We start from the raw sequence: 53,253 nt of genomic DNA, 5'->3' as shown, positions 1-53,253 counted from the left end.
GAGGGCTGAGGCCGCCGCTCCAGGTCCTCACGCGGTCTTCCTCGGGGCCGATGGTCGGAGATCGGCGGACACCGAGGACGGGCCGTCCGCGTTCCTGGGCGAGTGCGACGCTCGGAGCGGTCCGGTAGGCGCTCCCCGGCGAGCGCGAGGGGTGATGGTCGTCCCTCCTGCCTGGCCTCCTCTATGTGCGCCTACGTCTGCCGGGTGGCTTGTCGGGGCAGCCGATCTGGCACCGCTGGCGACCCTCGTCCGAGTCGCGGGCCGGCGCTGGACCGTCGAGAGGACGACTTCCAGTCCTCCAAGGAACTCGCCGCCCTCGACGAGCACCAGGTCCGCCGCTGGACCAGCTGGCACCGCTGGACCCTGCTCGCGATGCTCACCCACGCCTTCCTCGCCGTCACCACCGCCCGGGCCCATGACACCGAACCCGCCGACGGGCTGATCCCGCTCACCATCAACGAGGTCCGCCACCTCATCACCCAGCTCGCGATGCCCCGACCCGCCCCAGCCGCCGGCTTCGTGCTGACCTGGTCCCGCTGGCGACGCCGCCACCAGGCACGCGCACAAGCCAGCCACTACCACCGCCAGGCCGCAGCCCTACAACTCAACTGATCACAAAAGTCGGGCTGGAGTACTAACCCGCACCATCGAATTATGAAGCTGCCCGCCGGCCCGCGCCCGGCGGGGTACGGGTGCGGCGTGGAGGGGGCGGTCATGGCACGCCCATTGCCCAGCGGGAGGAGAGATTCGGAGTGGGTGGGTGGTGTTCGTAGTCGCGGGCCAGGCGCCCGGTTTTCGGCGGTTCAGCCGAACGTCCTTTCCACGGCACATCGTCGAGGCAGCGCCGGGAAACCATTTGCCGGGGGGCTTGTTCGCGACACGCAAGATGCGATTGTTCCCTCGGAGTCCTCGCCGGCAAAGGTGATGGGCACCTCACATGAGGCGCCCATCACCTTTGCCGGCGAGTTTAAAGCTGTGCAGGTACTGACTGCCAGAACTGATCTGGGTGATCGTATGGTGTCCACTGGACGGCGCGTGCGCCGGGTTGCGCCGAACCCTCTGCTATTCCTATATTCTTATTAGGGCCAACCTCATACGCACGAAGGTTTTGGATCACCTTCCACCACTGAGAGGCAACACTACTCCATAGTTGATCATGTGTGCTGTTGCAGGTGTAATGGATGAGATCCGCATTTCCGGCCGATCCACCCGCAGGTGATATACACCTTGCATTGTGATAATTTACAATCAAGGACCATCCGTTCAGGTTGTTCTGTCGATACCAGATCTGCTTATGTTCACGTGCCGTGCAATTTGCTAGACGGATCTGGTTCGTGCCATCGACTACGGATAGGCACATGCCATTCTGGTTCCGCAGATGAAAGTAGATGGGCTCTGCAGCAGATGCCGAATTGGTGTCTAGCATCAATATCGTAGCGACTAGCAGCAGGGCGGCGCCCAGAATGCCAGGCCGTCTCGCTGGCACCTTCGCGCACCTCATTGAGGCAGGCAGGTGGAATTTAAGGGGAATTGCGCTCCTCGATGGAAGGGCTAGAACGCGTGTCATCTTTATGCCTCCACGTAAAACATAATTATCGGGATAAAGAGCGTGTCCTGCTCGGGGTCGGAGAATCTCCGAGCAGGCGGTGCAGATCAAATAGTCACGGGCGAAATCGATGACCTCCTGTGCCGTCTCGATCGCAACTCGAATAACCTTCTTAAATAAAGAAGCCGACTGTTTTGTGTGTAATCGGGTGACGCGGATCCAGGCAGCAGAAGATCTCGTTAGCGCGTCAGCATGAGATGCCGATGGTGGGCTTTGATACTTTCACGCGGATCTGCTCTGACGGCTTCGTGCGACTACCATGCTCTCTGCGTGAAAGGAGTTGTACTAAGCGCCCGCCACTAGTGGCTGCGCATGTAACACTGAGGTATCAGGTGAACCTGGCACCCGACCCGTCAGGATAGCCAGAGGTATGAAGCCGCACTCATAATCCCGACTCGCTTGCGTGTCTCGCCTTGGTGTCGAGTAAACGGACAGCGCTCTATTTTCATGGCGCTCGGAGTATAGAAGATTCCGCATTTTTCGATCGAGGGCTAAAATTCCTAACCAACTGTCCCACCTCCACGTGGTAGAAGCTGCTGCTGAATCTTGCGCCGAGGCCAATTGTTGCGTATATAGAGCGTGCTGGAAACCCAATTCGACCTTCCGGTTTAGGACACGTCCTCAACCGGACAGTGGCGGTGCCATTGGGAAGTCCATTCCCGCTGTGAGGGTCAGAATCCAGCTCCTCCGGTCAGGCTCTTCTACTGATGTTCCGAGCAGGCCTCTACGGGTACGAGGATGATCGTGGCATGGCTCCCGACGTTGCTCTGTCGCGTCCGAGGCCCCAGCTACAAAGCCACCATCAGCGTCGACATACTCGCTCCGCCGGACCCCCTTGACGACCAGCCCAATCACCTACCTACACGGCTTTGCCCTAGCCCTCGGGTACGAGCCGAGCGACCCTTATCGACGGGTACTCGCGCAGCGAGGGTTGAGCGAACGATCGAGAGCGGTTACGGTGTTTTTGAGCATCCGCTCAACGCGACGGATCCGGGTGGCACATCGCGATCAAGGATCGAGCAGCTGCGGGGACACCGTGAAGATCGTGATACCTGGTGGCACCGGCCACCTGGGACTGCTGCTCGCCGCCGCGCTCGAAGGCGAGGGGCACCAGGTGGTGGTCCTCAGCCGGCGCGGAAACGTGCGAGTGCCCGGCGCACGCACCGTCCAGTGGGACGGACGGACCTTGGGGGGATGGGCCGCCGAGGTCGACGGGGCCGATGCGGTGATCAATCTTGCCGGGCGCACCGTGAACTGTCGATATACCGAAACCAACCTGCGGGAGATGATGGCCTCCCGGGTGGATTCGGCCGCGATCGTGGGCACCGCGATCTGTCAGGCGGTCGCACCCCCGCAGGTGTGGCTGCAGATGAGCACGGCCACGATCTACGCGCACAGCCACGACCGGTCCAACGACGAGGCGACAGGGATCATCGGCGGCACGGAGGATGGCGTACCGGCCTACTGGGCATTCAGCGTCGACATCGCGCGGCGGTGGGAACGGGCGCAGATCGACGCGCCGACCCCAGCCACCCGGAAAGTAGCGCTTCGCACGAGCATCGTGATGGCTCCCGGCCGTGGTGGAGCCTTCGACATGCTGTGGCGTATCACCCGATCGGGCCTCGGCGGGCCGGTAGCCGGCGGCCGGCAGTTCGTGTCGTGGATCCACGGGCGCGATTTCGTCCGGGCGGTCGAGTTCCTGCTGGCCCGCGACGAACTCGCGGGGCCGGTCAACCTGGCATCACCCGAACCGCTTCCCAACCGCGCGTTCATGGCCGAACTCCGACGGGCGGCGGGCAGGCGCATCGGACTGCCCGCCACGGCCTGGATGGCCGAGCTCGGCGCCTTCGCGCTGCGCAGCGACACCGAACTCCTGGTGAAGAGCCGCCGGGTGGTGCCGGGCCGGCTACTCGACGCGGGCTTCACGTTCGACCTCCCCCACTGGCCCGACGCGGCCCGCGACCTGGTAGCCCGCAGCCGAGGCTGAACAGGCGGACGACGCGGAACGGCGTCTGAAATGGAGGTCCGGCGGCCGCCGGTCCGAGCGGACCCTTCTGCATCCGGTCGGCAGTGGCGCACCGGGCTGAGAGACACGTTCGACCGGTATTCCGCTCCAGCTGGACGTCTCGGTGCGATGACGAGAGTGGGAAGTCGTGCGAGACAGGACGCTGGCCGTGCGTTTACTCGTCATACTGATATCGCTTCACGGTGTGGTCGTGGCCAGCGCTGCCGGAGTGGTCGCCGCCGGCTTCCTCTATCTGTGGCAGGACCACAACCAGAGCGATTGGGATCAGGCCGTCGTCCTGGTCGTCGCGGGGTTGGTGTTGCTGTTGCTGATCGGCGCTGCCATTTTGTTTTCGGTGGCTCGCGCGTACCGAGGTGGGGCGCCTGGATCGTCGTGGCTCGTTCGGGCAGCAGCGTCGATCCTGCTGTTCGGTGCCATCGGGGCAATTGCCGACCGAGACGTACTGCTGTATGGCGCCTCGCTCGCGGTTTCCTCCAGCGCCATGGCGGCACTGACAGTCGTGCCGAGTGTGCGCGGCTGGCCGCGACACTGACCAGACCAGTCGCGGTCGGCCGAAGTAGGCGACCTACCCGACCCACACCGTCGTGCTGGGCGCGGATGCTTTCGATTTCAACTGCGGTGTCGGCGTCTGAACGAGAGGGCCACGCCGTCGCCGACACCCTCGGGAACGCGTCAGCTGCCAGAACTGAAACCGACCAGCTCCTACCTAGATCCCGAGACCGCTCGCCTCGCACACTCCGGGTCTCCACCTCATTCCAGCCGCAAAGCTTGATCGCCTAGCGGGACGTATCGATGTGTTGCGCTGGCAGGGCGCGGGCGACGAGGTTCTACGCGCCCGCTCTGGCCGTCCTCGACTTGACAACCGTGGGCATTAATCCGGAAGGAGCGCTGTGCCGGAATTCATCAGGGATCTTCGGACCTACTACGACCTGTTGGCGGAGGATGCGGAGCGAGCCGACACTTCGGTCGGACACGACGCGGGATTCTCGACCGAACAAAGAGCACTCCTTCACGAGTCACTCGTGCAGCTCTGCCTTCTGGTCGAGTCTCCGAGCGCGACCGACGGTCGGTCTTTGGTGTCGCCAGCGGCTGCCGCCCGTCGCCTACTGCAGCACCAGAACGAGAAGGTGCATACGCTGGGTGCGGAGATTCGGGAGGCACAGCGAGCTCTCAGCGTATTGGTCGACGGTTTCATGACTTTCGGAGGAGGGAAGGAAATAGAGGAAGTTGCTGGGTTCCCACGAATCATGGCCGCGCTGGATGCTGCGACAGCCTCAGCGCGCCGGGAAGTGGCGATGGTGCAACCAGGTATGCCACCGTCACCGGAAATAGCGCAGGCCGCACTATTCCTTCACCGGGAAGTGCTAGGCCGCGGTGCGGCGGTCCGAGCTGTGTACCAGACCGCGACCCGGAACCTTCCACATGCAAGAAGTCACCTCAGACAGCTAGCCGATATCGGTGGTCAGGTACGGACCGCGCAACTGCTTCCGCTTCGCCTCGTCCTCGCCGACGAGACCGTTGCCATACTGTTCGTACCGCCGCAAGACAAAGGTCCAACCGCTCTGATAATACGAAACGGTCCACTGATCGCCGTCCTGCGGGACATGTTCGAGCACGTCTGGACGGTCTCCGACCCGCTGTCGACCTCATCGCTCCACAAAGTGGACGGAGCACCCTCGAAACCTGTCGGGCAACGGATGGAGATCTTGCGCCTGCTTGCCCTTGGCATGTCGGACGACGCCATCGCCAGGAAGATCGGCGTCTCGACTCGGACGATAAGGCGGCAGACCGCCGAGATCCTGTTGCAACTCGGCGCCGGCAGCCGCTTCCGGGCAGGACTCCTCGCAGGAAGGCTCGGATGGGTCGACTGACCGCTTGGAGCGATTAACCGAGGGCCGACACCCGTCCGGAATCGGACGGTCCGGAACCGGAATACCGAGCCGGTTTCCATCGCGCTGGCGACGCACATTCGACGGAGCCTGGTCCAACGTCTTCGTCATCACTTAGTTGATCGTAGATCTCCTCGAAGTGCGCCGAGATCTCTCCGGTCGTCAGCCCCTTCGCGTACAGCGAAAGCACGATCTCGTCGACTCCGGACAGTCGCCGCTGCCTTTTCTTACGATCTGCGGCTCGAACGTGCCCGCCCGATCGCGCGGAACCACGATCTCGACCTCACCGACAGCCTCGGAAACAACCGCCTTCGTCCGGCCACCGTTACGAACGTTGACCGAGTCCCGTTCCACCGGCGCGCGGTTCTTCTCGTAGCCGAGGTGCTCGGTCATCTCTTCCTGGAGAGCCGTTTCGAGCACGTTCTTCGTGAACAGCTGCAACCCGTCCGGGCCCGTCAGCGCGAGCCCACGCGCTCGCGCCTCCGCGACCATCGCCGTCGCGGCGGCCTGCTCCGGCGACAACTGCCGCACCCGATCAGGATCGATCTTCCGAGGGCTCATATCACCCGATGTCACCATCCCGCCGGAACCTGAGCCCGGCGTGTCGGGCCAGAAACACCGCTCGCGACACAGTCCCAAGCCTGGGCCAGGTCGTCGATGTGTGCGCGAACGACAGCGAGACGAGAGGCGGATCCAGCGACACCGAACCCAGCGAGTTCACGGGCATGCCGACGACCTCGCCGTCGATCTCCGCGGCAACCACAGCGAGCCCCGTCGCGAAGCCGGCAAGCGTGTGCCGCATGTCCTGGGGCATGATCATGAAAGCCACGCTCCCAACCCGTACTGTTCGGGCACGCCGAGGTTCTCGCGCAGCGTCGACCCCACATACCCGTCGGGGTACAGCCCCCGCTCACGCAGGATCGGCACGACCTCGTCGACGAAGGCGTCGACACCGTCCTCGTACACATCGGGAGAGAGCCAGAAGCCATCGGCCGCTTCCGCTTCGAACCATTCCTGCATGTGGTCGGCGTGCACCTTCCCGGGGCCGACCGTCACGGGGTGGTAGTCGATGACCCCGTGAGCGAGGACGTCGCGCGGCGACCATCCCTCGCGCGCGACTCGCAAAGCGATCGCGGACCGCGGGTCCATCGGCGATGCGTGCGCGACCGCCAGCTGCTCGGATGAGAGAGGCTTGTCGATGTGCTGCCGCTGGATCTGGACGCCGATCATGGCGCTCAGATGCGGCAGTCGCGCCTCGATGACGTCGCCCGCGATCGCGATGCGGCGGTCAAGCCCATCACGTACCGTGGGAGCGACGGTCGTCATGAGCCCGACGATGAACTTGATCTCGTCGGGGTCGCGCCCCGCCTCCCGCGCAGCGTTCCGGAGCGCGTCGCGCTGCGCACGTGCCTCCTCGATCGTCCACACCTCGGTGATGAACCCGCTCGCGTAACGACCGGCGAGGGCGAGCAAGTGCGGGCTGGGGCCGCCCGATGTGAAGATCACGGGCTGGCCCTGCTCCGACGGCGGCAGCGCGAGCGGGCCGCGCGATGCCACGTGCTCGCCCTGCAGATTGATCGGCTGCAGCTTGGACGGATCGATGAAGCGGCCCGATTCCTGGTCGTTGATCCAGGCATCCTTCTGCCAGCTGCCCCAGAGCGACTGCACGATCTGGATCGACTCGTGGGCGCGCTGGTAGCGCTCGGCGCGGTCGGCGACGGGCTTGCCATAATTCGCAGCGACGGCCGGGTCGCTCGTCGTCACGGCGTTCCAGCCCGCACGTCCGTGGCTCATGATGTCAAGCGTCTTGAACTGGCGAGCGGTGTTGAACGGCTCCTGGAAGGTGGTGGAGCCGGTCAGCACGAACCCGATGTTGCTGGTGGCCTGCGAGATGGCTGCCATCTCCATGAGGGGGTCCATGATGTTGCTGATCGTCGAGTGCTCGACATCTCCGCGCACCGCGGGGAAGTCCGGGGTGAAGAGGAACGCGAAGCCGCCGCGCTCAGCGGCCTGCGCGTAGCGGATGTTTGCCTCGACCTTCGCGTAGTTGCCGGGGTCGACGTGGGTCGCGCGCCACGCACCAGGAAGATTGCCGTACCCGTCGGTGAGCACCATGCCAAGGATGATCTTGCGGTCTGTCATGCCCCCATGGTCTGACTATCACACCCATGTGAAGGTCAAGTCCATCCCGCGTAGCATCGCTGGAGACATTGACATGGATGAGAGGGATCTCGGTGCGGATCGGCGAGCTGGCGAGGAAGACCGATGTGCCCCCGCGCATGCTGCGGTACTACGAGGAGCAGGGGCTCGTCACGCCCCGTCGCCTGGACAACGGATACCGTGAGTACGACGAGTACCTCGTTGATCGCGTGCGCAAGATTCGCGGACTGCTCGATGCCGGCATCCCCACCCGCATCATCGGAGCGATACTTCCCTGTCTCGGGCAGACTTCTGCGATCGTCGTCGACGATCCTGATCCCGAGCTACGAGCCATGCTCGTCGAACAGCACGACAAGATGATCGAACGTATCGCGTTCTTCGAACAGAACCGCGACGCTCTCAGCCGCTACATCGACGCGATGGACCGCGCCGCCGCCACTGGCGATTGAGCCGCCGACCGTGTCGAACGCCTCCGCCACCACGGCCTCTGGCCGCCAGAGCCGCGCGGCACTCGATGCCTCCGGCGACGCCGTCTCCAGCCGAACGCCGCCGAAGATCTCCCCGATCACCTCCGGCGTGGGTCGCATGACGTCCTCACCAGTGCGCCGGGCCGCTTCGGCGGCGAACTCGGGCGGCATCGTGCCGGCGGGCAGGTGGTCGGCGCCGGGAACCTCCCGTGATGTCGGAGCCGGTGGACGGACACGAAGACGCCCGGAAGGTCGACCCCGCGTGATGTGCGCATGACGGTTGGCCGAGCCCGGACAGGCCAACGGCCGGCCCCCCGCAGAGTCGGCCGCCGGCCGTTGGCACCGGTACCGCGCCGCTCGGCTACCGCGTCTGCGTCGCCAGACATCGGCTCGATTGGTCAGGCCGAGCGTCGTTGCGGTGTCGGTTCGATGGCGGGGTGCGACGGCGCCGGGGTCACGATGGCGCGGCCAGCCGCGGCGAAGCCGATTGCGGTCAGGCCCCAGGCGATCGCCGGGCGTTGGAGGGCACGATGACCGCGAAGACCAGGTGCAGGGGCGCAGAGATGATCAGTATCCATGTGGCTGGGACGGGTATCACGCGCGCCCGGAGGAGCGCGACACCGATGAGGATCAGGCCGACGACGTGCCCGACGACGAACCCTGCTGTTCCCACGATCGCGGTCGGGCTGCTGGTGAGTTCCTCGATTGTCTTCGCGGTCGACGCGGGGTCGGCCCCGGACGTGGCGCCGGCGAGCGCGGTGAAGTCGACGACGCTGATGACGGCGATGATGGCTGTGTGCCGCTGATCAGCCTCGCGGTCCGGGATTCCCGCCCGACAGGGAGAAGCGGTGGCAGTGCTGGTCACCGTCACGATCCTGGTCCCCTGGGGGTCTTCCTCGCCGGGCCGGTACTCCTCCTGCTGGCGATCCCGCTCATCGGCATCGCGGTCACGGTGGCGATCCTGCGCTACCAGCTCCTCGATATCCGCCTGGTCCTGTCCCGCGCCGTCGCCTATCTGCTCCTGACCGCCGCGGTGGTCGCCACCTACGCCGCGCTCGTGGCGCTGTTCAACTCCTCGGTGCGCCGCCCGCTCGGGCTTGGCACGTCGGTGCTCGCCACGCTGCTCGTCGCGATCGGGTTCGACCCGGTCCGGGTCCGCCTCCAGCGGCTGGTCGACCGCGCGGTGTACGGCGACCGGTCCGACCCGGTGCGCGCCGTGTCGCGGGTGAGCGCCCGGCTCGTGGACGCCGACGCCGGACTGGCCGGGACCATGGAGGCCCTGCGCGCCGCGCTTCGTCTACCGTTCGCCGCGCTGCGCGGCACCGCCGGTGAGATCGCCGCGTCGGGAACCGCGCCGCGGACGCTGAGCACGATCCCGCTGACCTACCGCGGCGACCTATCGGAGATCTCCTCGTCGGTCTGCGCGCCGGCGAACGGAATCTGAACCCCGCCGACCGGGCGGTCCTGGAACTGCTCGCCGCCCCCCTGTCGGCTCGAACTACATCCATGACCGGACGGGATACGGACCGAACCGACAGCCCGGCAGATACGACTCGATCAACTAACACACAATATCACCACTATTCTCCAAACGAATGGTCGCCATGATCGCGACGCAACGACCGCATTAATCACAACCAGATACACGTCCTGGTCCCGCCGCACCCGTAGCGATCTCCCCTGGGTAGCTGCTCAACCAGTCGCGCCGGCGCCCGAGGCGGTCCGACAGCAAGATCGAGCACGGTTCCGATTCTTGACTCCTCTTGACGCGGAGCGGCGCAAGGACTAGAAGTTCGACGTGGATGCGGCTCGATTACCGTCGATGTGGCCGTATCTGCGGACCTTGTGCAGCGTCGCACAACCTGCGCTTCCCCCTCGGCCATTGTCCTTCCAGTGTGAATGGGCGTATCCGTCCGCACCACATCCCTGACGCGAAGGTTGACGTGAGAGCACATCTGTCCGTGCGTACGCGCACAGCGGGAACAGTCCTGGTCCTGGGTGCCGCGCTGGCCGTGGCCTTCCCTGCCGCGGCGTACGCCAACACCGTGGCCGTCACGGTGAAGGCACCTGGGGCTACGAGCGGTCCCTCGACCGCGAACTCCGAGATCTCGACCCACGCGGACTGCAGTAGCGGCCTGATCTCCGGTGGTGGAATCAACCAGGCCACCGGCACCGGCAACGGCAACCATGTGATGGGTACCTCGCCCAGCTCGGACGGTACCTCCGAGTACACCGGTTCCACCGGGGTCGTCGGCACCGACGTGACCCACTGGCTCGGGATCGGTGGGAGCGGCGGCCAGGCCGACAGCTCCTTCTCCACCACCCCCTTCGCGGTGTGCTTCACCAGCAATCTGATCAATCACACCCAGGTGGTCATGAACAAGGTCAACGCACCCACCACGGGGACGACGGTGGGTCGGGCCACCGCCACCTGCCCGGCGAGCACGATCCTGCTCGGCGGCGGTGCGCGTGCCACTCCGGCCAGTGTCGGTGACTTCAAGCCGATCGCCAGCTTTCCGACCTTCAACAACTCCGCGCATGACTTCGGTCTGAAGGCCGCGGCCGATGGCGAGACCAATCCCGACTCCTGGACCGCCGTCGGGTGGGCCAACGGCACCAACAGCACCAATGAGACCTATGTCTACGCGATCTGCAGCGGAAGTAACATCAACATCAGTGGTGTCACGGTGAAGGTGCACTACAGCGAGGCGAGCGGTCCGACGACGGGGAGCACGGGCCAGAAGGCGACGGTCAACTGCCCCAGCGGGGACGGCAAGTTGATCAGCGGGGGCGCTGCCATCAGCGGGGGCAGCGTGACCACGACCGACTTCACCGGACCAGGCTCAGGCGGTGACCACCTCAACGGAAGCTTCCCCAGCGACTCGAGCGGTAATCCGGTGAGTAACGGGACCACCACGGCGGCGTACTGGACAGCCTTCACCCACACCGGAGGCATGAGCTCACCGAGCACCTACTCCGACGTCTGGGCGCTATGCGCCAACGACGGCGTCTGAGGACACCCGAACCTCGTGGTCCGCGGGCGGGCCCGGCATCGAAGCACGGCCCGCCCGATATTTTGTCGCATGACGGCACCCGCGGTTTCAGAACCGTGGAACGGATCGTCCGCCGGCTGGTGTCCTACCGTCGCCCGACCCTGGACGGTTACCGAGGACACCGTCAGCTCCTCAGTTGTGCCTGATTAAGCGACCGACGACCTGGAATGGCACCGCACGGGACAGCTGGTGCCATTCCGGGCCGGCGACTTCCCGGCGAGGAATGCGGCGCACCGATCAGTCCGCACCGTGTGCATACCCGGCTGGACGGAGCCAGATACAGGCACTCACCCACCTTGTGAGCGCACCTTGTGGGGGCGTCGGCGGCGCGGCCGGCGCGACGATGGGACTCCTTGCCAGACTCGGCCGGCGTACTACACCTGTATCGATTGTCGCGCCGATCGGACAGGATCTCACCAGCCTGGCCGGCAAAGGAAAAAATGCGAACCGGCGTGACCGATCGGCGCATCCCACGGTTTCGTCACGTTCATCGATGGATCTGGCAATAAACAATTCGGGGCCCCTGGAGTGTGATTTTCGGGGGGCATAGCTAAGAGGGTGCTTGAACTTGGCAGGTTTTTTTGGATCGCGAACACGCTGTCGGCGGAGGCGCAACGTCCTACGGCGTCGTCATGTCGTCGCGTGGTCTGGTTCGGTGCTGGGCATGGTGCTGAGTCTGGGGCTGACCGGCTGCGGGCCTTCTTCGCCGTCGCCGTGTGGGAAATCGGGCGTCCTCAGCGGGACGACGTGCACCTACAGCACGGTCGGGTCGGACACCTTCACGATTCCCACGGGTGCACGGTGGGTTCAGATCACGACGGTCGGCGGCCAGGGCGGCCGCTATTTTGTTGCCGGTGACGCTGCTCACGGCGGCTCGCCGGTGGGAGATATCACCGGCCGCGCCGGTGGGGGTGGCGGCCAGGCGTCCGGCACGATAACGGGTCTGCCGTCAGGCCGGGTACTGCAGGTCGATGTCGCCGGTAAGGGCACCGACGGCACTGCCGCCAGCCGCTCGGGCGGAAAGAACAACGGGCCGTCCGGCGGGCAGGGTGCCGCGGGCGGGTTCGGCGGCTCCAACGGTGGTGTGGCCGGCGGTAAGGGGGACGCTGGTGGCTCCGATGGCGGGACCGCGAGTAACAACGGCGGCAACGGTTCCGGCGGCGGCGGTTCCTCGGATGTACGGGTCGCTACCACTGGCTGCGCGACATTGACGTGCGGTCTGTCGGATCGAGTGCTGGTCGGCGCGGGCGGCGGCGGCGGTGGCGGCACGGGAGGCCAGGGCTACGCGCTGCCCGGCGCGGGCGGCGCTGGTGGCGGTGCTGCCGGCGCTGCTGGTGGTGCCATCGTCGACGGGGGCCATCCGGGGGCTCCTGGGGGCGGTGGCAGCCAGACCGCGGGTGGGGCCGGGGGGCTCAACCCCGGACGGCACGCGACGCCGCCTCCCCCCGATCCCAACGATCCGCGTTTCGGCGGTGACGGCGCTGACGGCGTCGCCGGCACGGGCGGCGTCGGGGGCGTGGGAAACCAGGCCTGCCTGGGTGAGCACAACCCGCCCTGCCGGAACCCTGATGACACGGAATCGGGCGGTGGCGCTGGTGGCGGCGGCGGTGGCGGGTACTTCGGTGGCGGTGGAGGCTCGGGCGGTGGTGGCACCAGCATCGGTGGCGGCGGCGCGGGTGCCGGTGGCGGTGGCGGCAGCTCCTTCACGTCCGCCGCGGTGACCTCTGCCGTTCTGACCACTGGTGTCAACACCGGGACCGTCAACAACGGGAACGGCCGGGTCACCATCTCCTGGGGTACCTCTGCCTCGCCCAGCCCCACACCGTCGACCAGTCCCTCCGCGTCGCCTACGGCCCCGACATCGACTCCGACGTCGACTCCGACCTCGGGGCCGACGCAGGGCCCTGGCACGAAGCCGGCCGCGGCCACTGCTTACGTGATTAACAACACTGGTAATACGGTGACGCCGATCGACGTCACCACCAATACCGCTGGCACCCCGATCAAGGTCGGAGCGAGCCCCAGAGGGCTTACCGTCACGCCTGACGGCAAGACGGTCTATGTGACGAACCGGGCCGACAACACGGTGACGCCGATCGACGTGGCCACCAACACTCCCGGTACGCCGATCCCGGTCGGGCAGTTCCCGTTCGGAGTCGCGGTGACTCCCAATGGCAGGACCGCCTACGTCGTGGACAACGCCAGCGATGACGTGACGCCGATCGACGTGGCCACGGGCACTCCCGGCGCTCGCATCGCGGTGGGTAACGATGCGCACGGTATCGTGATCACACCCGATGGTCGGACCGCCTATGTCGCCAATGCCGCGAGCAACACGGTGACGCCGATCGACGTGGCCACCAACACCGCCGGCACGCCGATTCCCGCCGGGAACAACCCGCAGTGGGTTGCGATCACGCCCGACGGCAAGACCGTGTACGTCACCGACAACGCCAACGCTGGCAGCTCCACGGTGACGCCGATCGACGTGGCCACCAACACCGCAGGAAAAGCCATTCCGGTGAGCGACCGCCCCGTCGGCATCGCGATCACGCCCGACGGCAGGACCCTGTACGTCACCAATGAGCGGGACAACGTGGTGACGCCGATCGACGTGGCCACCAACGCCCCTGGCGCTACTATTTCGACGGGGGGTGTCGAGCCGTTCGCCATTGCGGTCACACCGGACGGCGTAGCCGCCTACGCCGTCAACCGCGACAGCAATTCGGTGACGCCGATCGACGTGGCCACCAACACCGCAGGAAACCCCATTTCCGTCGGTGAACGACCGGTAGGAATTGCGATCGCCCCAGCGCCGGCCATACCAGCCGGGCCGGTGTGTGGGAAGACCGGTGCGCAGACCGGCACGACGACCATGACCTGCACCTACGACACGGTCGGATCGGACACCTTCACCGTGCCCACGGGTGTGAACTCGGTCGAGATCACGGTGACCGGCGCCCAGGGTGGGCACTACTTCATCGCTGGTGACGCGGCACACCCGTCCCCCGCGGGGGACATCACCGGGCGTCCCGGGGGCAGCGGTGGCCAGGCAACTGGGACGCTGACGGGTCTGACAGGCGGCCAGGTCCTACAGGTGGACGTGGCGGGTAAAGGCGCCGATGGAACGGCGGCGTCACGCTCGGGCGGGATGAGCAACGGCCCGTCCGGCGGATCGGGAGCACTCGGTGGGTTCGGTGGGTCCAACACCGGCGTGTCAGGCGGGCCCGGTGACGCCTCCGGTGCGAACGGCGGAACCGCGTTCAACGGTGGCAACGGCTCCGGCGGCGGCGGCTCCTCCGACGTCCGCGTCGCCGCGGGCGGGTGTGCCACGCTCGCCTGTGGCCTCTCCACCCGCATGCTGGTCGCCGCCGGCGGCGGCGGCGCCGGCGGCATCGGCGGTCAGGGCAACGCGCTCGGCGGGGCCGGGGGCGACGCCAGCACCGACGCCGGGGCGACCGTGGATGGTGGTAACGCCGGAGTTCCGGGCAAGGCTGGCACCCAGACCGCTGGAGGCAGCGGAGGGCTGAACGCGTGCCGTCATGGCGCAGGAAACCCCGCGCCAAGTGACCCGCTGACCGATCCGCGCTGCGGCGGCGACGGTACTGACGGCATCTCCGGGGCCGGCGGGACCGGCGGAGCCGGAAACAAACCCTGCGACGGCACGTACACTCCCGCCTGCTCGAACCCGACCGCCACCACATCCGGTGGCGGCGCGGGCGGCGGCGCGGGCGGCGGCTACTTCGGTGGTGGCGGCGGCGCCGGGGGCGGCGGCACCTTCGGCGGCTACGGAGGCGCCGGCGCTGGGGGCGCCGGAGGGAGCTCGTTCGCCGCATCGAGCATCGTGAACCCCGCTCTGACAACCGGAGCCAACTCCGGCACCGTCAACGGCGGCAACGGAGAGGTCACGATCACATGGACCACTCCTGGGACCTCAGCGCTCGAGCCGACCCCGAGCCCGGCCCCGGCCCCGGCTCCCGTACCGTCCCCCACCCCCGCCCTGGCCCCGAAGCCCTGACCAGACAGAAGACAGACCCTCAGAAGTAACGCGCTCCAACAACGCAAGAGCACGACCCCGCGCTCGGCCGGCGGCTGACACAGCCACCGGCCGAGCCGGCGTTCCGGCAGTGCCGTGCCTGGCGCGGCTGCCCGCGCTCGTCACGGCCGGGCACTGGTCGGTGAGCGTCGTCAGCAGCGGCGACCCGCTCCCCGCGAGCGCGGGCATTCTGCCCGCGGCGGTAGCGATCGCCCTGCTGGCCGGCGCACGGCCGGTTGCCGCTCGCCGAGAACGAGGCCGGCGCGGAAGCCGACGTCCGAAATACCCCCGGCAGCCCAACCGTACGCGCCAGCCACTCCGTCCTTGCCACACCGTCGTCACGATTGGACACCGAGAAAGAGGTTTAGCGCCCCGCAACCGACTTCGGGCGAGCACCGACCGCGGGATTTTGCCACACTTTTCGCGCCAGTCGACAACCAGGTACTTCCGGGCTATGCTGATCTAGCTAGGACATAGCCAGCTCGGGATCGGAAACGCCGCATAGCTGCCGCGAAACCGTGAGTGCAACTCCCGCTCGAGCGCCGCCAGTGATCGTCCACAGGACGTCGTCTGTGACATTGTCCGAAATCCCCTCCCACCGTTTTGCCGCTGTTCCCGTCGGCTTCTCCTCGTCGCCGCCCTGGGACCCGTCGAAGGGCTCGCTGCTGGTTGGCCAGGTGCGCCCATATCACTGGCGAACCGACGGGGTCGGGTGCGTGTAGGTGGAGTACCGGCGCGACTTTCTCGAGGTTCTCCGGGGCAGGTGGACGATACCGAACGGTCCCCCGAGCTTGCCCGTCTCGGGGCGAGAAATGCCGCTGCTCGCCCCAGGACGATTTATGGCAAGGCTGCCAAGTCCGGCGTCGCGGTGGGATCTTCACCTCGCACCGCGGCGGGGTCACGACCATCCAGATCCACACGCCGGGCGGCGTGCCTGCCGCCACATTTCGCGCCGTCGTCGACCATGGAATGCGGGCAGGGGAACCGCGCACCCGGCCTGATCCGGGGCCCATCCGGTCGCCCTCGCCAGGCTGCCGGACAGCGGGAGTGCCGCGCTGGTTCCGCGACACGACCATCTGGGGATGACGCGGCGAGTGCCCGCCGACGCACTAGAAACCGACCCCTCGTGGACGGCACGCCGGGCGGCTGGGTTCATCAACAAGGTATTTCCGACTGGAGCGTCATGAAGGCACTCGTCTTTCACGGACCGCACGCCATGGCATGGGAAGACGTCGTCCGTCCCTCCCTGGGCGCCGATACCGACGCCATCGTGCGGGTCGACACGACCACGATCTGCGGAACGGACCTGCACATCCTGCGCGGCGACCTGCCGGCCATGGTCGACGGGCGGATCATCGGCCACGAAGCGGTCGGCACCGTCGTCGAGACCGGCGCCGCGGTCAAGAACCTGCGGCCGGGCGCCCGTATCCTGGTCTCCTGCGTCAGCGCCTGCGGCGCGTGCCGCTACTGCCGGGAGGGCCGGTACGGGCAGTGCACCGGCGGTGGCGGGTGGATCCTCGGGAACACGATCGACGGCACGCAGGCCGACTACGTGCGTGTCCCGTTCGCCGACAACTCCACCTACCCGATACCGAACGGCGTCAGCGACGAAGAGATGCTGATGCTCGCCGACATCCTTCCCACCGCCTACGAGGTGGGCGTCCTGAACGGACGGGTCCAGCCCGGCGAAGTCGTCGCGGTCGTCGGCGCCGGACCGATCGGCCTGTCCGCGATCAGCGGCGCGCGGCTGTTCAGCCCGAGCCTCGTCATCGCGATCGACAAGACACCCGCCCGGCTGGATGCGGCCAAGCGGTTCGGCGCCGACATCGTCATCGACAACGCCGAGCAGGACCCGATCGCGACCGTCCGAGAACTGACCGACGGGCTCGGCGCGGACCTCGCCATCGAGGCCGTCGGCGTACCGGCGACCTTCGAACTCGCCGTCGACCTCGTCCGATCAGGCGGGCGGGTCGCCAACATCGGCGTCCACGGCAAGCCGGCGACACTGCACCTGGAACGGATCTGGGACCGGGACCTGACGATCACCACCGGGCTGGTCGACACCTACTCGACGCCGATCCTGATCCGTCTGCTCGCCCGCCGCCACCTCGACGCCCGCCGGTTCGTCACCCACCACTTCGGGTTCGACGAGTTCCTAACGGCCTACGACGTGTTCTCCCGCGCGGGCGAGACCGGCGCGCTCAAGGTCGTCCTCACCCGAAACAGCTGACACGTCCAGCCCGCGCGGACCGTCGCGCGCGTCCCAACCTTCCGCGGGCGTTCGCCCCGCGGACCCGAACCATGAGAAACAAAGGAACGTGAACGCGATGGTCGACATCGCCCATAACCACGCCCCGGTCGAGTCCAACGACCGGCCCGTCGCCACCATGACGCGTCCAGCCGTCGAGGGCGCCCCAGCCGGAGCAACCGCGGCGTCCCCGGTCCCCGCGAGCCCGCTACCAGCGCCCGGACAGCCACCGACCGCCACGACCGCCCGTAGTGGACACCCGGCCCCGGCCGTCCACTACCTGCTGGCAGGCATCCGGCTCGCGTTGGGCTGGGTGTTCCTGTGGGCGTTCCTGGACAAGGCATTCGGTCTAGGCCACGACACGACCTCAGCGAAGGCCTGGATCCACGGCGGTAGCCCCACCAAGGGATTCCTCGGCTCCGCCACCAAAGGCCCATTCACCGGCTTCTACCACTCGCTGGCCGGCACGACCTTCGCCGACGTGTTCTTCATGATCGCCCTCGCCGCGATCGGCACAGCCCTGATCCTCGGCATCGGCATGTGGCTCGCCGCGACCGGCGGAGCGGTCCTGACCGTCATGATGTGGAGCGCCGTCCTCCCGCCGGCCAGCAACCCGTTCCTCGACGAACACCTCATCTACGCCGCCGTCCTGATCCTCCTCGCCTGCCTCGGCGCCGGCCGCACCCTCGGACTCGGCCGCGTCTGGGCAACCACCCCACTGGTACGTCGCATGCTCTGGCTCGCCTGACCGATCCGGACACCGTCCCGGGAACCTGCCCAAAACCCAGGGCAGGCGGACCCCGAAAGGCTGCTCTCTGGGTGACGCCGGCGGCGAGGTGCGCGTACCTCGCCGCCGGCGTTCGGGTCCGCCGGCGTTCGGGTCCGCCGGCCTTTGGCCGCGGTCTGATGCCGTCGCCGCAGAGCACACGAAGACCGCGATATGCCATTGACATTACGATCAGGTCAAGAATTCACGCCGCTGTCCAGCATTCCGGCGACTGGTGACTCCGTCCGGCGCCGGACAGTCAGACAGGGGTGGCGTACGATAACGCCGCTGGGAAACAGCCAGCCCGGGCGGGGGCTGCCACGCGTCAGCGTCGCGGTCTCACGAGCTTCAGGCACAGCGCCGGGCACCTCGGTGATCTCTCTCCTCGAGAGGCACCTCATGTCCGCTCACAACGATTCCACCTCGACACCGTCGACGCCCACCCCGGTACTTGGCAGCCAATACGGCACTTCCGACGGCCATTCCGCGTTCGCCAGGGAGACCAGCCCCGGTTGCTGGCAGGTCAAGGTGCACCATCCCAGCAATCCGGCGGCGGGCCACGACGGCTGGGTGCTGCTCGGCTCCGCCTGGCCAACCCTGGCCGCGGCAGCCGCCGCCACCGGCCTGACCTGAGCCCGCGCCCCGATGTCCCACGATCGCGACGACACGGGCAATGACCCGCAGGGCGGGCAACCGGGTCGGATCGCGCGCGGCACCGGGAAGCGGCGGCCCATGCGAGCGCGACCACGCGTAGCGGCCGACGTCGACCAGCAGCTCGCGCACCAGTTGATGGCCGTGCCGACGCAGTTGCCCAGGGAACCGCCGGCGGTGGCCCCCGACGGGGATCGCCCGTTCGGCCGACTCACGGCGCTGGCGAGGATCGCGCTGTCCGCGCCGGTGGCGTTCGTCGCGCCAGCAGACGAGTCCGGTCCGTGGTCGCCGAACCTCACACGCCGGCTCGCGGGAGGGTCGACCGTCGGGTCCGATGCCCTGGTTCAGGTTGCCCACAAGGTCCTGACCGGCGGAGCGCCGCTGACCGTCGATGACGTACAGGCCGATCCGAGCACCCGCGGCGACATGCGGATCGCCGTCACGGGCGTCGCCGCGTGGACGTGCGCCCATGTCGACGACCCGGCTGGTGAGACGCGCGCTCTGTTCTGCGTCGTGGACACCGCCGCGCGCCGGTGGACCGTGCAGGACCGGGAGGTCGTCGCGGGTCTCGCGGCCGTCGCCGCGGGTGAACTGGGATGGCGCGATGACCTCGCCCGCGCGGGCCGGGCGACCGAACGACTGGGAGCACTCCTCGCCCAGGTGCCGGCGCCGCAGCTAGGTCTACTGCCCCCGCGGACGTCCGACATCCCGGGAATGCAGGTCGCCGCGCGCAGCCTCCCCGCGGCCGACGGTCGGGGGGCACTCGGCGACTTCTACGACATGTTCCCGGTGCGGTTATCCGCCGGCACGGACGCCAGGCCCCACGCGGACCGGGTCCGGGTGCGGCGTGCACCCACAGTCGAGCGTTGGGATGCCGTGATCGGGGACGTCAGCGGCCACGGACCACAGGCCGCGACAGTCGCGGCACTGGCCCGCCACACGATCCGCGCCGTCGCGACGGCCCAGAAGACCCCGTCGCAGGTGCTCGACCGCCTCAACACCGCGCTGCTGACCCGAGACCCTGGCAACGAGCGCTTCCTCACCGCCACCTACCTCATGCTGTTCCCCCGCCCAGGCGCAGTCCGCGTACTCCTCACGTCGGCGGGACACATGCCTACGCTGCTACGCAGCTCCGCCGGCCGGGTACGCGCCCTCGGACACCACGGCCTACCCCTCGGCCTCTTCGACAACGCCGGCCTGACGAACATCCGGGTAACCCTGCGGCCGAGAGAAACGATGCTTCTCTACACCGACGGCGTCACCGAAGCCCGACAAGGCCGCGAACAATACGGCGAACAACGCCTCCGCGCCCTCCTCACCGCGACCGGACAGCTCAGCGCGCACGACCTCGTCGACGCCATCGAGGAAGACGTGCTCACCTTCACCGGCGGATCCCACACTGACGACATCGCCATCCTCGCCCTACGCGCCACCGACGCAGCCGAGCAGATCCCGTAGGAATGCCCTGCACCACCGTCGACGCGGTCCGACGTCTCAGCGTTTCCGCGCCTCGCTGTCGCCTTACGGAACACTCGATGATGTGGCCGCCCACCGCGCCGTTCACTGCGATCGATGCTTTACCATTCGGGAACCCTTGCCAGAGATGATGACTGCCGTCACCTGCCCGGCGGGCCAACGCCTGGACCAGGCTCATGGCGTCGGGGTGGGGTGCACATCGAGCCGGTCGATCAGGTGGGTCAGGGCGAAGCGCCGGTAGACCCGGGGGCGGGCGCCGACGATCGTGATGGGGATGCCGGCGCGGGCCGCGCGGTTCGCGACGCCGAGCAGGACTGCCAGGCCCCAGCCGCCCAGAGCCGACACGCCGGCGAGGTCGACGATCAGCAGCGAGCGTGGCCGGTCGAGGCCGGTCGTCAGCGCCGCACGGAACGCTTTTCGGGTGGCGCGGTCGATCTCACCGTGTGCCCGCACGATCGTCCTGTCGCCTGGGGCGTAGATGTCGGTGTGGAAGCGGGAGGTGAACCTGGCCGGATGCCGCGCCCCTGTTGCGGAGACGGGGTGGAGAGTCTTCGTCATCAGTGGTGCGACGTGGTGTGTCGACGTCCCCGCAGCGAGTGGCCGGTCGCGCTGGTGATCAGGCGCACGGCCAGCAGGACGATGACGGCCCCGACGATCGCGGTGATCCACGTCGACACGTTGAAGAACGTGTCGAGGGAATGGACATGGAAAATCATCTTGGCGAGCCAGCCGCCGAGTAGGGCGCCGGCGATCCCCGCGATACCCGCGACCACCCAGCCGGTCCGTTCCCCGGTAACCTTTTCGGCGATCAGGCCGGCGATGAGTCCCAGCACGATCCAGGCGATGATGCTCATGGTGTTCCCTGCTGTTGGGTAATGGCGGGCTGGTGGTAGGCGGGATGGACGTCGAGCGTCACGACCAGGTCGGCGGCGAGGAACTCCTGGAAGACCGCAGGCTGGGCACCGCGGACAGAGCGGTGGCGAGCATGGGGACGACGAGGAAACCCAGGCGGAAACAGCAACGCACAGGTGACCGGAGAATGTGGACAATGTCACAGATGACGCCCTGAGGACGATCACTGGCGGTGCTCGAGCGTGAGTCGCACACTCGCGGTCCCGCGGCAGTTACGCGGCGTTCCCGATCCCGAGCCGGCTATGTCCTAGCGCCATTAGCATAGCCCGAAGCGCACCCGAATATCGACAAGGAGACAACGGCGACTACATTGCCGCGCAACGTGCATGATCGAGGATCAGGCGTAGCGAGTGCGCCTCTCGTCCTGATCCGGGGGTGTTCGGCCGGCTCGTCCCCGACTGCGAGGCGATGCCCCGGGTACAAGAGGGCGAACTGGTCGTACTGCCGCCGTAGGATCACGCCGCCGGATCGGGCGCCCAGGTTCATGGGGTCAGACCGTCCCCGTGCTGGCCCTAGCCGCGCGGAAGAGGAATTTGTGATCATGCGTGCGTAGGGGTGCCGTGGTATAGTTGATATCGGCTGGATTCTGCGAATGTCGGCGCCCGTGTCGGTGTCGCTGCCGGCCGTGGCCATCTGGCGGCTCTTATCGCTGGGGTTAGGCGGCCGTCATGATGACGGGCCCAACGTCCACGCTTTTCGACCAGGTCGGCGTCGCGTGCGTCACCGACACGATGGCCCACCCGCCCCCCCGTCCGGCCCCGGCGAGCATGCGTCCCGGGTCTGGGGCGGGCATGCGGGTGACGCGGCCGTGACGGAGTTCGACGATGAGGTCGCCATTCTGGCGCCGGCGCTGAGTTTCGAGCAGGCGCGGGCCGATGACCTCGACCTGCGGGCGGGTCTGGCCGGTCTCGCGGGTCTGGTGTCCGGTTCCCTTGACCTTCAGGAGCTGCTGACCCGGGTGGCGAGCTTCGCTACCCGGGCGATCCCCGGTGCCGATGGTGCCGGGGTGACGTTGTTGCGCGCCAACCAGGATGGCACCCGGATCGAGGCGCTGGCGGCGAGCGCGCCGTTTGTCCGGGACATCGACGAGATCCAGTATGTCGTCCTGAACGAAGGCCCCTGTATCACCGCTACCCTCGACCGGCGGACGGTCCGTTCGGGATCCCTGGGCGGTGACCGGCAATGGCCGCGCTTCGGCCCGCGGGTCGGCCGCCTTGGTGTGCACAGCGCGCTGTCGCTGCCGTTGCTGCTACCGGACCAGGTGGTAGGGGCGATCAACGTCTACGCCCACGGCAAGGACGTCTTCGACGAGCACGCCGCCGAGCTCGGCGAGCTGTTCGCGGCGCCGGCCGCGGTCGCGGTCCACAACGCCCAGGTGCTGGCCCAGGCGCTGGACCTCACGATCCAGCTGCAGACCGCTCTGTCGAGCAGGCCGGTCATCGACCAGGCTATCGGGCTGCTGCGCGGGCGTACCGGTGGAAGCGCGGTAGAGGCGTTCGCGCGGCTGCGTGTGATCAGCCAGCGTGAGAACGTCAAACTCGCCGTCGTCGCGCAGCGCATTGTCGATGAGGCGGTCCGTCGCGCCCGAGCCCGCAGCCACGAGACGTAACCCGACCGTCGGTCCGCCGCGGTTGGGCGGCCGGCTCAACCGAGTACCGTGAAAGACGGCACCCTTGGATCCGGGGCCCTGACTCGTGTCCAGTGCCCCACCCAGCACCGCGACCTGCGGTACTCGGCTTTGTGGCCGAAAACGGGCGTTCGGGGACGCCGTTTCGGAGAAACCCCGCTGTGGACATTTCCACTGCTTGGGCCGCGGATCTCGCCGCTCTCACGGAATCGCTGGACGAGCCCGGCACGGATATCTCACAAACCCTGCGGCAACTCGCCGCCGACACCAAGATCGCCGTCCACTCCTATCTCGGACTCTCGGCCATACTCTCCGTCGGCGGACGGCGCCTGGAATTCACCGCGCTTGAGGAGGACGCCGAGCCCGAAGACATCCGCGCCTCGCTACGGATATCATTTCCGCCGGCCCTGTCCGGATCCGAAGATCCAGCGGCCACCGCATCCCTGATCCTCTTCGCCGCGATGCCCGGAGCGTTTCTCGACCTCGCGACCGATCTGAGCTGGCTCACCGGGAGCCTCGACGGCCTCGACACCGCCGCCTTCGTGCTCGACGAAGACCTCACGGTGCCACACGATCCTGCCCCACCCAGCGGGCTGAAAGCCCGCTCGACCATCGACCAGGCCATCGGCGTACTGATCAGCCAAGGCAACACCCCCGAACAGGCACATCACCACCTCGACCTGCTCGCCGCCTACACCCGCGTCGACCAACCCACCGCGGCCGAGGCGATCCTCGCCGAACCGGACCAGCCGAGCACTGCAGGCCTGCGCGCCGACGATCGGCGCCCGGCACACACACGGCCCCAGCCGGGGGCCGACACCCACCAGCCACCACAAGACCCATAGCATCGGATCGACAGGATCGACCCGGGGTGCGCCATGGGCACATGTGCGGCGCACCCCGGGGGCGGAGTTCCTGGCCCGGACCTGGTACTACCCCACTATTGAGGCCGGGTTTCGCCAGAGGCTGGTGTAGCGACTGTCGGAATTCGAGTTGCGAAATATGCACGCGGTCGAGAGCGGACGGAAGAGGTTCGAGCCGACGTTCCCGGGATCGCAGTTGTTGAAGTAGGCCTCGTAGAGAAGTCCCTGGCCGGCTCGGGCGGACAACCATTCGTACATGAACTGGATGTAGGTGGCGTTGTCGCCACCGCCGTTCACCCCGGATCCAGGCGCGACTCCCCATTCACCGACACCGAAGTTCTTGCCATGGGTACGGGCGAAGTTGTACAGCCAGGTGAGGCCGCCGACAGCGTTCGCCTGGGCGTTGAAGGCCGCCAGGGTCGGGGACGAAGGATAGTGGTCGTAGGAGTCGATGCCGATGCTGTCCACGTAGGCATCGCCGGGATAGAGATCCAGCGGGTTATGGCTCGGGGGAAGCTGGGAGTAGTGCGCGTTGATGGTCCAGTCAAGGATCGGGTCCGGGTTGGCGGTAGCTCTGATCGCGGTCGCGATGTGCCGCCAGCAGCCCACGTAGGAATTGGCGTCGTAGGCGGCCCATTGGAACCAGTTACCGTTGGCCTGCCAGGCAATCCGGATTATCGAGTTCTGCCGCCCGGTGCTGTTCAGGGTGTTACCGAAGGTTCGCCAGTACGAGTCGTATGCGCCCGTTGCGCAGGCCGCCAACGAGGACCCCGTGTTCTCTGGGAACGCAGGTACGGAGATGAGCAGGCGGCCGGGCCAGCCGGCGAAGTTCTGCTCCGCGAAGGAGGGGTCCACGATGGCACCCCAGCTGTTCCGGGCCACATAGACGTGGGCGAGGTCGCAGAGGCTTCCCCGGCTGGCACAGAAGGAATTCACCGCGGCGGGGGTGTTCAGGGGGTCGCCGTTCACCCCCGACAGCCAGGGCAGGCCGGACCGGTTGGCCCCCACCGGCGGCGGGGGCAGTGGATTCACTGGCGGCGCCGTCGCGGCGACGCCGGCCCGGTCAAAGGCCGTGACGGTGCTGTCGGAGGCCGGGTTTCTCTGGCCGGTGTTGAGGATCTGCAGCGTGTGTGTGCCGTAGATGAGTGCGCGGGAGGTGAAGAGCGTGGCCACGCTCGAGGTGGGTGCGTAGGTGTCCACGAGAGTGGCCAGGCCGAAGTCGACGGAGATCGACATCTGGCCGCCATGCGGCTCCCTGATCCCGTAGATGGTGATCTGGGTTCCGGTGAAGCGGATCGTCGCGGTGCTGCCCGCCACCGTCGAGTACCGGAAGGTGTTGTTGGGGGTCGGGGGCACGCAGCCGCCGCAGGTCACCCAGCTACCCGTGTAGGAGACCTGGTCGTTCCCGACGCCGGTGACGTTGTCCTCGATCGTGTTGGTAATCGTGTCTACTGGCGGCAGATCAGGGTCGACGAAGGTCTCCGCCCGATCGAAGCTGACGATGGTGGAGTCCGAGAGATTGTTGCGCTGACCGATATTGACCAGCGTCGCCGTGTGGGAGCCATTGAGGAGCACCGGCGAGGTGTAGATCAGCCTATCCGCTGAGATCGCCGCATAGGTGTCGACGGTGGTGGAGGGCGCGCCGTCGACGCTGATGGTCGCCAGACCACCGTGTGGGTTCATGATTGCGTAGATGCGGAGCTGCGTCCCGGTGAACCGGAGCGTCGCGCTGGCGAGGTTGGTCGACGAGTATCGGAAGCTGTTGTTGGGCGTGGGTGGGGCACATCCCCTGCACTGCGGCCAGAGGCCGGAGTAGCTGACCTGGTTCATGCCTGTGCCGACGCTGGTGTCCTCAATCGTGCCGGTGAGCACCGGGGCGGCCTGGACCGGCAGCGCTACACCCAGCAGCGACACGGCCATTGCCATGATGACCAGAACCGGCCGCACGGCGCAGACGCGAAGCGATGATCTCCCGCCGGCCGGAGATGGGCACCCGCCGCGGGCGAGGGGCACTCCGCGGAGGCGAGGAGGGCCCACAGCCCGCCGGATGTCGCCAGCAGGTCCGCGGTACCGCGAGCCTCCTGGATGTGCCCTGCCTTCAACATGCACCGTCCTGTTCCTTCCCTCCGTCGCCAGGGCGCCGCCCGGGTAGCGCGGGCGAAGACCATTACACTTAGTGTAATTATAGTAACGGAGAGTGAAATTCGTGCAGGTAGGGTGGCCTCGACCGGGCGAGTCGAGGTCATTCGGCCGGATTCGCTGTCCACTTTCCGGGCCACGGGGATAACGGGGGGTAGGAACCAGAGCCCCGGGAAGATTGCTTTAAGTAGCGATCAGAAATACTAAGTAGCCACCCGGCGGGACGTCTCTCAGGGCAGGACCATCTCGTAGTCGACGGGCCAAGTTGATCATTCTCGGCATCTACCGATGCGTGGCGCCAAAACCCTTCGATCCACCGCCCGCAACCCCGAACGCGTCCTCCAGATCATCAACCTGACCAGCGAAAAGGACTTTGACGGCACCCTGGTGAGAGAGGCTCTCCCCGAGCCTTCGGTGTCGTGTCGTTGCGGGTTGCAAGGTCGCCTCGATGGCATAGTGCCGACCGGGCGGCCAGATCGGTACCGCGGCGGGGCTCGTTGAGCACGGCGGTCTTTCATCCACCAACGGCAGACGGCCGGGCAGTAGTTGCGAGGTGAACGGGGAATGGAAGATCGACGTGTGCTTGTGCAGATGGGTCTGTTGTCGGCATTGACGCCGGCCCTGCCGGTCGGCCGAGGCCGCGGCGTCCACCCGGCGAGTTCGGGACCAGGTGACGCCGGCGCACACCGTCCGGACGCGGCATTCGCCGCAGTCCCCGCGCGGCAGTCCGACGACGCGGCCGCCCGCCGGCCGCTCGCCGGCACGGGTATTGCCGACCCCACTGGCCTGGGCCCTGGCCTGGTGACCTGCGGGACCGCCGACGGTCTGGTGGCCGGATTCTGGCAGCGCTCGCCCTACGAGGTCACCGGCTTCGTCTGGCGGGCCGGTGCGCTGCGGGTGCTGCCGTGGAGCAGCCGGCCAAACGCGATCAACGGATCGGGGATACTCGTCGGCGACATCATCAGCCGCTACTCCCGACAGGCATTCCGCTGGGCCTGGGGCACCTATCAGGCACTTGGCTATCTGGGTGGGACCGACCAACTGGGCGGACGATGGAGCCAGGCCACGGACATCAACATGCACGGTCGGATCGTCGGCACCACCAGCATCGGCAACGGTGACCGGCACGCCTACATTCTGGCTGGCAGCGGCATGGTCGACCTGGGCACGCTCGGGGGTCCGACGAGCGAGGCAGTGGCCATCAACGACCTCGGGCAGATCTGCGGAAACAGCGTCAACGCGGCGGGTCAGACCCGCGCTTTCACCTGGTCGAACGGGCACCTCTACAACATCGGCACCCTCGATGGTGGCACCTGGAGCCGGGCAGCCGGACTGAACAACCAGGGTCAGGTGGTGGGGACGAGCGAGATAGCCGGCGGCCTGAGCCGAGCATTCCGGTGGGACTGTGGACGGCTGTGTTCCCTGGATCCGCTCCCCGGCGATCAGTACAGCGAGGCGGTCGGCATCAGCGAGAACGGGGAGATTCTCGTGCGCAGCATCGGCACGCAGATCAACGCCTTCGTCTGGTGTCGCGGACACAGCACCAGGATTGCGAGCCTGGGGGGGCGGGTCGATCCAGCGGGCATCGATGCCATGGGATACGTCGCCGCGACGGCGGTCAACGCGGCCGGCAATGACCATGCGATCCGCTGGCATCAGGGGGTCACCACTGATCTCGGTACTCTTGGCGGCCTGTACAGCTCTGCCTCGTGCGTCACCCCGGCGCATACCGTGGGCGGGAGTTCGGCGACCGCCAGCGGTGTGCCCCGGGCCGCGTTCTGGACTCTGTGACGTCTCCCGGCGACCGCTTGCGCCGCCGCTACGGGCACTCGAGGCGGGTGCGGCGTGCGGCCCCCACCGGCCGCCGCGTCGAACCGGGGGACACTGGGCGCATGTTGCCCGACCGCACGGTCGCCGGGGCGGACCTGCCCGTCCGGGGCGCCCTGCCGGCGCTGGTCGCCGCGCTGACCGCCCGCGACCAGCATGGGTCGGGCGGGGCCGCGGTGCTGGTGGCTCCGCCTGGCACAGGCAAGACGACGCTCGTCCCACTCGCGCTCGCCGACCATGTCCCCGGCCGGGTACTCGTCGTCGAGCCACGGCGGATCGCCGTCCGCGCCGCGGCCCGGCGGATGGCCAGTCTCGCCGGCGGTGACGTGGCGGATAGTGCCGAAGTTCGCGCGAAGGCTGCGGGTCGTGGCGGTGGTGGTCGCGGTGGCGGCGGTGGTGGTCGCGGTGGCGGCGAGGTGGGTGGCGCGGTCGGCTACACGATTCGCGGCGAGCGCCGGGCCGGGCCGTCCACCAGGGTCGAGGTGGTCACGACGGGGGTGCTAGTCCGGCGGCTGCAACGGGACCCCGAGCTGCCCGGTACTGACGCGGTCATCCTCGACGAGTGCCACGAGCGCCACCTGGACGCCGACCTGGCGCTCGCGTTCCTGCTCGACGTCCGCGCCGCGCTGCGCCCCGACCTGCTCCTGCTCGCCGCCTCCGCGACAGCCGACACCCGGCGGCTGGCCGCGATGCTCGGCGCGCCCGGCCAACCCGCGCCGGTCATCGGGACGGACGCCTCGATGTACCACGTCGAGGTGATCTGGGCGCCCCCACCGGGGACGATCACCCCGGCGCACGGCCTGCGGGTCGACCCGAGGCTGCTCGACCACGTCGCCGCGACCGTCGAACGCGCGCTGCTGGAGACGTCCGGGGACGTGCTCGTCTTCCTACCCGGGGCCGGTGAGATCGCCGCCGTCGTCGCCCGGCTCGCCGGGCACCGGATCACGGTCGACGTGGTCACCCTGCACGGCCGCCAGACCGGCGGGGCGCAGGACGCGGTGCTGAGCCCCAGCCCCCGCCGCCGGGTTGTGCTGGCCACCGCGGTCGCGGAGAGCAGCCTCACCGTCCCCGGCGTGCGGATCGTCGTCGACGCCGGCCTGGCCCGTTCCCCGCGGATGGACCATGCCCGCGGGCTGGGCTCGCTGGTCACCGTGCGGGTGTCGCGGTCGTCCGCCGGCCAGCGCGCGGGCCGTGCCGGCCGGGAGGCGCCGGGCCGGGTGTACCGCTGCTGGTCCGCCGCTGAGCACGACCGGCTGCCCGCCCAGCCGGAACCGGAGATCGCCGTCGCCGACCTCACCGCCTTCGCCCTGGAACTGGCGGTCTGGGGTCATCCGGGTGGCGTGGGACTGCCGCTGCTCAGCGACCCTCCCGTCGGCGCGATGGAGGCCGCCGGAGCCTCGCTGCGCGCCCTCGGCGCCGTCGACGAGATCGGCCGGGTCACCCCGCGAGGACGTGCGATCGCCCAGGTCGGCGCCCACCCACGGCTCGCGCGGGCGCTGCTCGACGGCACCCGGGCCGTCGGCGCCCGCCACGCGGCGGAGATCGTGGCGATGCTCTCCGGTGACGGTCCGGCCGGTGGCCCCTCCGACGATCTCGTCGCCGCGTGGCGCCGCCTGCGCGACAACACCGACCGGGCCGCGTCCGCCCGCTGGCGGGAAGAGGCCGGCCGGCTGCGCTCGGCCGCGGAAACCGCACCTGCCGAACTCGCGGAACCCGCCAAGCCCGCCGGAACCACCCGACCCACTCAAGCCACTCAAGTTGCTCGGCCCGGTGAACCCGCTCGGCCTGCCCCCGCTCGAACTGTGGCACGGGGAACAGGCGGGATACCCGACGATCTCGCGGCGGGGCTGGTGGTCGGCCTCGCCTTCCCCGAGCGGCTCGCGCGGGCCCGCGACCCCGGCAGCTCGAACTACCTGATGGCCGGCGGGACCGGTGCCGAGCTTGCCACGGGCTCGGCGTTGACCGGAGCGGAATGGCTCGCCATCGCGGTCGCCGACCGCGGGCCGGGCCGGACGTCCGCCCGGGTGCGTCTGGCCGTCGCCCTCGACGCGGCCACCGCGCGCGAAGCGGGCGCGGCACTGCTGCGCACCGAGGACGAGGTCGCCTGGGCCGGTGGCGACATCGTCACCCGCCGACTCGAACGACTCGGCGCGATCATCCTCGCCGAACGCCCGGTGACCAGCCCCGACCCGTCCCTGCTGCGGGCCGCGGTGCACGATGGGCTGCGTGACGCGGGGCTGTCCGTGCTGCGCTGGAGCGCCGACGCACTGGCCCTGCGCGACCGACTCGCGTTCTGCCACCGACTGCTCGGCGCCCCGTGGCCCGATGTCACCGACGCCGCCCTGCTGGACTGCGCCCCCGACTGGCTCGGACCGGACCTCGACGGCGTCCGACGCCGCGCCGACCTCGGGCACATCGACGCCGGCCACGCGCTGCGGCGGCTCCTACCCTGGCCACAGGCCGCCCGGCTCGACGAGCTGGCTCCCGAGCGGATTGCGGTGCCCAGCGGCTCCCGCGTCCGCCTGGACTACAGCCCTACCAGCGGCGCGGCCGGTCCCATCCTCGCCGTGAAGATCGCCGAGGTGTTCGGGTGGCAGCGGCTACCCGTCGTCGCCGACGGCCGCGTGCCCCTGGTGCTCCACCTGCTGTCGCCGGCGGGGCGTCCGGTGGCGGTGACGAGCGACCTGGCATCGTTCTGGCGCACGGGCTACCCGCGGGTCCGCGCGGAGCTCCGCGGCCGCTACCCCCGCCACCCGTGGCCCGACGACCCGACCACAGCCCTACCAACCCGCCGCGTCGCCCCCCGCACCCACGGCCGCTGACCTAAGATCAAACGGTTGACCGGGGTTCGACCACCTGATTGTCCGGAGCGAGGCGACGGGTGTCACCGGCGAGCAGGTCGCGGATCTCCTCCAGCAGGCGGGCCTCGTCGCTAGGAACTGCTTGAAACCGGCCAGGCCAGGTCGGATCAGTTATTCAGCCATGGCAGCTAACCGCCGACCAGGTTCATTCCGGCTCGGATCCTGACCGCGGAGCGGGCCGCCAGCTCGTCGCGGAGCTTCGTCAGGCGGGCGATCTCGGCGTCCAGAGCTTTCAGGCGGCGTTCGACGACGCCGCTCGTCGAACTGCACACCCCGCGGGGGTCGCCGTAGCGCGGCAGGGTGTCACCCTCCAGCAGGTGCAGGCGGTCCGCGCACGCGCCCACATCCTCGACGGTCAGGCCGAGTGCGAGCAGCTTCCGGATGATCCGGATCCGATTGACGTCCGCCGCGTCGTAATCCCGCTGACCGGACGCGGTGCGCCGCGGCGGCGCCAGCAGTCCGCGCTGCTCGTAGAACCGCAGGGCGCGCGGGGTGGTAGCCGCCGCCGCGGCGGCTTCGCCGATCTTCATCTACAACTCCACGATGACCGTTCCGAGGTGCCGTCCTCCTATGGTCTCTGACAACGCGCGCGCCGCGTGTTCGATACCCGCGACCCGGACCTGGGGGACGGTGATCTCACCCTGGCGGAGCCAGGCACCGAACCGCTCGACCCAGTCCGTGGCAGCGGAGTTATCGAGACCGCGCAGAGTGACGTGCTTCAGGATCACCTGGTAGAAGTCCAGCTCGACAGGTGCGCTGGTGCCCGACCTGTTCGGGTCCAACTGACCGTCCAACGCCCCCACCAGGACGCAACGTGCTCCCGGGCGTGCCGCTGCCACCGCCGCGCGGAGCTGCTCACCACCGACGTTGTCGACCATGACATCGATGCCGTCCGGGGCGGCCTTGGCGAGCTGCTCGTGCAGCGGTTCGTGCAGCGGTTCGCCGCCGCGCAGGATTGCGGCGTCGTAGCCGAGCTCGCTGACCAGCCGCCGGGCCTTCTCCGGTGATCCTGTGCTGCCGATGACCCGACCGGCTCCAAGCAGGCGGGCGACCTGCCCGGCCAGCGAACCGACCGCGCCCGCTCCCCCGGACACGAAGACCGTCTCCCCCGCCTTCAGCTCACTCTGGCGAAGCGCCGAGTAGGCCGTCCGGGCCTGCGTCAGGTGCACGACCGGGTCCGGCAGGGCGTCGCCCACGGGCTGGCACCGCGCGACCGGCACGACGGCGTACTCACGCCAGCCCAGCCAGTGCGAGACCAGCTCACCCGACCGCAGGCCCGAGCCGGCCGGAGCCGAGACGACCTCGCCGATGGCGGCGCCGAAAAGCGTGTCACCGGGATGGATCGGTGGGAACGGCGCGCCCTCGACGCTCCCGCCGAACAGCGTCCGGAGCGCGGCGAACACATGGAAGTACCGGTTGCGGACGAGTGCCTCACCCTCGCCGGGCGTGGGTACCGGCACCTCGACGACCTCGAAGTCCGCCGGCTGCGGCAGGCCGGCGGGCACGGTGGCGAGACGGACTTCGCGTGAACGTGACATGGCCGGGACCGTAGCCCCTGACCCGCACGTCAAAGGCAAGCCGCCAGCCGTGAACCTCGGCCGTTCGCGCTCCGTGCATGCCGTCCAACCCTGTGGGCCGCGTCGGTGGTCAAGGTGGCGCGACAATAGCCCTGGCCCTTGTGAAATCGGGACGACCGTGGCAGGTCCGCGCAGGCACGGTTCGTGCTCCTCGACAACGAGACGAGGTACAATACATGACCCGACCAGGCGACATCAGGGTGATCGACACCCTGATGGGTTTCCGGTCCACCAGCAACATCCCGCACATCGACGACGTCCCGTTCCGCGACGAGGTCTGGCCGAAATTCCTCCGCCACAACGCGGCGAAGGTGCTCGGCTACGGAACACCGGCATGAGCGGCGCAATGCCGGCCGGAGTCGGCCTGTGGGCAGGCTTCCTCGACCGGATGCGCCCCTCCGAAGCGATCAGCGCGGTCCGCGACCTGGAGAAGGCCGGCATCACGACCATCTGGCTGCAGGAGTACAGCGGCGTCGACCCCTTCGTCCGCGCCACGCTCTACCTGCAGGCCACCGACCGGCTCACCGTCGCCCTCGGCGTGGCCACGATCCACGCCCGCGACCCCGAGGCGATGGTCGCGGCGGCGGCGACCCTGTACGAGGCCTTCCCCGCCCGGTTCGCCCTCGGGCTCGGCGCCAGCCACCGTCACCTCGCCGAGCGCCGCGGCGCCAGCTACCACAAGCCGTTGACCGCCATGCGCGAATACCTCGCCGCCATGGACACCGCCGTCGGATCCCGGACCATGCCGCCGCGGTTCCTCGGCGCGCTCGGACCGAAAATGATCGAGCTGGCGGGCGCGGCCACCGACGGCCTGCACACCTACTTCTGCCCTGTCACGCACACCGCCGCCGCCCGCGCCGCCGTCGGCACGGCTCCGTGGATCGCGCCGTCCCAGATGGTCGCCCTCGGCAACAGCGGCACCGGCTGGACCGACGAGCTGCGCCACTACCTCGGGCTCTGCCTCGCAATGCCGAACTACCAGCAGAACCTGCGCCGGTTCGGCCTCTCGGACCTCGACCTCGCACAGACGAGCGACACCCTCGTCGACGCTCTCGTCGTCCCCGACGAGCCGACGGCCCTGCGCACGCGCCTCGGCGCCCACCGCGCCGCCGGCGCCGATCACATCTCCCTGCAACTCGTCCCGCCACCGTCGTCCGCCCGGGTCCTCGACCGGATCGCCGCCGGTCTGGAGACGCGGTGAGCGCCGCCCGCCCGCCAGCCCATCCCCGCGCAGGCCGGTGAGCCGCTGCTCGACCGCACTGTCGGCGACCAGTTACGCGTCCAGGCGGCCGAGCGTCCCGACCAGCCGGCGCTGAGCTGGGCGGTCGACGACGATCCCGGCGCGCTTCAGACGCTCACCTACAGCGGGTTACTACGCGCCTGGCCCCACCCGGAGGGCCTCGACCCGCGGCCGGCCGCGACCAGGCCTGGCACGAGGCCGGTCCCGGCGGCCGGCGCGCCGACGTCCATCGACAGCCGTGCGCTGGCCCGAACGACACGGCGGGGCTGTCGAAGCACGAGGATGGGCGCCAGGATGGCACGAGGATGGACAGTGGAGGGACAGAAGTGGGTGCGGTGACAACGACATTCGATCTCGGGCTGGCCGGCAAGGCCGCGGTGGTGACCGGCGCTGGCGCCGGCATCGGGCAGGCGATCGCCCGCGGGCTGGCCGCCGCCGGAGTCCGGGTCGCGCTGGTCGAGATCGACCCAACCCGGGCAGCCGCCACCGCCGAGCTGATCGAGAAGGCGGGGGGACTGGCCATCGCACTGCCCGTGAACGTCATGGACACGACGGCGCTCGCTGATGCCATCACCGCCGCGCACGCCGAGTTCGGCCGGCTGGACATCCTCGTCAACAACGCGGGCGGGGTGAAGGCCAGCCGATTTGTCGACCAGAGCGAGCGCAGCTGGCGCCGGCACATCGACATCAACCTCATCAGCATGCTGGCCGCCACGTCGACCGCGGCCCCGCTGATCGCCCGGACCGTCGCTGCTGGGAACCACACCACCGAGAACGAGGCACCCAGGGGTCAGGCACCCGGGAATGAGGTCGGGGACGCGCGGCGAAGCGGCGGCTCGATCGTCAACATCACCAGCATCGAGGGGCTGCGGGCCGCCCCGATGTACGCCGTCTACGCCGCCTGCAAGGCCGGGATGATCAACTTTACCCGCACGATGGCCTTGGAACTCGCCGAGTCCGGCATCCGGATCAACGCGATCGCCCCGGACATGACCGCCACCGCCGGCATCCGCGGCATCATGCACGGCCCCGTCGACCCCGACACGCTGCCTGCTCCCCCGGCCGAGCAGGTCCTCGGAGTCGAGCGTTACATCCCGCTCGGCCGCGAGGGCGTCGCCACCGAGATCGCCGACGCCGCCGTGTTCCTGTGTTCCGACCGCGCCGCCTACATCACCGGTACCACCCTGAACGTCGACGGCGGCACCGCCGCCTCGGCCGGCTGGCTGCGCTCCGGTCCCGGCTGGACCCTGCACGGCACTCCCACTCCGCCCGGCCCCGCGCCGACATCAACCCCACCGCCGTCGCCGAACAACGCCTGACGTGGGGGATTAGGCCCGAGCAGAGAGACGGCCAGCAACTCTTCGTGTCGCGATCAAGCCCCTGCTTACGTCAGGAGAGCCCAAGCTTGCCGCCGCCCTGGGTGGCGAAGGCCATGACGACGTCCTGGGCCTGCTGGATCAGGCTATCGGCCGTGGCCCGCGATCCCGCGATCGAGGTGAGTTCGAGATATCCGCAGACAGGCAGCGCGCCGAGACAATGCAGAAGCACACCCTCGCCCGACTCTCGGCGATAGAGGAGGCCCCTGTCCCGAAGTAGCTCGAGCACCGCTTCACCGGGGATGCCGATCACCGACGACTCCTGCATCCGACCGTTGACGTAGAAGACATCGGGCCCGCCGTGTGGCCGCAGTCTTCCGCCGCGATCTATCGCCGCGCCTACCAGCGCCTCGATGTACCTCACGACATGGCTCGTTCCCACCTTCCGCAGGTTGACCTCAACGGCGAAGAGGTCACCGCCCTCGGAAACGACGAAGTCGATTCCAAATGTTCCGTATACGCCGTCATCCGCGAGCGCCCGACCCACCCGCTCGGTCGCTGAGAGGATGCCTGAACGCCATCTTTCGTCCGCCGGAAACCGGCAGCCCCAGTACTGGCCCGAAACGAGGATCTGCTCATGAGTCGGCCCGATATCGACAGTTCCGTCAAAGCTTATTCGGCCAAGCCCACTCGGCGATGCGATGACGTCGTCGATGAACTCCTCCACGAGTACACCCTCGGCAACCAGCTCGCGCCGGAAGATCTCCGGTGACAGTCGGAGGACTTCCGCCGACTCGAGCAGATCATTACCGCCACGCACTTCCTCCACGCCCACCACAGCATTTCCCACGCCGGCTGTCCAGTGCGATGAGTTCAGCTTTATCACGGCGGACCTCGTACCGATCCTGGCGATCTCACGAAGTACCGACTGTTCATCGGTGACGAGCTCGGAAGGGCCGGCAGGTACCGTCACACACGCGCGCCTCAGGAGAGATTTGCCGCCACTCTTGCTCCCCGCCTCAGCCGCAGCGTCGGCGCCGCGCTCCTCGATCGTCGCACCGAGGATCGAGGCGATCTGGTCCGAGATCGGCGTCGCCATGAAGTTCACGATCGACGTCGACCGGCTCTTCTCGGCGATCGCTGCCAGTTCCGACATCACCTTCGCGTCGGCGAGCACCGCCGCGTCCAGTGGCAACCCCTGACGGGGCGATGGAGACAGGAGCCGCAACCGCCGGGTCGCGCTCGAGGTCTGCTGGTCATCAAAGCCAAAGATCTCACGGAAGTGATACTCCAGGGTAGCTTGGCTGACCTCCATCGAGGTAATGACGACGAACTCGACGCCCTCCTCACAAAGCCCCTCCAGGTAGCAGAGACCTCGCTCCGCGGAGAAGGCAAGATAGCTTATCTCGCGCAGAAGATCCTCCGCGAAATTGAACGAATAAAGCACGATCTTCGTATCGACAATGCCATCAGAATGGCCATTTGAATGGGGCACCTCATCCGCCTCTCGCGAGTCGATTATCACCTGACCTAAGCCTTCAGGAAAACCTTACACGAAGGTTACTTCATGTCCAGCAGAGCAGCCATCGTGATCTTCTTGTGGTCTCTACCTCTAATGGATCGGCGCGGCGCACCGGTTAGCTGATCGCCGGGTGTAGGCGGAGATCCGACAAGAGATACTCTGTAGGTGGAAGGCAGCGTCGCCGAGGCGGATGGCGAGGCGCGGGAGACAGGCTTGGAAGACTGCTCTCCCGGGTCACGGCATGTTTCCGTAACGACGAGTCGGCGGCCAGGACGGATGCATCTGACGGGTCTGCCCTCAGGTGCCGAGAGAAGGAACCGGCGGAGCCTCGCCGAGCGTGCCGGGGGACCAGCCCCGCGCAATCCCCCCCGGACACATCGATCGCCCCACCGGCCGCCTCAACAGACGGTCACACTGGCGCGGACACCAGGCCCGCGCCCGCTACCACCACAACCAGACGGGGCGACTCGACCCAGCGTTCTTCTCGCGGATCATCATGGTCCATCCCGGCAGACCGGCCGGCTCCGGCCCGATCCCGCCCGGTTCCGCCCGGTTCCGCCCGGTTCCGCCCGATCCTCGGTCGGGCTCGGACCGCCTCCGACGTTCCTCGGCGCCACGCGCACCGTCCCACGTACCGCGCGGCTGGGTGGCTGGGTGGCTGGGTGGCTGGTAACTCTGGTGGTCGGTGGCCGGCGGTGCACGGTGCCCCTGCCGTCAGCGTCAGCTCCGTTCGTCACGACCAGCGAGCCCTCTCCCCCACCGCCGACCCGCCACCGCCCTCCTCACCGCTGCGCGTGACGACGGATCGGCCCCGAAAAACCTCCGTGTCGCTTCTACCGGGGTACGAAGGTACAAATCAGGCACATTACCCAGTAGAAGCGACATCCCGCCCGTCAGCGGCGCCACCACTCCCGAAAGCCACCACGGACAGTGAGATTCACCGGGGGAAGCCTGCTGCGAGCCGGAGACCCACGAGAAGTAACCCAGGGCGGTGGACCAATCCACGGTCACCTGTGCCGGCCTCGTCGGCGTCCGCCGGGCCCCACCTTCCGCCAGACCCGTCCCTAACTGAGAATCACCATCGTGACCAGCGCCAACACGACTTCGCCTGCCATTTTCTCCGCACCTGACAACAGTCACAGCCAGCCACCACCTTATAGAGCAACTGGCGGCATGACTCCGGCGGGTGATTATGATCTGCTGGTAAGCAGTCGCCCCGAAGCCCGATATGGGAAGGCTGCCAGGAGGTGCCCACCACAGCGGCGACATCACGCCAGAGCCCGCCAGATCCAGTTTCGGCGAATTCCCTTCGGAGGATCAAGGAAATCGACGGGTGGCAGAGCCACGAGCTTCCGGAGCCGCAGGTAGGAAGCGGGTGTACCGTCGGTCCGGTGCGAATCCCGCGCAAAGTCATACACCTGCGCCCGGCGCGTGCGAACATGGCTTGAGAAGCAGGTGAACCTACTAGCTGATGTTGCTCCCGGTCCACGGCCGCGATGCCTGGTCAGGGAGGAGGTGACAATGCATCCGAGCTGACTCAGCACGCTTCACACACATCTCGCGGACATCCCCGGACTTCGCCTGGGCGACACTGCCAGCGGCACTGATTCCTGAGCCATTAATCGTGCCGGGTCCGTGACCTCGACGGTCTGGCGACTCTCGCCGACAAAACTCGCCTCTGCATGCCTTCGGGCGTCCATGCCGGGTCGGCAGGCGCGGTCTCCTCCTCATTCCAGGGCCCTTTCTTTCGACCCGGCATCCACCTCGGAGGCAAGGAATGCCAGCACAGATCTCTGGTGCAACCTGCGTCGCGCTAGATCCCGAGACAACCAGGAGGGCAGCTCAAGAGTTTCGTAGGTTCGGAATCCTGCGGGTCACGAATCTGCTCAACCCAGAAACGACGTCACTGGTCAGGGCAGAGACGAACCGTCTGCTTGAACAGCATTCCGAGCGCCGTGACCTCAGGCTCGCGACGACCGACTTCACGCGTCGCTCCATGTCCGTGGTGCCCAGTGAGAAGGTGGCGGCCCACAGTGACGCGATCTCCATGCTGTACCAGGACGCCGATTTACTTGCCATGCTCGAGGCAATCGCCGGGGAGAAGCTGCACCCTTGTCCGAAGAAGGATGAAGAGTTTCTCATTACCAGACATGAAAGGAAGGGGGACACGCATGGCTGGCACTGGGGTGATTTCAGTTATGCGCTGATCTGGGTTCCGGAAGCACCTCCGATCGAGGTTGGAGGGCTGCTTCAGTGTATTGCTCATACTTCATGGAACAAGGCAGACCCGAAGATCAATCAATACATCGTCGAGAATCCGATAACCACCTACTATTTTGCGTCCGGAGACGCGTATCTACTTCGGACGGACACCACGCTCCACCGCACCATTCCCTTTCGTGAGGATGCTGTACGCGTCATTCTCAACATGACGTGGGCCGCCGCTCGGGACCTGCGGCGCACCTATACCACGGACGATCGTTGGTGGGACAACGCCGATGCCACGGCGGCGGTCAGTGTCAGGGGCGACGTGAACCAGGGGAAGAACGATGACTGAGACCAGCGCGGCAGCCGGGGAGCTGCGGCCGGCATGGGCGAACTTCGACCACGTCGAAGCGGGGATCCGCCGACGCGTCTCGCTCGAAGACCCATCGGTCAAGAAGTACCTTGACGACCTTCTTGTACGGATCGCCAGTCACCGGGCGGTCGAGCACCCGTTTCTCAACCACTACCGGGACAGGGCACTCACCCGCGAGCAGGAGCGCCACCTCTACGCCGAGTGCTACTACTTCTTTCGCTACCTTCCTTTCTACATCACCGGTATGGCGATGAAGACGCGGGACGAGGCAATCCTCCGCGAGATCATTCTGAACGTGGCGGACGAGGTGGGTTCCGAGAAGACCCACTCCACATTGTTCGAGAACTTCCTGGCAAGCATCAACATCGATCTTGATTTTATCCGGGACTACCAGCCTCTTGATGTTACCATCGAACTCAACGAACGCATCCGGCATCTTTACACGGAGTGCGCCATCGAAAAATCCCTTGGTGCTCTTTATGCCGATGAGACGATGTCATCGATCATGGTCTCGAAACTGAACGACGGGCTCCGAAACCAGGGCTATGACGAGAGGACACGGCACTTCTGGACGCTACACATCGACGTCGAGGTGGGGCACAGCAACTCCGTGTTCAACGCCATCGCTCCTTACGTGCACTCGGCAGAAACTCGCCAGGAGTTCGAGGCGGGGACGTACGACTTCCTCGCGCACGTCGAACGGTACTGGGACGGCGTACAGAACCTCGTCGGCCTGTGAGGTGAAATTCAGCGAGGTGGAAAGCCGGCGTACTCGATGCGTCCAGCCCCTGCCACTGGGCCAGCCGATCCCGGGACCCACCCACTCTGTTTCGGTCTCCCTCCCAACGGTGGCCGACGTCATCGGTTTCGAGTCGGACGACGAGAGAACCCTTCGTCACGTTACTTCAGGTTATCCGCGGTTCCGCACCCACCGCTATGTCACCGAACTGACCCACGTTCTCAGTCACATTCTCAACGTTCCCGCTCGCGAGCTGGTGCTGGTACGTACTGCACGGGCCGCAGCCGCGGCCTGCGCATACGGCGGCTCGTCCGCATGCCGAACTGTCTTTGCCGTGGGCGTGAACGGGGTGACGATCGCGGGCGGCCCAGTCGCCAACCGGCGCGTACGGGAGTTCGTGAAACACACGGGGTGTCACCTGTCTTCACGCGAGGCGGAGGACGCTCTGGTTCGGTGCGGCGAGCTTTCGGCCCACGACGACGAGCTGCTGGCACCAGACGGGGCCGAGGATGCCATCAGCGTGCATCTGGCCCGCGTCTACGGGGCCGGCCACGCCGATAACGTGATTCTGCATAACAGCGGCATGAATGCCGTGGCGGCCGCGCTGGCGGCGGTGGCGAAAATCCAGCGCGGGCGAGGTCGGAGGCGCTGGCTCCAGCTTGGCTGGATCTTCTTCGACACGATGAGCATATTCGAGAAGCGCATTGTCGATGCTGACCGAATCATCATTCCCGATCCGGGCGACACGGATGCGATCGTGGCCGCCGTGCTGGAAAATGCCGACGATCTCGCCGGTATTATCGGCGAGGTTCCCAGCAATCCCCTGCTGCAGACACCCGACGTCGAGGCGGTCCGCGAGATCGCCGATCGCGTCGGATGTCTGGTGGTGCTGGACACGACCATCGGAACGCCTCACAACATCGATGTTCTTGCTCACGCCGACGTAGCCTGCGAAAGCCTTACAAAGTACGCGACGGGTTCTGCGGACGTGCTGATGGGAGCGACGATCGTCAATCCGTCCTCGGCCTTCGCGGACGAGATTCGCCCCGGCCTGCGAGAGTACGGCGACCGGCCATTCGGGCGGGATGCCGCGCGCGCGGCGTCCCGAATATCCGGCTATGCCGCGCGCATTGAGCGGGTGAACCGCAGCACCATGATCCTGGCTGAATTTCTGGAGAGCCAGAGCAACGTTCGCGGCGTGGAATGGGCCTACAGCGACCGGTCCGCCCGCAACTACTCGAAGATACATCGCTCCGCGTCATCACCAGGTGGCCTGCTCCTGCTGGACCTCAAGGTGCCGATCGAGCAGGTCTACGATCCACTACCGATTCCGAAGGGTCCGAGCTTCGGTGCGGACTTCACCATGGCTTCACCTCAGGTCTTCATCGCCCACAACGACATGCTTTCCACCGTCGTCGGCCGGGAGGAGCTGCGGCGTCGAGGTCTTCATCGCGACATGCTTCGCATATCGATGGGCATCGAGGACCCGGACCCTCTGATCGACAGTCTCCGCCAAGTCCTCGCGACGCCGATTTCCAGGGCGGAGAGGACGACGAAAACCCCGTCGACATCGTCGGCATCGAGATTCCCTCCGCTGTGAGCAGGCGACCAGCACGGTGCCCGCCGTTCCCGGGACCATGCCGGCCCCGGGCTCCCATTCAGGCTCCTGTACCGTCGCGCTCATGGGCGACGGGGAACTCCTGCCGGATCTCGCCGGGACGGAGCTTGGACTCGTCGTGATGATGTGTGGCCTGCCGGGGTCCGGCAAGAGCACGTACGCGAAGGCCCTGGAGCGTCACGGCTACACCCGGCTCTCGATCGACGAGACCGTATGGGAGTGGACCGGCCGAGATGGTGGCAAGCTCGACCCGGCGGAGTACGAGCGCCTCAGGTCGGCCGCCGAACGGCAGCTCTGGGATGAGCTGATCCGCCTCATGACGACGAGAGCACCCGTGGTCATTGACTACAGCTTCTGGAACCGGGCCACCCGAGCCCGGTACAAGGCCGCGATCGAGAGCCACGGGTGCCGGTGGGAGCTCATCTGGCTGAAGGCCGATCTCGACACCCTCCGGCGTCGGCTCGCCCTCCGCGGCCGGCAGAGCGGCGCGAACAGCGTCACCGTCTCCGACGAGCTTCTGGAACGCTACTTCACCGACTTCCAGGAACCCGTCGGCGAGGGCGAGCGCGTCATTCTCCAGACCTGAATTCTCCCGACCTGAGCCGCGAATCGCCTGATCCCGATATCTGCGGCTTGCGGCCGCGGAAACGGACCGCGTGCTCGTTCGTGTCGACGTGCACGTCGACGTAGCCGGCGGCGCGGAGCCGGTCGGGGAGGCTGCCCGGGTCGACGGGAACGCAGACGTCGCCGTGGTGCAGCTCGCGGAAGTCCGGGCCGTCGAGGGAGTCGCTGCCGGCGAACCGGCCGCCCGGCGCGAGCAGGCGGTGGACCTCAGCGAACAACGCGTCCTGCTGGTCGGTGCCGGGCACGTGGTGCAGCATCGTGAGACAGACCGCGCCGCTGAACCGCCCGCCGGACAGGGGGGTCGCGGTGGCGTCGGCGGACACGACCGTGACGTTCGATCCGGCAAGGCGGGCGGCCAGGCTCGCCGCCAGACCCCTGTCCGCCTCGACCGCGGTGAGTCCGGGCTCTCGGCGGTCCACCCGATTCCGTTTCTCGGCAACGTCGGCATCGCGGTAGCGGGGCTGCGAAACTACGTGCTCGCCCTGGCCGAAAGCCTCGACGGCAGCGGCGTGCACGTGGGGCACGTGCCCATCGGCGCCTTCGTCGGCCCGGGGTCGCCCGCCTCTCCCGAGGCCGTCGCCGACACGCACTGGCGGCTGCACACCGCACGCGACACCCACGAGATCGTCCTCGGCGACCTCGAGACCGTCCGCGCCGCCATCGCCTCGCTCACCAACGCCTGATCCGGGCGATCGGCATCGCCGACGCTCACGGGCGTTCGGTGAACCACCAGGCTCAGGTTCCCCTCGGCGACCACTCCGGTCAGCGCGGGTTGGCGGCTGTGCGCGGGCCGAGCCAGCGGCGCAGGAAGTCACGTAGGTCGCCGCCCGGACGCGGCGTCCCTGGCGGCGCCACGATCAACGAGACGATCATGCGGTGCATGACCTCGACCAGCTCGTCCAACTGGTCGAGCGCGTAGCCCATCGCGGCCCAGTCCAGATCCCGCCGCAGCAGCGTGACGTTGCGCGCGATCAGCTCCGCGCGGAAACCACGGTGCGCCCGGTCGGCCACCGCGGCGAGCAGCTCATCCGAGCCCGGGAAGTACCGGTAGATCGTCGGACGGGTAACGCCGAGCTCCGTGGCTACGGCGGAGATCGACGTAACGGCCGGGCCATCACGATCCAGGCATCGAACGGCGGCGTCCAGGATCCATTCCCGGGCCTCGACCTCGTCACCGGGCGGCGAGCCACCCCAGCCGTGCCGCCGCATCGCCATCCCTTGACCACGCCCGATCCGTCCCGCATTCTACGAAGAACCCGACAATACAGATTGTACGATCATGTAACGTCATGCCGATTGATCGTCATGCCGATTGATCACAGTGTCGGCCTGGGCACGACGTGCGAGCAGTCGTCGCCGTTCCAGCAGGCAGCGATGGACAGGGAAGGTCGACGGACGTGGCGGACGCGAGCCCGGATTTCCCAAGCATCATCGACACCGACAATCACTACTGGGAGACCAGCGACGCGTTCACCCGGCACCGCGATCCCAGGTACGCCGACCGGGGCGTGGTGATCCGGCAGGTCGACGGGAAGATGCGCTACGTCGTCCACGACGAGCTGCACCCGTGGATTCCCGGGCCGGGTGACGTCAATCCGCGGCCGAAGCCCGGCGCGTTGTACGAGTACTTCGCCGGGCGGGCCCCGAAATCCGACCTCGCCCACATGCTGACCTCCGAACAGCCGGCGGACCATCCGGAGTGGTACGACCGCGACGCCCGGCTGGCGGTGATGGATGCCCAGGGCCTGGCGGCGACGTGGCTGTTCCCGTCCCAGGGGGTGTGCATGGAAGGGCCGATGCAGCCGGACATCGAGGCCTCGGTCGCCATCTTCCGCGCGTTCAACCGCTGGCTCGACGAGGACTGGGGATTCGCCTACCAGAACCGGATCTTCGGCGTGCCGTACCTGACGCTGTCCGATCTCGACAGCGCGCTGCGGGAGCTGGAATGGGTGATCGACCGTGGTGCCCGGATCGTGACGATCCGCTCCGGCCCGGTGTTCACCCCGGACGGCATGAAGTCGCCGGCCGACCCGATGTTCGACCCGTTCTGGGCGCGCGTGGCCGAGGCGCGGCTCGTGATGACGGCCCATGCCGGTTTCGACGAAGGCTACCGGGAGCTCGAGGACACCCTGGCCCGGACCTGGGGATATCCAAGCCGGCGCCGCCAGGGCAAGGCCTCGTCGCTGGCCTTCTACGAGCCGTTCGTCGACGCGCTCATGCACGACCGGCGCATCCACGACTTCCTGGCCGCGCTGATCGCCCACGGCCTGTTCCAACGCCACCCGGGGGTGCGCTTCGCGTCCATCGAGAACGGCGGGGTGTGGGTGCCGTCCCTGTTGCACGTGCTGCAGCGGCTACACGGCCAGAATCCCGGCTTCTTCACGAAGAACCCGATCGACCAGTTCCACGAGAACGTCTGGGTCTCGCCCTACGTGGAGGAGAGTGTGCCCGAGCTGGCCAAGCACGTCCCGGCGGAGCGGATCCTGTTCGGCTCCGACTGGCCGCACGCGGAGGGCGTCGCCGACCCACGGGACTTCCTGGAGAACGTGGCCGGCTTCCCGATCGGCGAACAGCGGAAGATCATGGTCGAGAACGCCCGCGAGTTGACCTTCCAGTAGGCGGCGGCCATCGGCACTGGCCGGCTCGGCGGCCCGCCGCGGGTCCTTCCCCGTAGTTCTACGGAGGACAGGCCGCCGGCCATCCCCGATCCTGGGAGAACGCTCCGAGCGGTCGGTCGGGAGGACCGGGCCCGCGATGGCGGGGCGGCCCAGCCTCCCACGCCGATGCCCCGAAGGGACCAGCCCGCATGCTCACGCCGTTCGACGACTACCCCGTGCATCAGACCTCCTCACCGGTGGCGCATGTCGGCAACGGCCATCCCAACCATTACGACCGGTTCTGGTTCAACGGCTACAACGAGCACATGTACTTCGCGCTGGCGATGGGGGTGTACCCCAACCGCGGGATCATCGATGCCGCCTTCAGCGTCGTGCACGACGACATCCAGCGCTCGGTGTTCGCCTCCGGACGGGTCCCCCTGGACCGGACCCGCACCAGCGTCGGCCCGATCACCGTCGACATCGTCGAACCGCTGCGGGTCAACCGGATCCGCATCGACGCGCCGGAGCACGGGCTGGTCGCGGACCTGACCGCCACCGCCCGCACCGCCGCCTACGAGGAGCCGCGCCAGACCAGCTACGACGGCGGCGACCCGATCATGGATGTCACCCGGGCCACCCAGATGGTGCGCTGGGCCGGTCAGCTGCGCGTCGGCGAGGAGACCATCCCGGTGGAGGTCGGCCACGGCGGGGGGCTGGGAACGGTGGGTACGAAGGACCGGTCCTGGGGCGTGCGCGGGCTCGGTGACCCGGTTCCGCGGGCGCCGCGACAGATCCGCCCGCAGGTGTTCTTCCTGTGGGCGCCGCTGAACTTCGCCGACGAATGCCTGCATTACATGGTGATGGAGGACAACGACGGCCGGGCCCGGACCGAGACCGCCGTCACCCTGCCAGTGATCGGCGCCGACGGCCCGGTCTTCGGCCCGGACACCGGCATCCGGCGGCTCACCGGCGTCCGCCATCAGGTGCGCTGGGCCCCGGGCCTGCGCCGCAGCGAGGGGGCGGCGCTCATCCTGCCTCCGGATGATGCCGGCCCGGGCCCGAATCGCGCGCGCTCTGCCGGTGCTGGTGCTGGTGCTGGTGCTGGTGCTGGTGCGCAGGATGCCACCCGGACCACGCTGGACCTCGAGCCGCTGCGGACGTTCCGGATGAAGGGCGTGGGCTACAGCCATCCACAGTGGGGCCATGGCCGGTGGCACGACGAGCTCGCCGTCGGCGGCGAGGTGCACAAGGTGGCCGACCTGGACAACCTCGCCTTCGAGAACATCCACATCCAGCAGGTGATGCGGGCCAGCTGGGGTGACCGGACCGGTCTCGGTGTCATGGAGCAGCTCGTCATCGGTCCTTACGCCCCCGGCGGCTTTCGCGAGCTGTTCGACGGCGCGCCCGCCCGTCCGTCCGCCTGACCCGCCATGCATCGCGACCGCGCACCCAGCTCCGCGCGCCAGCCCACCGTCGGCGCGCATGCCACCGACCCGAACACTCGTACCCCGGGCAACGCAGGTGCCCCGGACAAGACCGGTGCTCCGGACAACGGCGGCCTCGACCCGTCCGCACGGCCGGCCGTCGACCAACCCCGCATCCTCGACGATCCGGCGGAGGTCACCGCTGAGTGGATGACGCGGGCGTTGCGGGCGGGCGGAGCGGACGTGGAGATCGCCGCGCTGCGCTTCGAGCAGATCGGCACCGGCCAGCTCGGCGCCAGCTACCGCTTCCACCTGGAGCGGAGCCCCGGCCAGGTCGGCCATAGCCCCGCCACTGTCGTTGTCAAGATGGCGGTCGGTGACCGGGCAACCCGCGCTCGTATCGCCCGGGCCTACCGGCAGGAGACCGGTTTCTATCGGACGTTCGCCTCTTCGGCCCGCATCCGGGTGCCGCACTGCTGGAGTGCGGACATCAGCGCAGACGGCCTCAGCTTCACCCTGGTCCTCGAGGACGCCCATCCGGCCCGCCCTGGCCGGCAGGTCGACGGTTGCACCATCGAGCAGGCCGCTGTCGCCGTGCGCAACCTCGCAGGCCTGCATGCGCCGTTCTGGAACGATCGCACCCTCGCCAGCCGGGCCCCCTGGTTGCGGGAGGCTGACGACGCGGGCCTGCGGTTCCTGGACGGCATTCTGCGCGGGGCCGCCGACGAGTTCGTCCGCCGGTATGCCGACGAGCTGTCCGCCGCGGATGCCGGGACGCTCCTGCGAGCGGCGGACGAGATCACCCGATGGGGCCGGGCGATCCGGCACCGCACGTCGCTGATCCATGGCGACTACCGCCTCGACAACCTCATGTTCGGCGCCGCCGGCGACGTGGTGACCGTCGACTGGCAGACCCTGGAGATCGGTTTCCCGGGCCGGGACCTCGCGTACTTCCTGTCCACAGCGCTGTCGCCCGCGCAACGGCGGCGGCACGAGGAGTCCCTGATCACCGCGTATCAGCAGCGGCTGGTGGAACTCGGCGTCGACGGCTACTCGGCGGCCGACTGTTTCGCGGACTACCGGCTCGGCACGCTACACGGTCCGATGACCGCGATGATCGGATGCGTCTACGCGGCGGGGACCCAGACCGCGGACTCGGATCGCATGTTCCTGTCCCTGGCGACCCGCTCGGCCTGCGCCATCCGCGACCTTGGCACCCTGGAGCTGCTACGTCCGTCCTGACCTACCCGTCCCGTCCCGGCGCGGGCTGGCCGGCCGGCCGGACGCGGCCGGCCTGGCAGACGGGGCTGGCCCGACGGACGGGGCTGGTGGAACCGCGTGAGCGGCGAGCCAGGCGGTCGCCCGGCTGCGGGAGCGCACGCCGAGCTTGGTGAGGATCTGTTGGACGTGGGACTCGGCGGTGCGAGGGGAGATCCGCAGGGCGTCCGCGATCTCCCGGTTGCTCAGCCCGCGGGTGAGCAGGTCGGCTACCTGCCGCTCCCGCGGGGTCAGCGGTGGAATCGTCGTCGACGATTCCCGATCCTCGGTGCCGCGATCGGCCCCTTCGTACGTGGCTGATCCCCCGCGGGTGACAGGGGTGATGCGGGTGACAGGGGTGACGCCACCACCGTCAGCGGGACCGACGCCCGAGATCGCGCTGGCGCAGGCCTGCGCCAGCTCCAGGGTGGCACCGCGGGCCCGGGCAGCCTCGAACGTCTGGCGGCCGAGTGCCCGTCGGGTGGCTCCTTCCGCACGCTGGCGGCAGCGGAACAGTCCGGGCAGGGCCGCGGTCGACGTTCCCGTCCGTTCCCACAGCCGGTCGGCCGCGCCGAGCAGCAGGGCCGCGGTGTGATGCTCGTCCAGGCTGCTCTCAAACCAGGCGGCGGCGTCCAGATGCAGGGCCATGGCCAGGAGGTCCGTCCAGTCGTGCCCGCCGGTGCCCGCGGCGAGGGCCACCCGGGCGAGCTTACGGGCCCGAACAGCATCACCGGCACGCCAGAGGGCGACCGAGTAGGCCCAGTCCGCGTACAACCGCGGCCGGGGCTCGCCCAGCCGTTCGGCGATGGAGATCCATTCCCGGTGGTACCGCTGCACGCTGGTCGGATGGTCGCTGAACGCCTGCGCGAGGATGAGCAGCGACAGGGTGGCCTGCTGATGATCGGTCTCGCCGTTCTGGCGGAACTCGGCCAGCGCGGGTTCCAGCGACCTGGCCGGACCCGGCCGCCCCGTGTACAGCGCGCCGAGCCCGGCAAGCTGGTCGGCCAGCCCGCGATGCCCGTCGCCCTGGACGGACGCAAGCGCCGCGCCCTCCCGGCGTAGCCGGGCGGCGGCGGTGACGTCCCCGCCGATCGTCGCCAGCCATCCGGCGAGGTGCAGGCCGCCGAGCCGGCCGAGGCCGTCGCCATCGGTCTGATCCAGGAACCGGGTGAGCCACCTCTGGCCCTCGGCGAACCGACCGTCGGCGAGCCAGTACCGGCGCAGCGATCCAGCCATCGCCAGCCCCGCCTCGCCCTCGCCGGCGTCGGCACAGTACGCCAGCGCCGTCTGGAGGTTCGCGTCCTCGCGGCGAAGGCGGGTAAGCCACCGGGACCATCCCGCGCCAGCCCGTTCCCGACGGGCCCGGTCCGCGACCGAGGCGTACCAGTCGCGGTGCCGGCGGCGCAGCGCGGCGGTCTCGTTCTGCTCGGCCAGCTTCCGGCGGCCGAACTCCCGGTACATCTCGGGCAACCGGAGCCGGCCGTGCTCCGGCGCCGGGTCGTACATCAGAACGGACTTGTCGACCAGGGAGCCGGAGTCGAGTACGGCCGCCGCCTGACCGAGGCCGACGGCCGCCGCCGCGTCGAACTCGAAGCCGTCCGCGAACACCGACAACCGGGCCCAGAGCTGCCGCTCCGCCGGGGTGCACAGGTCGTAACTCCATCCGGCGCAGTCGTTCTGGCTACGCTGCCGGGCGATGACCGCCCGGCCGTCCCGACGAGGGATCTCCGGGTCGCCGGCCAGTCGGTCGAGGATCTCGCCCGGGGTCAGTACCCGGATGTGTCCCGCGGCGAGCTCGAGGGCGAGCGGCAGTCCCTCGAGCCGGCGGCAGATCTCCCAGACCGTGTCACGATTGCTCTCAGTGAGCTCGAAGTCGGCGTGAACCGCGCGCGCCCGGTCGCGGAACAGCGCCACCGCCTCATGGCCGTCCATGCCGTCCGCCCGAGTCGTCCGCGCCATGTCGAACGGCCGCACCAGGTAGAGATGCTCTCCCTCCACCCGCAGTGACTCGCGGCTGGTGACCAGCACCCGCAGGTCGGGACAGGCGTCCAGCAGCGTGTCCACCAGCTGGGCGCAGGCGTCGACCAGATGCTCGCAGCCATCCAGCACGAGCAGCGCCCGCTCGGACGCGAAAGCCCGGCACAGTGCCACCAGTTCGGGCTGAACCGATATTTCGGGCTGAACCGACACGTCGACCTGGTCTGGCAGAGCCGGTGAAGCTCGCAGAGCCGGTGAAGCTCGCAGAGCCGGTGAAGCTCGCAGAGCCGGTGAAGCTGGCAGAGCCGGCGGCGCGGTGGGAACGGGTCGGGCAGCGGGGCCCGGTGGAACCGGACCGCACCGAACGCTCGCGACCGTGGACGCCAGCCGGCGCGGATCATCGAGGTGGCCGAGGTCCACGACGTGCAGTCCATCGGGGAAACGTCCGCGGGCCTGCCAGGCCACCCGCCGAGCCAGCCGGCTCTTGCCCACCCCACCGATGCCGGTGACCGTCACCAGCCGGTGCTGCTCGAGCAGGCGCCGCAGTTCCGCCCGCTCCGTTCCGCGACCGACGAAGCTGGTCCGCTCCCCGGGTAACGCGTCGTTCGCCTCCATCGACGCCGGCATGCGAGACATCCTCGACACCGCGAGAAGGCCGCGTCAACCGACCGCGTGATCGCCGGGTCAAACCCGGCTCAGGCTCAGGCGAAGTCCCGCAGGCGCCAATTCGATCAGCCAGCCGTCGACAAGCTCGAAGGACCGCCCATCGTCGGGCAAGCCATGCAGATCGCGGTGCGCGCAGCAAGCGCGTCGGGTCCCGGCCTGCCGCCTCGACCCGCCTGGGCCGGGACCGGCCTCGCAAGGTACGCGGGGCCAGTCCCGGAGCGCCCAGTCACCAGATGCGGACGCGGTCGGAGGGGTCGAGCCAGAGGCCGTCGACGGGGCTGGTGTCGAAGACCTCGTGGAACTCGTCGAGGTTGCGCACGATGTTGGCGCGCAGATCCGGCGGGCTGTGCGGGTCGGTGGTGAGGAACTGGCGTTCGAGCTCGATCCGGCGCTTCATCCTCCAGATGAACCCCCAGTTCAGGAACAGGGTGCGCCGGTCGTCGGGGGACGCCTGGCCGTCCTGGGAGATGACGTAGGCCCGGTGGGCGATGGTGAGGCCGCCGAGGTCGCCGATGTTCTCGCCGACGGTGAGCGCGCCGTTCACCTTCTCCCCGGGCACGCCCCGGGTCTCGAAGCCGTTGTACTGCTCGACCAGTGTCTTCGACTTCACCTCGAACGCGGCCTTGTCGGCGGGCGTCCACCAGTCGTTGAGATTGCCCGCGCCGTCGTACTGCGCGCCCTGGTCGTCGAAACCATGGCCGACCTCGTGGCCGATGACCGCACCGATGCCGCCGTAGTTCTCGGCCGGGTGGGCGTCAGGGCTGAAGAACGGCTTCTGCAGAATGCCCGCGGGGAAGCAGATCTCGTTGGTACCGGGGTTGTAGTAGGCGTTGACGGTCTGCGGGAGCATGAACCACTCGTCGCGGTCGACCCGGCTGCCAATCTTGGTGAGCTGACGGTCGGTCTCGAACGCGTCGGCGGCCTGGGCGTTGCCCCACAGGTCATCCCGGCTGACCCGCAGGCCGGAGTAGTCGCGGAACCGGTCCGGATAACCGATCTTCGGGCGGAAGGTCTCGAGCTTCTCGTAGGCCCGGGTCTTCGTCTCCTCGGTCATCCAGTCGAGCTTCGAGATGGACTCGCGATAGGCGGCGAGCAGGTTCGCGACCAGCGCGTCCATCTGCGCCTTGGCATGCGGCGGGAAGTGCCGGGCGACGTACTCCCGCCCGACCGCCTCCCCGATCGCACCCTCGACGAACCCCACCGCCCGCTTCCAGCGGGCGCGCAGCTCGGGCGTACCGGACAGCGTGCGGCCGTAGAAGTCGAAGCTGGTCTCGGCGAACTCGTCGGCCAGGTACGGCGCGGCGGCACGCAGCACATGGCTGGTCAGCCAGTCCTGCCAGGTCTCGATCGGCGTCTCGGTCAGTACCGCGGACAGATGCTCGAAGTAGGACGGCTGGCGGACGCACACCTGCGCGACGGTGGCGTGCGGGCCGTCGAGGTGGCCACCGAGGGCGGTGATGTAGGCGTCCCAGTCGAACGCCGGGCACAGGGCCGCGAGCTCGGCGCCGGTGCGCAGGTTGTACGTCTTCTGGACGTCGCGGGTGTCGGCGCGCTCCCAGTGGCCCTGTGCCAGCCGGGTGTCCAGGGCGAGGACGCGCCGCGCGGCGGCCTCGGGCTCTGGATGTTCGCCCAGCCCGAGCATGCGGGTCAGGTAGGCGACATACTTCTCCCGGATCTCGGCGAACTTCTCCTCCCGGTAGTACGACTCGTCCGGCAGGCCGAGACCGCCCTGGACCAGATGGAACAGGTACCGGTCGGAGTTGCGGTCGTCGGTGTCGACATACGAGCCGAACAGGCCGCGGCCCCCGATCCGCTCGAACCGGCCGAGCAGCGCGGCGAGCCCGCCGACGTCCCGCAGCGCGCGCACCTGCGCGAGCAGCGGGCGCAATGGGTCGAGGCCGAGCGCCTGGACGGCGTCGACGTCGAGGAACGAGTTGTACAGATCGGCGATCTTGCGTACATCCTCGTCCTGGGTGGCGGGGTCACGCGCGGCAAGATCGGTGATGATGTCGCGGACATGCTGTTCGGCCGCATCGGCAAGCTGCATGAACGGGCCCCAGCTCGACCGGTCGGAGGGAATCTCCGTCTCCGCGAGCCAGCGGCCGTTCACATGGCCGAACAGGTCGTCCTGCGGTCGGACGTCGAGGTCCATGCCCTCACGGGCGTCGTCGAGGATGCTCACACCGCCCAAGTCTGCGCCCGATGCGGCCCGCTGGGAAGGATTCCGGACACGCCGCGCCGCCTCCGTCGGCCGCGCGTGACTCTCCGCGCGCCGGCGTGGGACCCGCACCGCGACCAGCGGGCACCAGCCACCGCCGAACGCTGCCGAGCGCCGGGTGCATCCTGGTTACCGGGAACCTCGGCGACACGGACACGTTGTACGCGAAGGGCATCTCACTCGCCCAGCACCACCGCGAACCCACCCGGAACTCACCTGGAGAGGCCGATGGATGACGACCGCGAGCGCCGCCTGGCCATCCTGTGCCAGCTCACCGGCGCCACCTGCGTTGCGATCAGTGCCTTCCACCTCGCGCTCGGCACGAACCGCACCGTTCTCGGCGCCGGTGACGTCACCGCCTCCGTGGACTCCCACGAACGCTTCGTTCTCACGATCTTCGGGGGCTACGGCCTCGCCTGGCTGCGAGCCGCCCGCGGCCGTCCCGTCGCCGTGGACGAGGTGCGTGCCCTGTCCGCGCTCATGGCCGCCGGCGGTGCCAGCCGGCTGATCTCCCTGGCCCACCGGGGCCGCCCACACTGGTTCCATCTGCTGCTCGCAGGCGTCGAGTTCGCCCTGCCCGCCGCCACGATCGCGCTCACCCACGGCGAACTGCCCGCGGGGACCCGCGACGTCCGCCCCCGGGAGGATGGCGCGATCGCCTGACCGCACCAGAGCCGATGGCAAGGGGCCAGCCGCCTCGGGAGCTCGGCTGGCCTCGGGCCAGCGGAGTCGGAATCGCCGCTCGACGTCGAGGAACGTCGGGCAGCGGACAGCCCGGCTGTCGCCTACCCGCCTGTCCATGAGCCCGCGGCCGTGCTCTGCTGGACGCCGCACCCAGGATTGCTTCCTGGCAGAAGACCGCCGTGCCTGGGATAACCGAATTTCCCGGGCGGCGGATGTGTACGCGGGGATGGAGGTGGGGTCGTGCCGGGCGCGGAGACGGCTGACGCGGGGGCGGCCGGTACGCGGACAGCGGCGACTGCGTCGCTGGCGGGGACTGCGTCGCTGGCGGCGACTGCATCGCCGCGGGCGCCGGAGTCGCGGGTAACGGGGCTACGGGAGACGGAGCCGCACGGTGGCGCGATGGCGCTGTCCGGCTCGTCGCGGCCGCCCGATCCGGCGATCGCCTGGCCGGTGCGTTATCTGGTGGTCTGGCCGCTGCGGCTGGTGGCGTTCGTCGTCGTGTTCCCGCTACGGCTGGCCTACGAGCTGGTCCGACTCGTCGGACGGGCCGTGCGCCGGCTGCTGTGGGACTGGTTCCTGGTTCCGGTTCTGACGGCACTGTGGGAA

40 protein-coding genes and 3 pseudogenes are annotated in these 53,253 nt (G+C 68.3%); 30 read left to right on the top strand and 13 right to left on the bottom strand.

Annotated elements, in window-relative coordinates; genetic code table 11:
* Positions 1 to 232: 232 nt before the first annotated feature.
* The 4 genes and pseudogenes from MXD95_RS10495 to MXD95_RS28910 form a co-directional block, all read left to right on the top strand.
* A pseudogene (locus tag MXD95_RS10495) lies at positions 233 to 612 on the top strand (IS701 family transposase); the annotation flags it as partial.
* Between the two features lie 2,030 nt (positions 613 to 2,642).
* The gene (locus MXD95_RS10490; protein ID WP_250640379.1) at positions 2,643 to 3,593 is read left to right on the top strand and encodes an epimerase; all 951 of its coding nucleotides are present in this window, start codon (positions 2,643 to 2,645) and stop codon (positions 3,591 to 3,593) included.
* Between the two features lie 229 nt (positions 3,594 to 3,822).
* Complete coding sequence (locus MXD95_RS10485) at positions 3,823 to 4,164, top strand: hypothetical protein (RefSeq protein ID WP_250640378.1); 342 nt, start codon at positions 3,823 to 3,825, stop codon at positions 4,162 to 4,164.
* A 358-nt stretch (positions 4,165 to 4,522) separates the two neighbouring features.
* On the top strand, positions 4,523 to 5,503 hold the full coding sequence (locus MXD95_RS28910; protein WP_250640377.1) for a helix-turn-helix transcriptional regulator: 981 nt from the start codon (positions 4,523 to 4,525) through the stop codon (positions 5,501 to 5,503).
* Positions 5,504 to 5,645: 142 nt separating this feature from the next.
* Here MXD95_RS28910 and MXD95_RS10475 read toward each other — a convergent pair.
* The 3 genes and pseudogenes from MXD95_RS10475 to MXD95_RS10465 all read right to left on the bottom strand — a co-directional run.
* Positions 5,646 to 6,082, bottom strand: a pseudogene (locus MXD95_RS10475) (transposase); the annotation flags it as partial.
* Position 6,083: 1 nt separating this feature from the next.
* Positions 6,084 to 6,341, bottom strand: coding sequence for a flavin reductase family protein (locus MXD95_RS10470; RefSeq protein WP_250640376.1), 258 nt, complete (start codon positions 6,339 to 6,341; stop codon positions 6,084 to 6,086).
* A complete protein-coding gene (locus tag MXD95_RS10465; protein WP_250640375.1) occupies positions 6,338 to 7,663 on the bottom strand; it encodes an NtaA/DmoA family FMN-dependent monooxygenase in 1,326 nt (441 codons plus the stop codon). The genes MXD95_RS10470 and MXD95_RS10465 overlap by 4 nt, the downstream gene beginning before the upstream one ends.
* Before the next feature lie 92 nt (positions 7,664 to 7,755).
* On the opposite strand from MXD95_RS10465, the gene MXD95_RS10460 reads away from it, so the two are divergent.
* The 9 genes from MXD95_RS10460 to MXD95_RS10420 all read left to right on the top strand — a co-directional run bounded on the left by MXD95_RS10460 (position 7,756) and on the right by MXD95_RS10420 (position 20,360).
* On the top strand, positions 7,756 to 8,130 hold the full coding sequence (locus MXD95_RS10460) for a MerR family transcriptional regulator (protein WP_250640374.1): 375 nt from the start codon (positions 7,756 to 7,758) through the stop codon (positions 8,128 to 8,130).
* Between the two features lie 548 nt (positions 8,131 to 8,678).
* Positions 8,679 to 8,954, top strand: a complete 276-nt coding sequence (locus MXD95_RS10455) for a hypothetical protein (RefSeq protein WP_250640373.1) — start codon at positions 8,679 to 8,681, stop codon at positions 8,952 to 8,954.
* Positions 8,945 to 9,592 (top strand): hypothetical protein, encoded by a 648-nt coding sequence (locus tag MXD95_RS10450; RefSeq protein WP_250640372.1) that lies wholly within the window; start codon positions 8,945 to 8,947, stop codon positions 9,590 to 9,592. Before MXD95_RS10455 ends, MXD95_RS10450 begins: the two co-directional genes overlap by 10 nt.
* Before the next feature lie 499 nt (positions 9,593 to 10,091).
* The gene (locus tag MXD95_RS10445; protein WP_250640371.1) at positions 10,092 to 11,162 is read left to right on the top strand and encodes a hypothetical protein; all 1,071 of its coding nucleotides are present in this window, start codon (positions 10,092 to 10,094) and stop codon (positions 11,160 to 11,162) included.
* A 703-nt stretch (positions 11,163 to 11,865) separates the two neighbouring features.
* Positions 11,866 to 15,219 (top strand): YVTN family beta-propeller repeat protein, encoded by a 3,354-nt coding sequence (locus MXD95_RS10440; protein WP_285223587.1) that lies wholly within the window; start codon positions 11,866 to 11,868, stop codon positions 15,217 to 15,219.
* Positions 15,220 to 16,453: 1,234 nt separating this feature from the next.
* Positions 16,454 to 17,467, top strand: coding sequence for a zinc-binding dehydrogenase (locus MXD95_RS10435; protein WP_250640369.1), 1,014 nt, complete (start codon positions 16,454 to 16,456; stop codon positions 17,465 to 17,467).
* Positions 17,468 to 17,564: 97 nt separating this feature from the next.
* Complete coding sequence (locus tag MXD95_RS10430) at positions 17,565 to 18,233, top strand: hypothetical protein (protein WP_250640381.1); 669 nt, start codon at positions 17,565 to 17,567, stop codon at positions 18,231 to 18,233.
* Positions 18,234 to 18,650: 417 nt separating this feature from the next.
* Positions 18,651 to 18,884 (top strand): hypothetical protein, encoded by a 234-nt coding sequence (locus MXD95_RS10425; protein WP_250640368.1) that lies wholly within the window; start codon positions 18,651 to 18,653, stop codon positions 18,882 to 18,884.
* Positions 18,885 to 18,983: 99 nt separating this feature from the next.
* Positions 18,984 to 20,360, top strand: coding sequence for a PP2C family protein-serine/threonine phosphatase (locus MXD95_RS10420; protein WP_250640367.1), 1,377 nt, complete (start codon positions 18,984 to 18,986; stop codon positions 20,358 to 20,360).
* Positions 20,361 to 20,552: 192 nt separating this feature from the next.
* Here the strand turns inward: MXD95_RS10420 and MXD95_RS10415 are convergent, their stop codons facing one another.
* Together MXD95_RS10415 and MXD95_RS10410 are read right to left on the bottom strand one after the other, a co-directional pair.
* Positions 20,553 to 20,936, bottom strand: coding sequence for an STAS domain-containing protein (locus tag MXD95_RS10415; RefSeq protein WP_250640366.1), 384 nt, complete (start codon positions 20,934 to 20,936; stop codon positions 20,553 to 20,555).
* Positions 20,936 to 21,232 carry a GlsB/YeaQ/YmgE family stress response membrane protein gene (locus MXD95_RS10410; RefSeq protein WP_250640365.1) on the bottom strand — a complete coding sequence of 99 codons (297 nt, stop codon included), beginning with the start codon at positions 21,230 to 21,232 and terminating at the stop codon, positions 20,936 to 20,938. The genes MXD95_RS10415 and MXD95_RS10410 overlap by 1 nt, the downstream gene beginning before the upstream one ends.
* 866 nt (positions 21,233 to 22,098) lie before the next feature.
* On the opposite strand from MXD95_RS10410, the gene MXD95_RS10405 reads away from it, so the two are divergent.
* Together MXD95_RS10405 and MXD95_RS10400 are read left to right on the top strand one after the other, a co-directional pair.
* The gene (locus MXD95_RS10405) at positions 22,099 to 22,899 is read left to right on the top strand and encodes a GAF and ANTAR domain-containing protein (RefSeq protein WP_250640364.1); all 801 of its coding nucleotides are present in this window, start codon (positions 22,099 to 22,101) and stop codon (positions 22,897 to 22,899) included.
* Positions 22,900 to 23,078: 179 nt separating this feature from the next.
* A complete protein-coding gene (locus tag MXD95_RS10400; RefSeq protein WP_250640363.1) occupies positions 23,079 to 23,762 on the top strand; it encodes an ANTAR domain-containing protein in 684 nt (227 codons plus the stop codon).
* Positions 23,763 to 23,849: 87 nt separating this feature from the next.
* On the opposite strand, the gene MXD95_RS10395 is transcribed toward MXD95_RS10400, so the two are convergent.
* Entirely contained in the window at positions 23,850 to 25,727 is a 1,878-nt protein-coding gene (locus MXD95_RS10395; RefSeq protein WP_250640362.1) for a glycoside hydrolase family 26 protein, read from the bottom strand.
* A 771-nt stretch (positions 25,728 to 26,498) separates the two neighbouring features.
* On the opposite strand from MXD95_RS10395, the gene MXD95_RS10390 reads away from it, so the two are divergent.
* Positions 26,499 to 27,710 (top strand): HAF repeat-containing protein, encoded by a 1,212-nt coding sequence (locus MXD95_RS10390; RefSeq protein ID WP_250640361.1) that lies wholly within the window; start codon positions 26,499 to 26,501, stop codon positions 27,708 to 27,710.
* Between the two features lie 101 nt (positions 27,711 to 27,811).
* On the top strand, positions 27,812 to 30,568 hold the full coding sequence (gene hrpB, locus MXD95_RS10385) for an ATP-dependent helicase HrpB (protein ID WP_250640360.1): 2,757 nt from the start codon (positions 27,812 to 27,814) through the stop codon (positions 30,566 to 30,568).
* A gap of 167 nt (positions 30,569 to 30,735) precedes the next feature.
* Here the strand turns inward: hrpB and MXD95_RS10380 are convergent, their stop codons facing one another.
* The gene (locus MXD95_RS10380; RefSeq protein ID WP_250640359.1) at positions 30,736 to 31,137 is read right to left on the bottom strand and encodes a MerR family transcriptional regulator; all 402 of its coding nucleotides are present in this window, start codon (positions 31,135 to 31,137) and stop codon (positions 30,736 to 30,738) included.
* Positions 31,138 to 32,145 carry an MDR family NADP-dependent oxidoreductase gene (locus MXD95_RS10375; RefSeq protein WP_250640358.1) on the bottom strand — a complete coding sequence of 336 codons (1,008 nt, stop codon included), beginning with the start codon at positions 32,143 to 32,145 and terminating at the stop codon, positions 31,138 to 31,140.
* A 215-nt stretch (positions 32,146 to 32,360) separates the two neighbouring features.
* Here MXD95_RS10375 and MXD95_RS10370 point away from each other — a divergent pair, with 215 nt between their 5' ends.
* From MXD95_RS10370 to MXD95_RS10360, 3 genes are all read left to right on the top strand, one after another.
* Entirely contained in the window at positions 32,361 to 32,522 is a 162-nt protein-coding gene (locus tag MXD95_RS10370) for a hypothetical protein (protein ID WP_250640357.1), read from the top strand.
* Positions 32,519 to 33,385 carry an LLM class flavin-dependent oxidoreductase gene (locus MXD95_RS10365; protein ID WP_250640356.1) on the top strand — a complete coding sequence of 289 codons (867 nt, stop codon included), beginning with the start codon at positions 32,519 to 32,521 and terminating at the stop codon, positions 33,383 to 33,385. The genes MXD95_RS10370 and MXD95_RS10365 overlap by 4 nt, the downstream gene beginning before the upstream one ends.
* Before the next feature lie 374 nt (positions 33,386 to 33,759).
* Complete coding sequence (locus MXD95_RS10360; RefSeq protein WP_250640355.1) at positions 33,760 to 34,743, top strand: SDR family NAD(P)-dependent oxidoreductase; 984 nt, start codon at positions 33,760 to 33,762, stop codon at positions 34,741 to 34,743.
* Between the two features lie 70 nt (positions 34,744 to 34,813).
* Here the strand turns inward: MXD95_RS10360 and MXD95_RS10355 are convergent, their stop codons facing one another.
* Positions 34,814 to 36,187, bottom strand: a complete 1,374-nt coding sequence (locus MXD95_RS10355; RefSeq protein ID WP_250640354.1) for a peptide ligase PGM1-related protein — start codon at positions 36,185 to 36,187, stop codon at positions 34,814 to 34,816.
* Between the two features lie 1,852 nt (positions 36,188 to 38,039).
* Between MXD95_RS10355 and besD the strand changes: the two genes are divergently transcribed.
* From besD to MXD95_RS10335, 4 genes are all read left to right on the top strand, one after another.
* The gene (gene besD / locus MXD95_RS10350; protein WP_250640353.1) at positions 38,040 to 38,819 is read left to right on the top strand and encodes an L-lysine 4-chlorinase BesD; all 780 of its coding nucleotides are present in this window, start codon (positions 38,040 to 38,042) and stop codon (positions 38,817 to 38,819) included.
* A complete protein-coding gene (locus tag MXD95_RS10345; protein ID WP_250640352.1) occupies positions 38,812 to 39,579 on the top strand; it encodes an iron-containing redox enzyme family protein in 768 nt (255 codons plus the stop codon). The genes besD and MXD95_RS10345 overlap by 8 nt, the downstream gene beginning before the upstream one ends.
* A 109-nt stretch (positions 39,580 to 39,688) precedes the next feature.
* Entirely contained in the window at positions 39,689 to 41,179 is a 1,491-nt protein-coding gene (locus tag MXD95_RS10340) for a PLP-dependent transferase (protein ID WP_250640351.1), read from the top strand.
* A gap of 82 nt (positions 41,180 to 41,261) precedes the next feature.
* On the top strand, positions 41,262 to 41,783 hold the full coding sequence (locus MXD95_RS10335; RefSeq protein ID WP_250640350.1) for a P-loop nucleotide/nucleoside kinase family protein: 522 nt from the start codon (positions 41,262 to 41,264) through the stop codon (positions 41,781 to 41,783).
* Here MXD95_RS10335 and MXD95_RS10330 read toward each other — a convergent pair.
* Complete coding sequence (locus MXD95_RS10330; protein ID WP_250640349.1) at positions 41,767 to 42,240, bottom strand: class I SAM-dependent methyltransferase; 474 nt, start codon at positions 42,238 to 42,240, stop codon at positions 41,767 to 41,769. The genes MXD95_RS10335 and MXD95_RS10330 overlap by 17 nt on opposite strands.
* Before the next feature lie 54 nt (positions 42,241 to 42,294).
* Between MXD95_RS10330 and MXD95_RS10325 the strand changes: the two genes are divergently transcribed.
* A complete protein-coding gene (locus MXD95_RS10325; protein WP_250640348.1) occupies positions 42,295 to 42,504 on the top strand; it encodes a hypothetical protein in 210 nt (69 codons plus the stop codon).
* A gap of 79 nt (positions 42,505 to 42,583) precedes the next feature.
* Here the strand turns inward: MXD95_RS10325 and MXD95_RS10320 are convergent, their stop codons facing one another.
* Complete coding sequence (locus MXD95_RS10320) at positions 42,584 to 43,030, bottom strand: TetR/AcrR family transcriptional regulator (RefSeq protein ID WP_250640347.1); 447 nt, start codon at positions 43,028 to 43,030, stop codon at positions 42,584 to 42,586.
* A 188-nt stretch (positions 43,031 to 43,218) separates the two neighbouring features.
* Between MXD95_RS10320 and MXD95_RS10315 the strand changes: the two genes are divergently transcribed.
* The 3 genes from MXD95_RS10315 to MXD95_RS10305 all read left to right on the top strand — a co-directional run bounded on the left by MXD95_RS10315 (position 43,219) and on the right by MXD95_RS10305 (position 47,087).
* Positions 43,219 to 44,439 carry an amidohydrolase family protein gene (locus MXD95_RS10315; protein ID WP_250640346.1) on the top strand — a complete coding sequence of 407 codons (1,221 nt, stop codon included), beginning with the start codon at positions 43,219 to 43,221 and terminating at the stop codon, positions 44,437 to 44,439.
* A 188-nt stretch (positions 44,440 to 44,627) separates the two neighbouring features.
* On the top strand, positions 44,628 to 45,845 hold the full coding sequence (locus tag MXD95_RS10310; protein ID WP_250640345.1) for an Rv3169 family protein: 1,218 nt from the start codon (positions 44,628 to 44,630) through the stop codon (positions 45,843 to 45,845).
* Between the two features lie 6 nt (positions 45,846 to 45,851).
* Positions 45,852 to 47,087 (top strand): phosphotransferase, encoded by a 1,236-nt coding sequence (locus MXD95_RS10305; protein ID WP_250640344.1) that lies wholly within the window; start codon positions 45,852 to 45,854, stop codon positions 47,085 to 47,087.
* On the opposite strand, the gene MXD95_RS10300 is transcribed toward MXD95_RS10305, so the two are convergent.
* The gene (locus tag MXD95_RS10300) at positions 47,073 to 49,706 is read right to left on the bottom strand and encodes an ATP-binding protein (RefSeq protein WP_250640343.1); all 2,634 of its coding nucleotides are present in this window, start codon (positions 49,704 to 49,706) and stop codon (positions 47,073 to 47,075) included. The two genes, MXD95_RS10305 and MXD95_RS10300, sit on opposite strands and share 15 nt — an antisense overlap.
* A 265-nt stretch (positions 49,707 to 49,971) precedes the next feature.
* Complete coding sequence (locus MXD95_RS10295) at positions 49,972 to 51,927, bottom strand: M13 family metallopeptidase (protein ID WP_308301477.1); 1,956 nt, start codon at positions 51,925 to 51,927, stop codon at positions 49,972 to 49,974.
* Positions 51,928 to 52,191: 264 nt separating this feature from the next.
* Here MXD95_RS10295 and MXD95_RS10290 point away from each other — a divergent pair, with 264 nt between their 5' ends.
* Positions 52,192 to 52,626: a DUF4345 domain-containing protein gene (locus MXD95_RS10290; protein WP_250640342.1), complete on the top strand. Its 435-nt coding sequence runs from the start codon at positions 52,192 to 52,194 to the stop codon at positions 52,624 to 52,626.
* Between the two features lie 261 nt (positions 52,627 to 52,887).
* Positions 52,888 to 53,253 (top strand): annotated as a pseudogene (locus MXD95_RS10285) (hypothetical protein); the annotation flags it as partial.

The sequence above is a fragment of the Frankia sp. AiPa1 genome, assembly GCF_023243075.1.
In the GTDB taxonomy this organism is placed as follows: Bacteria; Actinomycetota; Actinomycetes; order Frankiales; family Frankiaceae; genus Frankia.
This window is presented reverse-complemented; position numbering and strand designations above follow the sequence as displayed.

What these genes read in the sequence shown, in the direction of transcription:
- MXD95_RS10470 (WP_250640376.1), bottom strand. Translation starts at nt 6,341, where the DNA reads ATGATCATGCCCCAGGACATGCGGCACACGCTTGCCGGCTTCGCGACG.
- MXD95_RS10465 (WP_250640375.1), bottom strand. Translation starts at nt 7,663, where the DNA reads ATGACAGACCGCAAGATCATCCTTGGCATGGTGCTCACCGACGGGTAC.
- MXD95_RS10455 (WP_250640373.1), top strand. Translation starts at nt 8,679, where the DNA reads ATGACCGCGAAGACCAGGTGCAGGGGCGCAGAGATGATCAGTATCCAT.
- MXD95_RS10440 (WP_285223587.1), top strand. Translation starts at nt 11,866, where the DNA reads ATGGTGCTGAGTCTGGGGCTGACCGGCTGCGGGCCTTCTTCGCCGTCG.
- MXD95_RS10435 (WP_250640369.1), top strand. Translation starts at nt 16,454, where the DNA reads ATGGCATGGGAAGACGTCGTCCGTCCCTCCCTGGGCGCCGATACCGAC.
- MXD95_RS10430 (WP_250640381.1), top strand. Translation starts at nt 17,565, where the DNA reads ATGGTCGACATCGCCCATAACCACGCCCCGGTCGAGTCCAACGACCGG.
- MXD95_RS10425 (WP_250640368.1), top strand. Translation starts at nt 18,651, where the DNA reads ATGTCCGCTCACAACGATTCCACCTCGACACCGTCGACGCCCACCCCG.
- MXD95_RS10420 (WP_250640367.1), top strand. Translation starts at nt 18,984, where the DNA reads ATGCGAGCGCGACCACGCGTAGCGGCCGACGTCGACCAGCAGCTCGCG.
- MXD95_RS10415 (WP_250640366.1), bottom strand. Translation starts at nt 20,936, where the DNA reads ATGACGAAGACTCTCCACCCCGTCTCCGCAACAGGGGCGCGGCATCCG.
- MXD95_RS10410 (WP_250640365.1), bottom strand. Translation starts at nt 21,232, where the DNA reads ATGAGCATCATCGCCTGGATCGTGCTGGGACTCATCGCCGGCCTGATC.
- hrpB (WP_250640360.1), top strand. Translation starts at nt 27,812, where the DNA reads ATGTTGCCCGACCGCACGGTCGCCGGGGCGGACCTGCCCGTCCGGGGC.
- MXD95_RS10380 (WP_250640359.1), bottom strand. Translation starts at nt 31,137, where the DNA reads ATGAAGATCGGCGAAGCCGCCGCGGCGGCGGCTACCACCCCGCGCGCC.
- MXD95_RS10375 (WP_250640358.1), bottom strand. Translation starts at nt 32,145, where the DNA reads ATGTCACGTTCACGCGAAGTCCGTCTCGCCACCGTGCCCGCCGGCCTG.
- MXD95_RS10370 (WP_250640357.1), top strand. Translation starts at nt 32,361, where the DNA reads ATGACCCGACCAGGCGACATCAGGGTGATCGACACCCTGATGGGTTTC.
- MXD95_RS10365 (WP_250640356.1), top strand. Translation starts at nt 32,519, where the DNA reads ATGAGCGGCGCAATGCCGGCCGGAGTCGGCCTGTGGGCAGGCTTCCTC.
- besD (WP_250640353.1), top strand. Translation starts at nt 38,040, where the DNA reads ATGCCAGCACAGATCTCTGGTGCAACCTGCGTCGCGCTAGATCCCGAG.
- MXD95_RS10345 (WP_250640352.1), top strand. Translation starts at nt 38,812, where the DNA reads ATGACTGAGACCAGCGCGGCAGCCGGGGAGCTGCGGCCGGCATGGGCG.
- MXD95_RS10335 (WP_250640350.1), top strand. Translation starts at nt 41,262, where the DNA reads ATGGGCGACGGGGAACTCCTGCCGGATCTCGCCGGGACGGAGCTTGGA.
- MXD95_RS10320 (WP_250640347.1), bottom strand. Translation starts at nt 43,030, where the DNA reads ATGCGGCGGCACGGCTGGGGTGGCTCGCCGCCCGGTGACGAGGTCGAG.
- MXD95_RS10310 (WP_250640345.1), top strand. Translation starts at nt 44,628, where the DNA reads ATGCTCACGCCGTTCGACGACTACCCCGTGCATCAGACCTCCTCACCG.
- MXD95_RS10305 (WP_250640344.1), top strand. Translation starts at nt 45,852, where the DNA reads ATGCATCGCGACCGCGCACCCAGCTCCGCGCGCCAGCCCACCGTCGGC.
- MXD95_RS10300 (WP_250640343.1), bottom strand. Translation starts at nt 49,706, where the DNA reads ATGCCGGCGTCGATGGAGGCGAACGACGCGTTACCCGGGGAGCGGACC.
- MXD95_RS10290 (WP_250640342.1), top strand. Translation starts at nt 52,192, where the DNA reads ATGGATGACGACCGCGAGCGCCGCCTGGCCATCCTGTGCCAGCTCACC.